Annotated in this window: 54 protein-coding genes (2 of these 54 running past the window's edge); 38 read left to right on the top strand and 16 right to left on the bottom strand. The window is 52.4% G+C overall.

Annotation, left to right across the window (positions count from 1 at the left end):
• The 7 genes from eno to smpB all read left to right on the top strand — a co-directional run.
• Nucleotides 1–796 carry the 3' portion of a phosphopyruvate hydratase gene (gene eno / locus RIN67_RS09695; protein ID WP_264999399.1) on the top strand. Its footprint begins 524 nt before the window's first position, so 796 of the gene's 1,320 nt are visible here — the last part of the coding sequence; its start codon lies off the left edge, out of view; the stop codon is at nt 794–796.
• A 114-nt stretch (nt 797–910) separates the two neighbouring features.
• Nucleotides 911–2,140, top strand: a complete 1,230-nt coding sequence (locus RIN67_RS09690) for an LPXTG cell wall anchor domain-containing protein (RefSeq protein WP_313825896.1) — start codon at nt 911–913, stop codon at nt 2,138–2,140.
• A gap of 56 nt (nt 2,141–2,196) precedes the next feature.
• Nucleotides 2,197–3,753, top strand: coding sequence for a ClC family H(+)/Cl(-) exchange transporter (locus RIN67_RS09685; protein ID WP_024747687.1), 1,557 nt, complete (start codon nt 2,197–2,199; stop codon nt 3,751–3,753).
• An 87-nt stretch (nt 3,754–3,840) separates the two neighbouring features.
• Nucleotides 3,841–4,077, top strand: a complete 237-nt coding sequence (gene secG / locus RIN67_RS09680) for a preprotein translocase subunit SecG (RefSeq protein WP_024747688.1) — start codon at nt 3,841–3,843, stop codon at nt 4,075–4,077.
• A 119-nt stretch (nt 4,078–4,196) separates the two neighbouring features.
• Complete coding sequence (locus tag RIN67_RS09675) at nt 4,197–4,946, top strand: alpha/beta hydrolase (protein WP_264999397.1); 750 nt, start codon at nt 4,197–4,199, stop codon at nt 4,944–4,946.
• Between the two features lie 13 nt (nt 4,947–4,959).
• Nucleotides 4,960–7,362 carry a ribonuclease R gene (rnr, locus tag RIN67_RS09670; RefSeq protein WP_264999396.1) on the top strand — a complete coding sequence of 801 codons (2,403 nt, stop codon included), beginning with the start codon at nt 4,960–4,962 and terminating at the stop codon, nt 7,360–7,362.
• 15 nt (nt 7,363–7,377) lie between these two features.
• The gene (gene smpB / locus RIN67_RS09665; protein ID WP_056944123.1) at nt 7,378–7,851 is read left to right on the top strand and encodes an SsrA-binding protein SmpB; all 474 of its coding nucleotides are present in this window, start codon (nt 7,378–7,380) and stop codon (nt 7,849–7,851) included.
• 41 nt (nt 7,852–7,892) lie between these two features.
• On the opposite strand, the gene RIN67_RS09660 is transcribed toward smpB, so the two are convergent.
• A complete protein-coding gene (locus RIN67_RS09660; protein WP_264999395.1) occupies nt 7,893–8,462 on the bottom strand; it encodes an LURP-one-related/scramblase family protein in 570 nt (189 codons plus the stop codon).
• A gap of 178 nt (nt 8,463–8,640) precedes the next feature.
• Between RIN67_RS09660 and RIN67_RS09655 the strand changes: the two genes are divergently transcribed.
• The 4 genes from RIN67_RS09655 (at nt 8,641) to RIN67_RS09640 (ending at nt 11,488) form a co-directional block, all read left to right on the top strand.
• Entirely contained in the window at nt 8,641–9,372 is a 732-nt protein-coding gene (locus tag RIN67_RS09655) for a uracil-DNA glycosylase (protein WP_024747693.1), read from the top strand.
• 31 nt (nt 9,373–9,403) lie between these two features.
• Nucleotides 9,404–10,381, top strand: a complete 978-nt coding sequence (pta, locus tag RIN67_RS09650) for a phosphate acetyltransferase (RefSeq protein ID WP_264999394.1) — start codon at nt 9,404–9,406, stop codon at nt 10,379–10,381.
• Nucleotides 10,382–10,482: 101 nt separating this feature from the next.
• Nucleotides 10,483–10,959, top strand: coding sequence for a tRNA (adenosine(37)-N6)-threonylcarbamoyltransferase complex ATPase subunit type 1 TsaE (tsaE, locus tag RIN67_RS09645; protein WP_264999393.1), 477 nt, complete (start codon nt 10,483–10,485; stop codon nt 10,957–10,959).
• The gene (locus RIN67_RS09640; RefSeq protein WP_264999392.1) at nt 10,952–11,488 is read left to right on the top strand and encodes a GNAT family N-acetyltransferase; all 537 of its coding nucleotides are present in this window, start codon (nt 10,952–10,954) and stop codon (nt 11,486–11,488) included. Before tsaE ends, RIN67_RS09640 begins: the two co-directional genes overlap by 8 nt.
• Before the next feature lie 64 nt (nt 11,489–11,552).
• On the opposite strand, the gene RIN67_RS09635 is transcribed toward RIN67_RS09640, so the two are convergent.
• The gene (locus tag RIN67_RS09635; protein WP_024747697.1) at nt 11,553–12,089 is read right to left on the bottom strand and encodes a 3'-5' exonuclease; all 537 of its coding nucleotides are present in this window, start codon (nt 12,087–12,089) and stop codon (nt 11,553–11,555) included.
• A 26-nt stretch (nt 12,090–12,115) separates the two neighbouring features.
• Nucleotides 12,116–12,880, bottom strand: coding sequence for an exodeoxyribonuclease III (locus RIN67_RS09630; RefSeq protein WP_024747698.1), 765 nt, complete (start codon nt 12,878–12,880; stop codon nt 12,116–12,118).
• A gap of 615 nt (nt 12,881–13,495) precedes the next feature.
• Between RIN67_RS09630 and murB the strand changes: the two genes are divergently transcribed.
• Together murB and RIN67_RS09620 are read left to right on the top strand one after the other, a co-directional pair.
• On the top strand, nt 13,496–14,410 hold the full coding sequence (murB, locus tag RIN67_RS09625; RefSeq protein WP_107740252.1) for a UDP-N-acetylmuramate dehydrogenase: 915 nt from the start codon (nt 13,496–13,498) through the stop codon (nt 14,408–14,410).
• 21 nt (nt 14,411–14,431) lie between these two features.
• On the top strand, nt 14,432–16,570 hold the full coding sequence (locus RIN67_RS09620) for a cation:proton antiporter (RefSeq protein WP_264999391.1): 2,139 nt from the start codon (nt 14,432–14,434) through the stop codon (nt 16,568–16,570).
• Nucleotides 16,571–17,285: 715 nt separating this feature from the next.
• Here RIN67_RS09620 and RIN67_RS09615 read toward each other — a convergent pair.
• Nucleotides 17,286–17,975 carry a DUF1361 domain-containing protein gene (locus tag RIN67_RS09615; RefSeq protein ID WP_264999390.1) on the bottom strand — a complete coding sequence of 230 codons (690 nt, stop codon included), beginning with the start codon at nt 17,973–17,975 and terminating at the stop codon, nt 17,286–17,288.
• A gap of 224 nt (nt 17,976–18,199) precedes the next feature.
• Here RIN67_RS09615 and cdaA point away from each other — a divergent pair, with 224 nt between their 5' ends.
• The 10 genes from cdaA to RIN67_RS09565 all read left to right on the top strand — a co-directional run bounded on the left by cdaA (nt 18,200) and on the right by RIN67_RS09565 (nt 29,492).
• Nucleotides 18,200–19,048, top strand: coding sequence for a diadenylate cyclase CdaA (cdaA, locus tag RIN67_RS09610; protein WP_024747702.1), 849 nt, complete (start codon nt 18,200–18,202; stop codon nt 19,046–19,048).
• A complete protein-coding gene (locus tag RIN67_RS09605) occupies nt 19,048–20,013 on the top strand; it encodes a CdaR family protein (protein ID WP_024747703.1) in 966 nt (321 codons plus the stop codon). Before cdaA ends, RIN67_RS09605 begins: the two co-directional genes overlap by 1 nt.
• Before the next feature lie 34 nt (nt 20,014–20,047).
• Nucleotides 20,048–21,403: a phosphoglucosamine mutase gene (glmM, locus tag RIN67_RS09600; RefSeq protein ID WP_264999389.1), complete on the top strand. Its 1,356-nt coding sequence runs from the start codon at nt 20,048–20,050 to the stop codon at nt 21,401–21,403.
• Between the two features lie 336 nt (nt 21,404–21,739).
• Nucleotides 21,740–23,554: a glutamine--fructose-6-phosphate transaminase (isomerizing) gene (gene glmS / locus RIN67_RS09595; protein ID WP_264999388.1), complete on the top strand. Its 1,815-nt coding sequence runs from the start codon at nt 21,740–21,742 to the stop codon at nt 23,552–23,554.
• A 169-nt stretch (nt 23,555–23,723) separates the two neighbouring features.
• On the top strand, nt 23,724–23,846 hold the full coding sequence (locus RIN67_RS09590; protein WP_263862306.1) for a hypothetical protein: 123 nt from the start codon (nt 23,724–23,726) through the stop codon (nt 23,844–23,846).
• A gap of 157 nt (nt 23,847–24,003) precedes the next feature.
• Nucleotides 24,004–24,543, top strand: a complete 540-nt coding sequence (locus RIN67_RS09585; protein WP_264999387.1) for a hypothetical protein — start codon at nt 24,004–24,006, stop codon at nt 24,541–24,543.
• Between the two features lie 149 nt (nt 24,544–24,692).
• Nucleotides 24,693–25,397 (top strand): glucosamine-6-phosphate deaminase, encoded by a 705-nt coding sequence (locus tag RIN67_RS09580; protein WP_024747708.1) that lies wholly within the window; start codon nt 24,693–24,695, stop codon nt 25,395–25,397.
• 101 nt (nt 25,398–25,498) lie between these two features.
• On the top strand, nt 25,499–26,944 hold the full coding sequence (locus RIN67_RS09575) for a glycoside hydrolase family 73 protein (protein ID WP_264999386.1): 1,446 nt from the start codon (nt 25,499–25,501) through the stop codon (nt 26,942–26,944).
• Between the two features lie 175 nt (nt 26,945–27,119).
• The gene (locus tag RIN67_RS09570) at nt 27,120–28,205 is read left to right on the top strand and encodes an ABC transporter ATP-binding protein (protein WP_264999385.1); all 1,086 of its coding nucleotides are present in this window, start codon (nt 27,120–27,122) and stop codon (nt 28,203–28,205) included.
• Between the two features lie 978 nt (nt 28,206–29,183).
• Nucleotides 29,184–29,492, top strand: a complete 309-nt coding sequence (locus RIN67_RS09565; RefSeq protein ID WP_024747711.1) for a hypothetical protein — start codon at nt 29,184–29,186, stop codon at nt 29,490–29,492.
• Between the two features lie 64 nt (nt 29,493–29,556).
• Here the strand turns inward: RIN67_RS09565 and RIN67_RS09560 are convergent, their stop codons facing one another.
• The 4 genes from RIN67_RS09560 to RIN67_RS09545 all read right to left on the bottom strand — a co-directional run bounded on the left by RIN67_RS09560 (nt 29,557) and on the right by RIN67_RS09545 (nt 35,085).
• On the bottom strand, nt 29,557–30,501 hold the full coding sequence (locus RIN67_RS09560; RefSeq protein WP_264999384.1) for a Ppx/GppA family phosphatase: 945 nt from the start codon (nt 30,499–30,501) through the stop codon (nt 29,557–29,559).
• Nucleotides 30,498–32,660, bottom strand: coding sequence for an RNA degradosome polyphosphate kinase (locus RIN67_RS09555; RefSeq protein ID WP_390894546.1), 2,163 nt, complete (start codon nt 32,658–32,660; stop codon nt 30,498–30,500). The genes RIN67_RS09560 and RIN67_RS09555 overlap by 4 nt, the downstream gene beginning before the upstream one ends.
• Before the next feature lie 2 nt (nt 32,661–32,662).
• Nucleotides 32,663–34,192 carry an HD domain-containing protein gene (locus tag RIN67_RS09550; protein ID WP_264999382.1) on the bottom strand — a complete coding sequence of 510 codons (1,530 nt, stop codon included), beginning with the start codon at nt 34,190–34,192 and terminating at the stop codon, nt 32,663–32,665.
• Nucleotides 34,193–34,263: 71 nt separating this feature from the next.
• Nucleotides 34,264–35,085: a LicD family protein gene (locus RIN67_RS09545; protein ID WP_264999381.1), complete on the bottom strand. Its 822-nt coding sequence runs from the start codon at nt 35,083–35,085 to the stop codon at nt 34,264–34,266.
• Between the two features lie 216 nt (nt 35,086–35,301).
• Between RIN67_RS09545 and RIN67_RS09540 the strand changes: the two genes are divergently transcribed.
• Both RIN67_RS09540 and RIN67_RS09535 read left to right on the top strand, forming a co-directional pair.
• Nucleotides 35,302–35,745, top strand: a complete 444-nt coding sequence (locus RIN67_RS09540) for a MarR family winged helix-turn-helix transcriptional regulator (RefSeq protein WP_024747716.1) — start codon at nt 35,302–35,304, stop codon at nt 35,743–35,745.
• A 54-nt stretch (nt 35,746–35,799) separates the two neighbouring features.
• Nucleotides 35,800–35,976, top strand: a complete 177-nt coding sequence (locus tag RIN67_RS09535) for a hypothetical protein (protein WP_162832741.1) — start codon at nt 35,800–35,802, stop codon at nt 35,974–35,976.
• Between the two features lie 57 nt (nt 35,977–36,033).
• Here RIN67_RS09535 and RIN67_RS09530 read toward each other — a convergent pair whose 3' ends face one another.
• Complete coding sequence (locus RIN67_RS09530) at nt 36,034–36,486, bottom strand: OsmC family protein (RefSeq protein WP_264999380.1); 453 nt, start codon at nt 36,484–36,486, stop codon at nt 36,034–36,036.
• A gap of 386 nt (nt 36,487–36,872) precedes the next feature.
• Between RIN67_RS09530 and RIN67_RS09525 the strand changes: the two genes are divergently transcribed.
• Nucleotides 36,873–37,052: a hypothetical protein gene (locus RIN67_RS09525; RefSeq protein WP_024747718.1), complete on the top strand. Its 180-nt coding sequence runs from the start codon at nt 36,873–36,875 to the stop codon at nt 37,050–37,052.
• Nucleotides 37,053–37,503: 451 nt separating this feature from the next.
• Here the strand turns inward: RIN67_RS09525 and RIN67_RS09520 are convergent, their stop codons facing one another.
• A complete protein-coding gene (locus RIN67_RS09520) occupies nt 37,504–37,875 on the bottom strand; it encodes a DUF1304 family protein (protein WP_264999379.1) in 372 nt (123 codons plus the stop codon).
• Between the two features lie 216 nt (nt 37,876–38,091).
• Between RIN67_RS09520 and RIN67_RS09515 the strand changes: the two genes are divergently transcribed.
• Nucleotides 38,092–38,589, top strand: a complete 498-nt coding sequence (locus tag RIN67_RS09515) for an alcohol dehydrogenase (protein ID WP_264999378.1) — start codon at nt 38,092–38,094, stop codon at nt 38,587–38,589.
• Nucleotides 38,590–38,765: 176 nt separating this feature from the next.
• Nucleotides 38,766–40,148, top strand: coding sequence for a class II fumarate hydratase (locus RIN67_RS09510; RefSeq protein WP_264999377.1), 1,383 nt, complete (start codon nt 38,766–38,768; stop codon nt 40,146–40,148).
• A gap of 273 nt (nt 40,149–40,421) precedes the next feature.
• Here the strand turns inward: RIN67_RS09510 and RIN67_RS09505 are convergent, their stop codons facing one another.
• Nucleotides 40,422–41,276, bottom strand: coding sequence for an alpha/beta hydrolase (locus RIN67_RS09505; RefSeq protein WP_264999376.1), 855 nt, complete (start codon nt 41,274–41,276; stop codon nt 40,422–40,424).
• A gap of 141 nt (nt 41,277–41,417) precedes the next feature.
• Between RIN67_RS09505 and RIN67_RS09500 the strand changes: the two genes are divergently transcribed.
• From RIN67_RS09500 to RIN67_RS09490, 3 genes are read left to right on the top strand one after another with little or no spacing between them, the layout of a single operon-like run.
• Nucleotides 41,418–41,789: a GntR family transcriptional regulator gene (locus RIN67_RS09500; protein WP_024747722.1), complete on the top strand. Its 372-nt coding sequence runs from the start codon at nt 41,418–41,420 to the stop codon at nt 41,787–41,789.
• Nucleotides 41,786–42,508: an ATP-binding cassette domain-containing protein gene (locus RIN67_RS09495; protein WP_264999375.1), complete on the top strand. Its 723-nt coding sequence runs from the start codon at nt 41,786–41,788 to the stop codon at nt 42,506–42,508. The genes RIN67_RS09500 and RIN67_RS09495 overlap by 4 nt, the downstream gene beginning before the upstream one ends.
• Nucleotides 42,495–43,271, top strand: coding sequence for a hypothetical protein (locus tag RIN67_RS09490; RefSeq protein WP_107739682.1), 777 nt, complete (start codon nt 42,495–42,497; stop codon nt 43,269–43,271). Before RIN67_RS09495 ends, RIN67_RS09490 begins: the two co-directional genes overlap by 14 nt.
• Nucleotides 43,272–43,388: 117 nt before the next feature.
• Here the strand turns inward: RIN67_RS09490 and RIN67_RS09485 are convergent, their stop codons facing one another.
• The 4 genes from RIN67_RS09485 to RIN67_RS09470 all read right to left on the bottom strand — a co-directional run bounded on the left by RIN67_RS09485 (nt 43,389) and on the right by RIN67_RS09470 (nt 46,778).
• Complete coding sequence (locus RIN67_RS09485) at nt 43,389–44,279, bottom strand: C40 family peptidase (RefSeq protein ID WP_264999374.1); 891 nt, start codon at nt 44,277–44,279, stop codon at nt 43,389–43,391.
• A 242-nt stretch (nt 44,280–44,521) separates the two neighbouring features.
• Complete coding sequence (locus RIN67_RS09480; RefSeq protein WP_264999373.1) at nt 44,522–45,349, bottom strand: glycosyltransferase family 8 protein; 828 nt, start codon at nt 45,347–45,349, stop codon at nt 44,522–44,524.
• A gap of 143 nt (nt 45,350–45,492) precedes the next feature.
• Nucleotides 45,493–45,690 (bottom strand): hypothetical protein, encoded by a 198-nt coding sequence (locus RIN67_RS09475; protein ID WP_264999372.1) that lies wholly within the window; start codon nt 45,688–45,690, stop codon nt 45,493–45,495.
• Between the two features lie 197 nt (nt 45,691–45,887).
• A complete protein-coding gene (locus RIN67_RS09470; RefSeq protein ID WP_313825900.1) occupies nt 45,888–46,778 on the bottom strand; it encodes a LysR family transcriptional regulator in 891 nt (296 codons plus the stop codon).
• Between the two features lie 245 nt (nt 46,779–47,023).
• Between RIN67_RS09470 and RIN67_RS09465 the strand changes: the two genes are divergently transcribed.
• The 4 genes from RIN67_RS09465 (at nt 47,024) to RIN67_RS09450 (ending at nt 51,758) form a co-directional block, all read left to right on the top strand.
• The gene (locus tag RIN67_RS09465; RefSeq protein WP_264999370.1) at nt 47,024–48,118 is read left to right on the top strand and encodes an alcohol dehydrogenase family protein; all 1,095 of its coding nucleotides are present in this window, start codon (nt 47,024–47,026) and stop codon (nt 48,116–48,118) included.
• Complete coding sequence (locus RIN67_RS09460; protein ID WP_264999369.1) at nt 48,118–49,407, top strand: MFS transporter; 1,290 nt, start codon at nt 48,118–48,120, stop codon at nt 49,405–49,407. Before RIN67_RS09465 ends, RIN67_RS09460 begins: the two co-directional genes overlap by 1 nt.
• Before the next feature lie 5 nt (nt 49,408–49,412).
• Entirely contained in the window at nt 49,413–50,459 is a 1,047-nt protein-coding gene (locus tag RIN67_RS09455) for a proline racemase family protein (protein ID WP_024747731.1), read from the top strand.
• Between the two features lie 75 nt (nt 50,460–50,534).
• Nucleotides 50,535–51,758, top strand: a complete 1,224-nt coding sequence (locus RIN67_RS09450) for an MFS transporter (protein WP_264999368.1) — start codon at nt 50,535–50,537, stop codon at nt 51,756–51,758.
• Between the two features lie 170 nt (nt 51,759–51,928).
• Here the strand turns inward: RIN67_RS09450 and RIN67_RS09445 are convergent, their stop codons facing one another.
• Nucleotides 51,929–52,828, bottom strand: a complete 900-nt coding sequence (locus RIN67_RS09445) for an ArsR/SmtB family transcription factor (RefSeq protein ID WP_264999367.1) — start codon at nt 52,826–52,828, stop codon at nt 51,929–51,931.
• 211 nt (nt 52,829–53,039) lie between these two features.
• On the opposite strand from RIN67_RS09445, the gene RIN67_RS09440 reads away from it, so the two are divergent.
• The 3 genes in view from RIN67_RS09440 to RIN67_RS09430 are tightly spaced (at most 40 nt apart) and all read left to right on the top strand, a layout consistent with a single transcriptional unit that may run on beyond the window.
• A complete protein-coding gene (locus RIN67_RS09440; RefSeq protein ID WP_264999366.1) occupies nt 53,040–54,473 on the top strand; it encodes an alpha-N-arabinofuranosidase in 1,434 nt (477 codons plus the stop codon).
• A gap of 17 nt (nt 54,474–54,490) precedes the next feature.
• Nucleotides 54,491–55,900, top strand: coding sequence for an MFS transporter (locus RIN67_RS09435; protein ID WP_313825903.1), 1,410 nt, complete (start codon nt 54,491–54,493; stop codon nt 55,898–55,900).
• Between the two features lie 40 nt (nt 55,901–55,940).
• On the top strand, nt 55,941–57,671 hold the 5' portion of the coding sequence (locus RIN67_RS09430) for a family 43 glycosylhydrolase (RefSeq protein ID WP_264999364.1). 75 nt of this gene lie beyond the right edge of the window; only the first 1,731 of its 1,806 coding nucleotides appear in the window; it begins with the start codon at nt 55,941–55,943; the stop codon falls past the right edge of the window.

Raw genomic sequence — 57,671 nt, 5'->3', positions numbered from 1 at the left:
TAAGGAAGCCATCCGGATGGGTTCTGAAACGTTCCACAACCTGAAGTCCATCTTAAACGACGAAGGTTACTCCACTGCCGTTGGTGACGAAGGTGGTTTCGCTCCTGACTTGAAGAACAACGAAGAACCATTCGAAATCTTGGTCAAGGCGATCAAGCAAGCCGGCTACGTTCCTGGTAAGGATGTTGCCATTGCCTTTGACTGTGCTTCTTCCGAATTCTACAACGCTGACACCAAGAAGTACGAACTGAAGGGTGACGGCAAGAGCTACACCGCTGAAGAATTCGTTACTTTACTTGAAGGTATCGTTGACAAGTACCCAGTTGTTTCCATCGAAGACCCACTGGATGAAAACGAATGGGAAGACTGGCAAATGGCTACCAAGCGTCTTGGCAAGAAGGTTCAAATCGTTGGTGACGACTTGTTCGTTACGAACACGGACTACTTAGCCAAGGGGATCAAGATGGGCGTTTCTAACTCCATCTTAATCAAGCTGAACCAAATCGGGACTTTGACGGAAACTGTTGAAGCCGTTGAAATGGCTAAGCAAGCTGGTTACACGGCCGTTATCTCTCACCGTTCTGGTGAAACTGAAGATACTACGATTGCTGACTTAGTTGTTGCTTTGAACGCTGGTCAAATCAAGACTGGTTCTATGAGCCGTGGCGAACGGATCGCGAAGTACAACCAATTAATGCGGATCGAAGACCAATTAGGAAAGACTTCCGAATACAAGGGAATCCACTCCTTCTACAACTTGAGCGAAGATGCGCGTGAAGCCATCATCAACAAGTAATTTGTGACTTTTAAAATAACGTCCATTCTGAGAATGGGCGTTATTTTTTTGTCCCCATTTTCGATATTCGAAGCGTCTTCTGCGGAACTAGCAGTATCGAAGGAGGCGTCAAGGATGATGTGGAAAAAGTGGATATGGGGACTGAGCGTGGCGATTGCCGGCGTTTGGGGGAGTTTCGGGGCAGTTGCGGCCCATGCAGACGAGGCCCACGCGGACGAGTGTCAGGTGAATTACCGGATTTTAGCTTGGAATTCAGACGGTAGTAAGGCTGACTATATTTATAAGACGGTGAAGGTCAAGCAAATTGGAGAGGCGAATGGGCTCGAAAAGCTTAAGTTCATGGGCGTGGCGCCGCGTTTAAGTGAGGTCTACAAGCAGGATGGACGAAAAATGGTTGAATGGATTTATAATAGTCGGCAAAATCAACTCAAGGTAAACGTGATGACGTTCTATCCCCGAGACTTGAAATGGCATACAGACGCCGTCTATCCCAGCTTAGGAGGCTACGTACTGCCCCATCCTGAAAAGGGTTATCAGGTCAAAAAAGTTGAGGGCAATCAGCGGGTGGTCCAGGAGAATCAGACTGTGAGGTTTATCTTTGAAGTCATCGGGAGTGCCCCGGTTACGCCGAACCAGCAACCTGAACCGGATTCGTTGCCGGAGCCACTGGAGCCGAAACCGGGAGTGGACGCCGGACCAGACTCGGAAGTGGGGCCGGAACTCGTTGTCAAGCCGGGATCAGAGTCCAAACCAGGCGTGGTTACGCCAGACCCACAACCGAGCCCAGGATTAGTAGCGCCGGCAGAGCCACAAGTCCCGACCGTGCCGTTGCACCCACAGCCAGCGCCAGTGGTCCCCGAGCAACCAATTGGACCAATTGAGTCCGGGAATCAGCGACCATTGAATCCAGACGCACAGCCTGGCCCACCGGTGATGACGGTGCAGCCGGAGAACTCGGTACCAGTGGGTTCTCACCCAGTTCCGCAACTTGACGTACGCCCCAGCCGTCCCCGGCTCCCGCACACGGTCTTTTCGCCAACTGCGGTTACGGCGGCAGCTACGGGGCATGCATCTCAGTCGAAGCGCACTCGTCGCCCAGCGCGGCCATCAATGGATGGTACAAGCGCAGATAGTGTGGCCCACGCCCTAGACTGGCCAGAGGTCCCCGCAACTGATGGGAGCTGGTCTCAGCATGGCTCCCGGGCTAAGCACTCACAGTCACGAGCACAGTCGGCGAATCGCTTGCCACAGACCAGCGAACAGGCCCCAACGACCTGGGCGTGGGGTGGCCTACTGGCGTTAGGTTCGCTGGTTGGCTACCGTTACCGACGATTACGTCACTAATGACGCCCCAATCTGTGATAAACTAGGAACAGACTATTTTCTGGGGGCATGTTTGAATGGAAAAGCAGGAAAGGACGCAGCGTGACTTTACCCGTCTGCGTGCCATCGGGTTCGGAAGCCTGGTGGGATTAGGGGCTGGCTGTGTCGTAAGCTTGTTTCGTCTTTTAATTGAACACCTATTGACGATCATGCAGGTCGCGTACGGCTGGTTGGGGCAACATCCGCTCTGGCTGGTTCCGTGGGCGATTCTTTTGGTGTTAGTGGCCCTATTCATTGGGCACCTAGTTCGTCAAGAACCCATGATCAAAGGGTCCGGGATTCCCCAGATTGAAGGCCAATTGGCTGGCGACCTTGATTACCACTGGTGGCCGGTACTCTGGCGCAAGTTTGTGGGTGGCGTACTTGGAATTGGGTCAGGCCTTTTCCTAGGGCGGGAAGGGCCTTCGATTCAATTGGGCGGCACCGTTGCCCAAGGGATGGCGGCACAATTAAAGCTAACCGGCCGTCGCCGGCGACTCTTTATCGCGGGTGGGGCCGCTGCGGGATTATCCGCGGCGTTTAACGCCCCCATCGCTTCGACACTCTTCATTCTCGAAGAGGTCTACCACAGTTTCTCGACGTTGGTCTGGGTCACCTCACTGACCAGTGCCGTGGTTGCGGATTTCGTCTCCAGTGAGGTCTTCGGACTGACGCCCGTGTTGCACATCGCTTACCAGCGGGCCTTACCCCTTAAGTATTACTGGCTCTTATTGATTCTAGGGGTCGGCCTGGGGCTGTTAGGCTACGTCTACCAGCAGGGGACGCTACATGGCGGCTTCTTATACGCCAAGTTGACTTGGTTGCCCCGGCGGTTCGATGGCGTGATTCCGTTCCTACTCGTGATCCCGGTTGGGCTCTTATGGCCCATTACGCTGGGTGGGGGGAACCAGATGATCGTGACCTTTGCGCAACATACGCCGCTATTATTTCCGCTGATTGGCTTCTTTGTCCTGCGGCTAGCCTTCTCCATGATCAGTTATAATTCTGGGCTACCCGGTGGCATCTTCTTGCCAATCTTGGCTTTAGGGGCGCTACTAGGGGCCATTGGTGCGCGGAGCTTTAACGCCGTGGGCTGGTTACCGACGGCCTATATTGCGAACTTCATGATCTACGCGATGGCCGGTTACTTTGCCGGCATCTCCAAGGCCCCCTTCACCGCGATCCTGTTGATTACGGAAATGGTCGGGAGCCTGGGGCACCTCTTGCCCTTGGCGGTAGTGTCCATTATTGCTTACATTACGGTGGATTCACTAGGTGGCGCGCCCATCTACGAAGCGTTGCTCGAGAAGTTGGTTACCCCAGCAGATCCCAATGCCAGCGGGCTAAGCGACCGGGTCGAGTTCGCGGTCGGAGAAGATTCCGCCTTGGCGGGCGTCCAGGTTCGTGATATTATGTGGCCGAAGGATGCGTTATTAGCCAGTGTCCGTCGGGGCGAACGGCAGGTGATTCCCCACGGGGATACTCTGATTCGTGCCGGGGACAGTTTGGTGATTCTGACGTATCAGCAGAACCGCGCTTATGTCCGGCAGGAAATGCAACGAATCGCGACTTTACCCCCGCATTTTCAGGATTGAGCGAGGGTAAGACTGGTAAAACGGCGCTGATTATGATAGATTAGGGAGAGTATAGTTAGACCTATTCGATAGGTAGGAGGCAAATTTGTGTATAATTTTTTGATGACCTGTATTTTAATTGTCAGTGTTTTGATCATTATTGCAGTTATGATGCAGCCCGCTAAGACAAACGATGCTTTGTCGGCACTGTCCGGTGGTGCGGATGATCTTTTTGCAAAGCAAAAGCCCCGTGGGTTTGAAGCCTTTATGCAAAAAGTCACAGTTGTCTTAGGTGCAATCTTCTTTGCACTGGCACTGGCTTTAGTATATCTTTCTTCACACTAGAGATTTAAGCCTCCTGTCACGATTCAGCGCAGGAGGCTTTTTAGTAAAATTCGCAGTTTTAACGAGCTGACGAACCAATTTAAACAGACTATTTCGATAGCGGAAAGTGGTGGTTTTACATGATTCGAAAACCAACCCCGCTCTTTTTCGAGCAGGGTCCTCACGCGGTAATCTTACTGCACGCCTATTCGGGTAGTTCTAACGACATGCGGCTATTAGCGCGCCGGTTAGAAAGCGAAAACTATACGGTTTTGGCGCCCATCTTTACGGGTCACGCCACGGGTGATCCGGCCGACATCTTAACGGCTGGTTCACCGCAACAGTGGTGGCACGATACTCAGGCCGCGATTCAACAGTTACGAGATCGCGGTTACCAGCAGATTGCCATTTTTGGGCTGTCGCTGGGGGGATTGTTTGCGACCCGGGCGTTAATGGAAGACCCTCAATTAGTGGGTGGTGGGACGATTGCGTCGCCCGTCATCTTCCGGGGGCAGACGAACGTTCCTGCGGCCTTCATTCAGATGGCCCGGGAGACTTATCGTCAGGCAAAGATTGTCGGGGAAAAACAGGACCAGAAGGTGGCCTGGTTACAGGACCGCTTGACAGCTCAACTCACGGCGATTCAGGCCTTTGCGGATACCACAGCGACCCATCTGGACCGGGTGACCCAACCCGTGTTCATTGCCCAGGGGGATGCCGATCAGATGATCGATCCCCGTTCAGGTAAGTGGCTCGCCGAGGCGTACCCGCAGGACCAAGTGACGTTCCACGAGTATGCTGGGGCTGGTCACGTGTTGACCGTTAATTCGGCCCATCACGCCCTAGAACAAGATTTACTGACGTTTTTACACCTAATCTTTGAAAAATAATGAGGAATTCATAGTGCAAGATAATTTAAAAAATGATTTAACAGCGTTCTTCCGCGCACATGCGGACGAAACTTATACAGTTGAAGACATCTCAGATGCCTTACATTACCATGGTTCAGCGGCGTTCAAGCTGATTGTCCAGGAACTGGCCCAACTCGAACGAGACGGGTTAGTTCAGGTGACCGAACACGGCCATTTCCAGTTAGACCCTAGTCAGAAGATTCTGAGTGGGACCTTCCACGGCAACGACAAGGGCTTTGGCTTCGTCCAGTACGATCCCGATAAGATCGAACCAGACGCTTACATCGCTCCCGACAACACCATGCGGGCGTTGAACGGCGACACGGTCAACATTGAGATTGTGCGTGCCGGCGACCCCCGGACGGGCAAGGGCCCCGAAGGTAAAGTCGTGGCAATTACGGAACGGCATTACGAACAAGTTGTGGGTGAGTTCATCCAGACGGACGACGATGCGGGTTACGTGGGTCAAGTTCGGCTAACGGACAAGAAGTTATTGAAGTACAAGTTTTACGTGACAGCTGTAGGACTCAAGCCGACTCCGGGTGAAGTGGTCACGGCTGAGATTACGGAGTACCCCAACGATGCTCACCCAGAAGCCATGGTGGGGATTGCGAAGCAGGTCATCGGGAGTGTAGATGACCCCGGAATCGATATCTTGGAAATCGTCTACCAACACAACATTCCAGCTGAATTTCCAGAAGAAGTGTTGCAAGCGGCCGATGAGATTCCAGACCACGTCTTACCCGAAGAAGCCAAAGGCCGAGAAGACATCACGGACCAGAACCTGGTCACGATTGATGGTGAGTCCTCGAAAGACTTGGATGACGCGGTCACTGCGTGGAAGTTGCCTAACGGTAATTACCATTTAGGGGTTCACATTGCGGACGTGTCCCACTACGTCAAAGAAGGTTCCTTGATCGATCAAGAAGCTTACAAGCGTGGGACCAGTGTCTACCTGACTGACCGGGTCATTCCAATGTTGCCACGGCGGTTATCGAACGGAATCTGCTCGTTGAACGAAGGCGAACTGCGGTTATGCATGAGCTGTGAGATGGAAATCGACCATGAAGGGAATGTGGTCAAGCACCGCATTCACCCATCCGTGATGCGCTCTAAGGCGCGGATGACCTATACTGGTGTGAACCAGATTCTGGAAGCTCATGATCCCGTTACCATGGACCGGTACAAGGAATTAGTTCCGATGTTCGAAACCATGGGTGACCTGCACCGGATTCTCTTGAAGCACCGGAAGAACCGGGGCGCCATTGACTTCGATGACCGGGAAGCTGAAATCATCGTGGACGACAAGGGCCACGCAATTGACGTGAAGTTACGGACGCGGGGCTTGGCAGAACGGATGATTGAATCCTTCATGCTAGCTGCTAACGAAACGGTCGCGGACCACTACTTCCGGGCAAAGGTACCGTTCTTATACCGGGTCCACGAAACGCCAGATGGCGACCGGGTTCGGAGCTTCTTCGAATTCTTGACGGCCTTCGGGATCAACGTTAAGGGTGACCCGAACCACTTGCGGCCTAAGATGCTGCAAGGCGTTCTGAAGCAAGTTGCGGGTAAGCCGGAAGAAGCCATGGTTTCCGTGATGATGTTACGGAGCTTGAAGCAGGCTCGGTACAGTGACCAATCCTTGGGACACTTCGGGTTAGGGGCGGAATTCTACACCCACTTCACCTCACCAATTCGGCGGTACCCAGATACCATGGTTCACCGGATGATTCACTACTACGCGGATCACGGAATTAACCAGGCTTCTAAAGAGAAGTTTGGTCCCATCTTGGAAGAGATTGGGACGCACACGTCTGAAATGGAACGGCGGGCAATCGACGCTGAACGGAGCACCAACGACATGAAGATGGCCGAATACATGGCTGACCATGTGGGTGAAGAGTTCGACGCGGTGGTCAGTTCTGTGATGAAGTTCGGGATGTTTGTGGAATTGCCGAACACGATCGAAGGCCTGATCCATATCAGCCGGATGCAGGATGATTACTACGAATACGTTGAAAAGTACCTGGCCTTAGTCGGTCGGAACACGCGGCGGACTTACCGGATTGGCCAACCAATTCGGGTCAAGGTGATCCACGTGGATAAGGAACAAAGTGAAATCGACTTTGATCTGTTGGATCCGGAAAAGGCGCCGGTCAGTGACTTGTTGCCTCACCGGGAACACCGGTCTCGTGGACGCTTCGGCAATAACCGGAACAACCAGCATGGTAATGGCCATAATGGTAACGGTAATAACCGGAACCACCGCAATGGCAATCACGGCCAACGGACCAGCAACAATAACCGGTCAACGGATCATCGTGGGCACGCCGGGAATAACCACCGCAATGGTGGTCAGAACCGGGGCGGCCAAAACGGTGGCCGGCACTAAGCGAGGTGAGCACACTTGGCTAAAAAGAAACCGAAAAAGACGCCGGACAACCTGCTTGCGCAGAACCGGAAGGCCCGGCACGACTATGCCGTGACCGAAACGGTCGAGGCGGGATTGGTGTTGACCGGAACCGAGATCAAGTCCGTACGGGAACGGCGAATCAATCTTCAGGATGGGTTCGCGCAGATTCGCAACGATGAGGCTTGGTTGATGAACGTCCACATTAGTGAGTATGTTCAAGGAAACCGGTTCAACCACGACCCGTTGCGTAACCGGAAACTGCTGTTGCATAAGAAGCAGATTCACCGGTTGGGGTTGGCCACACAGGATAAAGGGGTCACTTTGATCCCACTGAAGGTCTACCTCAAGCACGGGTTTGCGAAGGTCCTGTTAGGGGTCGCCCATGGGAAACGCGAGTACGATAAGCGTGAGTCTCTGAAGCGGCGCGAACAAGACCGGCAAATCGCCCGGGTCATGAAACATTATTAAGCGTTAACGATTAAAGGAGCCCCAATCACCAGTGCTGGTGATTAGGACTCCTTTTTGACGTGGGTTTGGTGCGGGGTGAATGGGAGTGGTTCGGACGCCATCCCTGGGTTCCAACCCCGCCGTTTGATCAGCTGGAGGCTATGTTGTTGACGCTTGGCCCAGCGGTCGAGGATGGCTGCTAGGCAGATGACCAGTCCTTCATGACTGGTCTGGTCGACGGTCAGGACCACCGTGGCCCCGCTATCGGTGACCCGGCTAATGGTCGCAATCAGGTCGCGGCCGTGGTAGATACGAAACTTCCCGCTGTTAAGGTTCCCCATAATGACCCAGTTGAGCCCCCGGACGAAGAGCACTTCCCGGATGACCCCCAGAGTCTTGCTGACCCGGCCCACAGTCTGTCGGTGATAGACCAGCCGGAAGCGGGGGAGTAACCCCAGTGATTCTTGGCGGACCTCCGCCTCCAGTGACCCATCAATCAGGTAGACGGTCAGGACGTCGGAACGCAGGCCCCACTTACCGACTAAGAGATAGCGTGATTGGTTGTCCGCGTCCCGAATCACTGTTGTGGCTCGGGCGGACAGTGCGGCCTGGTTCAGATAGAGTTGACGCATGACGCGGGACACCTCCTTCAATGGTGTACTGGCTTCTGCTCGTAGGGGGTGACGCGGTGGTCGCCGGCCTGCGGGACAACTGGCACTAGTTTTCTTCATTTTACCATGTTTCGACCGGAACATTCGATAATATCATTTCGGAAAACATTATGATAGAATAAACCTTGAGGTGTTGGGAATGAAACCGTTTATTCATAATGATTGGTGGCCGGTACTAGAACCGGAATTTGAACAGGATTATTATCAAGAACTGCGCAAGTTTTTGGTCAGCGAGTATCAGCATTACCGGATCGACCCGGACATGTACCATATCTTTACGGCTTTTGAATGGACGCCGTTTAGCCAGGTCAAAGTGGTCATCTTGGGACAGGACCCCTACCACAATCCGGGCCAGGCTCACGGTTGCAGCTTTTCTGTGTTGCCGGGGACCGCGGTGCCACCATCGTTACAGAATATCTACAAGGAACTGCAGGATGATGTGGGCTGTACGCCCGTTAACCACGGTTACCTGAAGAAGTGGGCCGACCAGGGCGTCTTGCTCCTGAACTCGATCCTGACGGTGCGGGATGGTGCCGCCTTTTCCCATAAGGGACATGGCTGGGAGCGTTTGACCGACGCGGCCATCTCGAAGCTATCCGAACGACCCGAACCAGTGGTCTTTATCCTCTGGGGGGCAGCGGCTCGCTCGAAGATCAGTCTGATTGATACCAAGACCAACATTGTCTTGCAATCACCACATCCGAGTCCGTTATCCGCTTACCGGGGGTTCTTCGGATCAAAGCCGTTTTCCAAAACCAACATCGCATTAACATCATTAGGCGAGACCCCCATCGATTGGCAGTTACCGGCACAGGTGACGGTCGATACGACGGGGCCGGATACCCATTCGACACAAGCAGAAGAGAATTGATTCGTAGGATATTTTATGGAGGTCATCATCTATGGAGCTTTTTGATAGTCTTAAGCAGAAAATTACGGGACAACATAAAACCATCGTCTTTCCAGAAGGCGAAGACGCACGGGTACTGGGGGCGGCTAGCCGTCTGGCCAGTGACGGGCTGATCAAAGCCATCGTCTTAGGGAAGCAAAGCGAAATCGACGCGACAGCCCAGGCCAATAACATCGACCTTAAGCCGCTGACGCTCTTGGACCCTGAGAACTTACCAGCTGACCAACACCAGGCCATGCTGGACGCCTTAGTAGAACGGCGGAAGGGCAAGAACACGCCGGAACAAGCCAAAGAGATGCTGAAGGACCCGAATTACGTCGGGACCATGATGGTCTACATGGACCAGGCTGACGGGATGGTTTCCGGAGCGGTCCACCCAACTGGGGACACGGTTCGGCCAGCCCTGCAGATTATCAAGACTAAGCCTGGTGTTCGGCGGATTTCTGGAGCCTTCATCATGCAAAAGGGTGACCAACGGTTCGTCTTCGCGGACTGCGCCATCAACATTGAACTGGATGCCCCTGGCATGGCAGAAGTAGCCGTAGAGAGTGCACATACGGCCAAAGTCTTCGACATTGACCCTAAGGTCGCTCTGTTGAGCTTCTCCACTAAGGGTTCCGCTAAAGGGGACATGGTCACCAAGGTCCAGGAAGCCACGAAGTTAGCCCAAGAAGCAGCACCAGAACTGCCAATTGATGGCGAACTGCAATTTGATGCAGCCTTCGTGCCAACCGTTGCGGCCCAAAAGGCTCCTGGTTCAAAGGTTGCCGGTCACGCCAACGTCTTTGTCTTCCCTGAATTACAATCGGGGAACATTGGCTACAAGATTGCCCAACGCTTCGGTGGCTTTGAAGCCATTGGCCCGATCCTGCAAGGTCTGAACAAGCCTGTCTCTGACTTATCGCGGGGATGCAACGAAGAGGACGTATACAAGGTCGCCATCATTACGGCGGCTCAATCATTAGCTTAATGACATAAACCCTAACCGGTAAGATACCCGGATTGCGCTTCGGCGTTAATCCGGGTATTATTTGTAAGGAGACAAATCTGTGAGATAAAAGGGGTCATCATATGTTAGAAATCACGGTTACTAGTCCTGAGAAGACCATGGCGCTGGGGCGGCAACTCGCACCGGGACTGCAACCCCGCGACGTTATTCTCCTCGATGGCGATTTAGGTGCCGGCAAGACCACGTTTACCAAAGGGCTTGCGGCGGGACTCGGCATTCAACGGAACGTCAAGAGCCCGACCTTTACCATTATTCGCGAATATCAAGGCGGTCGGTTACCGCTCTACCATATGGATGTTTACCGCTTGGAAGACGGCAGTGGGGATGAGCTGGGCTTAGAAGAGTACTTCAACGGTGACGGGGTCAACGTCATCGAGTGGTCGCAGTTTATTGCGGATGAACTGCCCAGCGAGTATTTAAGAATCGTCTTCAAGCGTGACGACGCGGCGGGCGAAAATCAGCGAACGTTGACGTTTGAACCGCACGGCGCGCACTTTGAAGCGTTGGTTCGGCAGGTGGAGGCGGATCCAGATGAGTGAAAACGATGAAGTAGCGATTCGGTTGCCCGAAGCGGCCGATGCCGGGCCACTCTTAAAGTTACTAGAACGCCTGCAACAAGAGAGCGATACCTTCACGTTAGCGGATGCGGATGATCCCATGAGCGCCGTTCAAGAAGCGGACCAGTTGGCCCAGATCGAACGGTCAACGTCCCACCTGCTACTGGTGGCGAGCTTGGGCTCCCAACTGATTGGGGTCCTGTCGATTGCCTCGACCCCTCAGGGCAACGTGGGGGAGTTAGGCCTGGCCGTGAAGAAAGCCTACTGGCACCAAGGTATTGGGACGGCGCTGGTGGATGAAGCTCTGTACTGGGCACAGACGGCGAGTTCGCTAGAGGCCATTGGATTGATCGTACAGACGCGCAACGTCGCGGCCATGCGACTGTATCAAAAGATGGGCTTTGTCCGGACCAGTACGCCGCCCGAAACCGTGCGGGATGACGCGGGAAAGCCGGTAACGGCTGTAGAAATGGTCTTCCCGTTAACGGATACCGATAATACGTCAAAATGACCATAAAAATACCCTCGTCAGGTGTACTGGCGAGGGTATTTGACTGTTCAATTGAATGGGGTGCCTAGGCGGTCACCTTAACGAACGACTTAAGCGGTTGGGTGCCGAAGTGGTTCGCCTGGTAGAGGAGAATGTTGGCACAGGCCAGACTATCGTCGAGCGCGTTGTGGTGATGGTGTAGGTCGATGTCCAGTTCGTTGCAGACCGTATCTAGCTTGTGATTGGGAAATTCAGGGAAGAACTTCCGACTGGTCTTGACCGTGTCGAGGGTCAGGTACCGTGCGGAGGGCAGGTGGTAGTGTTCGAGACTGCTCCGCAGCACCCCGTTATCGAAGGGGGCGTTGTGGGCAATCACCAACCGGTCCCGTTGGAAGAACGGTGCCACGTGCTCCCAGACTTCTGGAAAGGTGGGGGCGTTGGCAACGTCGGCTTGGTGGATCCCGTGAATCTGCACGTTACGCCAGAAGAAGTCCGTATCGGGCTTGATCAGTGAGTAGAATTCATCGACGACTTGGCTGTCGCGGACGATGGTCAAGGCAAGTGAACAAGCACTGTAGCGTTTACCGTTAGCTGTTTCAAAATCCATGGCAACAAAATTCACGTGGCGTGCTTCCTTTCAGTGAAAAATTAGACGGTGAGCCCGTCGATCACCAGTTCTACGGGACAATGATCAGATCCCATGACTTGGTCTAGAATTTTAGCGTCTTTTAACTGAGATTGCAAGCGATCGCTGGTGATGAAGTAATCGATGCGCCATCCAGCGTTATTGTCCCGGGCGTGGAACCGGTAGCTCCACCAGGAATAGTGACCAGTCACGTCGGGGTAGAAGTACCGGAACGTGTCGGTATACCCGTTGCTTAGCAGGTGGGTGAACTTGTGACGTTCGTCATCGGAGAACCCGGCGTTATGGTGATTGGATTTAGGATTCTTCAGGTCGATCTCTTGGTGGGCCACGTTGAGGTCACCGCAGAAAATCACGGGCTTTTGCGCGTTCAGTTGGTTGATGTAAGCGAGAAAGGCCGTTTCCCAGCCCATGCGGAAATCTAGGCGTTTGAGCTTAGTTCCCGAATTAGGGGTGTAGCAGGTCAACAGGTAGAAGTCCGGATACTCGAGGGTGATTGCCCGGCCTTCGTGGTCGAAATCGGGGGCGTCGATGCCGTAGTGGACACTCAGGGGCTTGTGCTTGGTGAACAGCGCCGTCCCGGAGTACCCCTTACGTTCGGCGTAGTTCCAATATTGATAGTAGCCCGGCAGGTCCAGGTCAATCTGGCCCGCTTGCAGTTTGGTTTCTTGCACCCCGAAGAAGTCGGCATCCAAGTCCTGAAAAGTATCTACAAATCCCTTTTTCACAATGGCCCGCAGACCATTCACATTCCAAGAAATAAATTTCAACAAAAGCACCTCCAAAGAATCCTTAGGAATCTGCCCAGAAACAACATTGTCGGGTGAATCCGGCCCCGGTAGCCGATTGGCAGGGCCGTGACGCCAGTGGGCACGACTTTAAGCCGCGCAAAACCCGCCCGTCTTAAAGCTCGGCCTTAGCCTAAGCCGAGAAGACCACTCGGCTAACGCTAATTTCACCGGCTGGGCCCTATCGGCTACCGGGGCCTCACGTTGGTGCACCGAACCGCCGGTGCAAAGTGCAATTACCCGTAAGTATTAGCCGTGAGGACGGTCAGCCAGGGATCAGCAGTGAAATTTGACTTGGGGAGCGTTTCTCAGCTGCCCTAGTCAAAGGTCCAGCTTCGAGACCGCTCTTTGGCTCGAAGTGGTGCCCACTGCGTTCCAGCCCTGGCTGGCCGTCCGGTAAGGCGATGGTTACCACTATTGGTTGGTTCTGGACAGTTCCTAGTATACCAGAAAATGGGAGGTGACCGCTTTCGGGGCCTTCAACGTGTTGTTTGACGGGAATTCATGATAAAATGGTTCTATGAGTGTCAACCACGTTCGGCCTGAGAGTTGGTCTAACGGGCGGAATTTTGGTGAAACGAAGGGATACGAACAATTATGATGGCAGAAGATCTTGCAACAGTTTTTCCAGCAATTGAAATTTTGCGCCATGAGCCCTTGGCGCACTACACCCACACGAAAACCGGCGGGCCGGCCGATTACCTGGCCTTCCCGACTAACATTCAAGAAACTAAGTCCCTGTTAGCGTACGCAAACCAGGAACAGTTACCCGTAACGGTCATTGGGAACGCCAGTAACCTGATCGTGAAGGATGGCGGGATTCGTGGCTTGGTCATGATTCTGACCAAGATGGATCAGATCACCGCCGATGCCACCCACCACACGGTGACGGCAGCGGCGGGGGCGGCCTTGATCAAGGCGACTCAGGTTGCTCAGGCCAACGCCTTGAGCGGTTTCGAATGGGCTGCCGGGATTCCCGGCAGCGTTGGCGGAGCCGTCTTCATGAACGCGGGAGCCTACGGTGGCGAGATCAGCAACGTAGCCACTTCCGTCGAAGTCTTGACGCCGCAGGGTGAGATTCGCACGCTGTCGTTAGCGGAGATGGACTTCGGGTACCGGCACAGTTCCGTGCAGGATTACCACGACATCGTCCTGGCGGCGACCTTTACCCTAACGCCGGGTGAGAAACCGGCGATTCAAGCCCAAATGGACGAGTTGAATGCACGGCGAGCGGCCAAGCAGCCCTTGGAGTTACCGTCTTGTGGCAGTGTCTTCAAACGACCAACGGGCCACTATACCGGTCAGCTGATTCAAGAGGCCGGTTTACAGGGCTTGAAGTGGGGCGGCGCGCAGGTGTCGACCAAGCATGCTGGGTTCATCGTGAACATCGACCACGCGACCGCAACGGATTATTTAGACTTGATTCACCATATTCAAGCTGTCATCTGGGAGAAGAACCAGGTGCACTTGGAGACCGAAGTTCGGATCATTGGTGAAGACCCACAGGCATAGTCTCAGAAGGGGGGACCTCATTTGCCCATAGTTGAAGCAGTGATTTTACTGATTGTGTTAGTCCTCCTATCCAATATCATCAGTCACTACCTCACGTTTATTCCAGTCAGTCTGATTCAGATTGCCCTGGGCCTGATTGTGGCTCTGACTTGGCATTTTCAGATTCAGTTGGAAACTGACTGGTTTTTACTCTTATTTATTGCGCCCTTGTTGTATAACGATGGGCGCCGCTTCCCACGACGCGAATTATGGCGTCTGCGGGGGCCGATTTTTGCCAACGCAATTTGGCTAGTCTTCTTGACCACCATCTTAGGGGGCTACTTGATCTACTGGTTGATTCCTAAGATGCCGTTGACCGTGGCCTTTGCGCTGGCAGCCATTCTTTCACCCACCGACCCGGTGGCGGTGCAGTCGATCTCCAAGCAAGCTAAGTTACCGGAGAGCCTGATGCACCTGGTCAGCGGGGAAAGCCTGATCAACGATGCCAGTGGCCTGATTGCCTTTAAATACGCAATTGCGGCGACCGTGACCGGGGCCTTCTCCATGGGGACCGCGGTCGGTGACTTCTTCTATATCAGTATTGTCGGATTCTTAGCCGGCCTGATTATGATGACCGCCATCCAGTTATTGATGGACGTGTTACGCCGGCAAGGCATCGACGACGTGGTCTTTAACACGGTGCTGCAGTTGGCCACGCCATTCGTGGTTTATCTGGTGACCGAAGAAATCACCCATGCATCTGGGGTGATTGCGGTGGTCACGGCGGGAGTCTTATACCATGCTCGGGAGAGCCAAGTGGTCGAAGATTCACCAGAATTAAAGCTGGTGACGGAAAAAGTTTGGGATATTATTATCTATTCGTTGAACGGAATCGTGTTCGTGATTCTGGGAATCGAATTGCCCGTAGCGACCTCGCAAGTCATCAAGGGCGGCCAGTTCAACACTGGCGAAGCCTTCCTGTTTGCGGTCGGCACCTGGGTGGTCATCCTGGGGATTCGGACGGTCTGGACCTATGGTTACGTGCTGGTTAAACGTCTGCGGGATCGTAACGCCGACCGGCCTAGTTTCCGTACCGCCATCCTATCGGGACTCTCCGGGGTTCGGGGAGCCGTGACCATGGCCGGGGTTCTCTCGGTACCGTTGACCATCGCGAGCGGGGCGGGGTTCCCGACCCGGTCGTTGATGTTGTTCGTGGCCTCCGGAGTGATCATCATTAGTCTGGTCGCGGCAACGGTCACGTTACCGTTGATTTCGAGTTCCAGTCAGCCCCTTCAGACGCGGGCGAGTGTCAGTGATGACCTTAACGACGATCTGGACTTGGCGGACGAAGATGATGATTTTGACGACCTGGATGATGGCGTGCGGCAGATCAGTGAAGACGAAGCCCGGGCCTACATCATGCGGCTAGCGATTTCTAAGATTGAGGAGTTACGGCGGCCCATTAATCAGCGGGCGGCCTACGACTTGATCTTGGATTACCAGTTTGTGATTCGGCGGCTCGAGATGAACTACCGGGCGGATGCCACCATGCAAAAGGTCTTGAGTGACGAATTACAGCTCCGGCAAGTTGCTATTGATGGTGAGCGCGTGGCGTTAAAGGCGATGCGCAAGAATGAACAGATTACCCAGACCAGCTACGTTGGGGCGGTGCGGAGGATTGAACGGTTAGAGAGCCGGCTAACGCAGGCGACTGGCCGAACGTTGCCCAGTGTGATGCGGTACTGGATTCAATTCTTTAAGCACCTGTTCCGGAATACGGCGTACTGGTTGCATTCGGAAGATACGGACCGGCTCCACGCGGAAGGCAACCTAGTAGAACGGGAGACGTCGAAGGCGGCCATTAAGGCACTGTCGCAGTATCTAGCCAGAGAAGACGTAGATGAGACCCAGTTCGATAACCAGGCCATCTACCACCTGATCGTGCATTACCGGAATCGAATCGAGCGGGCTAAAGCGGCCGCGGGACCGTCCCACGAGGACGAGTACCAGCGGCAGTTCAACAAGCTGCGGATTCGGGCGTTAAGTGCCGAACGGGCGGGGATTCAATCGCTCTTGGAAGCGGGCAACATCTCGTGGACTATGGCGACGCATCTTCGGCAATACGTCAATTACGCGGAAAACGTGCTGGTGATGTCCATGAATAACGACGAGGGCGAGTAGTCCTTAAAATGACAAAGCAAAGCTCGGTAAAACCCCAACGGTTTTACCGAGCTTTTTTGAGTTGCCGTGGCCTATGTGGCACTGAAGATTGAACAGTCGCATCGCTTTATTAGAACCAGTCTTAAAACAATACCGTGGTGATGATTGTCCGTCCCCTCGGCTTACAGTCGTGTTAACTATAATCGGCACACGAGATATGCTAACAGGCCGTGGCCCCCACTCATATTGGTGACGACTATGATCAGTTAAAAGACACGTTCTAAACAGGATAAGCTCACAGTGATCGTTTACATAAATTAGACCGTCAATCGCTTGCATTCATAGCATAAACCAAGCAAGTGTATGATGACGCATACTGCGAACTCGAGGTCCAATCAGGTTTACACGTTATCATCTGATTTTAACAGTCCCACCTGGTGATATTTCCAATTTCAAGCGTCAAGAAACACTATATTTGGTACATTCAATTTAGCCGTGAGGTTGGGCCTGAAGAGGCTCAGTGGTGTCGTTTGGGTTAGTTAGCGTTTTGTGCTGGCTTACCCAAAGGCCAAACTTGAAGATCTGGGATTTTTAGGGCTTACGTCGTGCCCACCACACTCCAGCCTCTTCAGGACCAACCGGTAAGGCGGATGATAAGTCACAGTATCGTATTGTTTGAGACGTAGAAAAACGGAGCCTGAGATTGGTATCCCGGGCTCCGTTTGTTTTGGAAAGATTAGTCGTTGGTGGTATTGCGCGCAGTCATGATTAGGTGCAAGATCCAGTAACAGAAGAGCTGGAGGACCGTCATCAGGAGAACAAAGATCCAGAGGTGGTAGGTCCACATGGTCAATAATGGCTGAATGAATTGCTCCGGATTCAGGAATAAGTAGATGGTGTGAATCCGTAAGAAGCGACCGATGTAGACACCGATAGACGATAGTACGGTCAACGTCAGAACCACCAGTAAGCGAACCAGACCGTTACCTCGGGCGATGCGCTGAGCGATGCTTTCGCTGACGTAATTCAGGCTCCAGAAGCCTAAAAAGGCGCATCCTAGGGCACTGAGCATCATGTAGGTGAAGTAGATCCAGATATGCGGTGTGACCCGGAGCAGGCCGCTAGCGGCGTAAGGGTTCAGCAGCGATAAGTGGAACAAGTCGGTCAGCAGGTAGGGGGCGTTCGGATAGAACAGCAGCCAGATGATGACCAGGGGCCAGAAGAACCAGACCGCTTTGGGGCGGTGGGCCCCCAGGTGGAAGCTCAGCTCAATGGGGAGGTACCCCAGAAAGGTATTCAGCAGCAGGAAGGAGAACGGGTCGTGGACGCGGAAGAACAGGAAGCCCAACCACAGGGCAAAGACCCCCCGAATTTCCCATCGTGCGCGCTGATTCATGACCATCACCGTCCTTTCCCGTGAGTTCATTGCTCACCTCTTCTCTATTTTACAGCGAATAAGGTGGCAATTCTTAGAATACGCTCTCTATCTTACCAGAAAACTTTAAGGGGCTAGGAAACTTTGCGCGGTCTTAAGAAATTATGCAAATTTAGGACGAGATTCGCAAGAATTTGGTGGCATTGGGGAGAATTAAGGCGGAAAGATAGGGGCCGTGATATAATGAAATTTGAATTCGATTTGGAGGGGAAAAAATGAACCTAAATTGGGAAAATCTCCTAACGTTAGGAAATTTGGTCAACATTCTGGACATCCTCGTGGTCTGGTTCGTGATTTACGAACTGATTGTGATGTTGCGGGGGACCAAAGCCATCCAACTCTTCCGGGGTGTCATTTTGATCCTGGTGGTCAAGGTTCTGAGTAGTTACTTTGGCTTGAATACGGTGGCTTGGTTGATGGACCAAGTGATTAATTGGGGTGTCATTGCGGTCATCATCATTTTCCAGCCCGAAATTCGTCGGGGCCTGGAACATTTAGGCCGGGGCTCGTTATTCGTGCGTATGCGGCATGAAAATGAGGCCGCTAACAAGATGATTGCTGGTCTGGATAAAGCCATCCAGTACATGTCCAAACGCCGGATTGGGGCGTTAATGACCATTCAGCAGGACACGGGACTGGAAGACTACATCGAGACGGGCATCACGTTGGACGCCGAGTTGACGGGTGAATTACTGATCAATATTTTCATCCCCAACACACCCTTGCACGACGGTGCGGTCATCATTCGCAACAACCGTATTGCCGTGGCTGCGGCGTACCTGCCGTTGTCCGAAAGCAACTTGATTCCCAAGGAATTGGGAACCCGTCACCGGGCAGCCGTGGGGATCTCGGAAGTGACCGATGCGTTGACCATCGTGATCTCCGAAGAGACCGGTGAAGTATCCATCACCAAGAACAATGAACTGTTACGGGGATTGACGCAGGAAGATTACCTGAAGTTCTTGCGGCACGAATTAGTGAACGAAGAGGCTGCGACGAACCATAACATTTTAGAGACCGCGTTGGATTGGATCGATCAACGCATTCATAGGGGGCGCAGGTAATGAGGAATGAGCACTATACCACCTGGGTCTACCGGATTCTCGCGCTGATTTTGGCTGTCCTGCTGTTCTTATACGTGAACAGTACCCAGTCGTCCAGTGGCCAACAGGCGACGAACTCGGGGAAGACCTCGTTGACGGCGACCAAGACGGTCACGGTCTCGGTGCCGTTACAGTTAAACGTGAATAGTAATAAGTACTTTGTGACCGGCTACCCGGAACGGGTCAAGGTGACGTTGAAGGGCCCGTTGGCGTTAGTTACGACGACGGCCAATACCCAGAATTTTAAAGTCTATGCCAGCCTGAGCGACTTAGGAACGGGGAAGCATCGGGTGACCCTGCATCAGGAGGGGCTCAATCGCGAGATTCAATCCACGATTAGTCCGGAAAAGATCACGGTGGATATTGAACCCCGCCGGACGGTCTCGTTCCCCGTCAAAGTGCGCTTTAACCAGCAAAACATTGCGGCGGGCTACACGGCTGGAAAACCTACCACGGATGTGACCAGCGTGAAGGCGACCGGGGCGGCCAACGAAATCGCACGGGTCAGCCAAGTCATTGCCCAGTTGTCGGTCCCACAGAATACCAAGAAGACGCTGAATAGTCAGGCGGTAATCGAGGCGCTGGACAAGAGTGGGAAGACGGTCAACGTGATTTTGACGCCGTCGACCACGACGGTGAACTTGCCGATTACGTCCAAGGGTGCCAGCAAGAAAGTTGATGTGAAGCTAAACGCCAAGAACGGCGCGTCCGGAAAGACGTATAAACTAAGTAGCAGCACGACTTCCGTGAAGGCCTTTGGCAGTTCGGCGCAATTAAAGGCGTTGGATAATTGCCAAGTCGATGTGGATGTGAGTGATGTGAAGCGCCAGGCGACTAAGACCGTGACCTTAGATACCAACGATAATGATGTGACGGCGTTTGATCCCGCCACCATTAAAGTCACGGTCAAGGCCAGTCAGAAATAGAGAAGTTAATCTTGAGAAATGAGGAGTTTTTGTCATGAAATATTTTGGAACTGATGGTGTCCGGGGAGTCGCAAACCAAGATTTGACGCCCGAGTTAGCGTTTAAAGTCGGCCGGTTTGGCGGTTACGTCTTGACCCAGCACGCCGATAGCGAAAATAAGCATCCCCAGGTCTTAGTAGCCCGGGACACGCGAATCTCCGGTCAATTGCTGGAGAACGCCTTGGTAGCGGGTTTACTGTCCGTAGGGATCGAAGTTCTGCGGTTAGGCGTGATTACCACGCCAGCCGTTGCGTACTTGGTTCGGACGCAGGGGGCAGCAGCTGGGGTCATGATCACGGCCTCCCACAACCCCTCCGAATACAACGGAATCAAGTACTTCGGTAACGATGGCTTCAAGCTGTCCGACCAGATGGAAGAAGAGATCGAAGCCTTATTGGATGCGCCACAAGACGACCTCCCACGGCCTTCTACGGATGGTTTAGGCGTTGTGGAGGACTACTCCGAAGGCAGCCAAAAGTACATCCAGTTCTTGGAACAAACCATTTCCGATGAGCTGAGTGGCCTGCACATCGCTGTCGATTCCGCAAATGGAGCCACCAGCGGATTGGTCTCCCGGTTATACGCGGACTTCGACCTGGACTTCGATACCATGGCGACGTCCCCTAATGGCGTCAACATCAACGACCAAGTCGGCTCAACGCACCCCGAGAACTTACAGAAGTTCGTGGTCGAAAAGGGTGCCCAAATCGGGCTGGCCTTCGACGGTGACGGTGACCGGTGTATTGCGGTCGACGAACAAGGAAACTTGGTCGACGGGGATAAGATCATGTACATCTGTGGGAAGTACATGGCGGAGCACGGCCGGTTGAAGAAGGACACCATCGTCACCACGGTGATGAGTAATCTGGGGATGTATAAGGCCATGGAAGCCCATGGCTTGAAGTCCGTGAAGACCAAGGTCGGAGACCGGTACGTGGTCGAAGAAATGCTGAAGTCCGGGTATAACTTGGGGGGCGAGCAGTCCGGCCATGTGGTCTTCTTAGACTTCAACACCACGGGTGATGGTCTATTGACCAGCCTGCAGCTGTTGCATGTCCTGAAGGCAACGGGCAAGAAGCTGTCCGAGCTGGCAGCGGATGTGACGACTTATCCTCAGAAGTTAGTCAACGTGAAGGTGGCCGATAAGCAAGCGGCATTGAACAACCCGCAAGTTCAGGCCATGATCGCCACGGTTGAAAAAGAAATGAACGGTGATGGTCGCATCTTAGTTCGGCCTTCCGGGACGGAACCCCTATTACGGGTGATGGCGGAAGCCCCAACCGAAGAGGCCGTTGCGACCTACGTAGAACGTATCGCGGATGTAGTTCGGGCCGAAGTCGGTATCGACTAACATCGATAAAACAGTATCATGCATCGTGAGTCAGCCCGCAGGAGGTCGTCTTCTGCGGGCTGATTTGTCGTCTGAACGGTTAAGCGAGGGGCAAGGCACAAAACGCGGGATGCCCAGAATTTTCAGTGGTCTTAAGTAAATATTAAAAGCCTGATATACCATTTTAGCTTTTATTAATTGACAACCCTGCTGGAAGGCTGTAAAGTATAGTCATTCAGGAATAGCTTTCAGATTGTTTCAGTCTATACCAATTTTCATGAAAGCTCGTTCATTGACCTACTAAATTAATCCGACCGCCTGTTTTTCAGAAACCGGTCGAGCAAAGGAAGACGAATTATGTGTGGAATTGTTGGGGTTACGGGAAACGATAATGCCGTTAAAATCTTAGTGGAAGGTCTCCAAAAGTTGGAGTACCGGGGCTATGACTCTGCTGGAATCTACGTGAACGATCAGAAGGGCAACGACTACTTGGTCAAGACCAAGGGCCGGATCTCGCAATTACGCGAAAAGATCACGCCGGACGTTCACGGATCCACGGGGATCGGCCATACGCGGTGGGCGACGCACGGTGTGGTGAGTGTGGACAATGCACACCCGCACTTTTCGAACGACGACCGCTTCTACTTGGTGCACAACGGTGTAATCGATAACTTCCAAGAAATCAAAGCGCAATACTTAAGCGACGTACCTTTTAAGAGCCAAACGGATACCGAAGTCGTGGTTCAATTGATTGACAAGTTCGCCGTAGAAGACCACTTGGACGCCAAGGCGGCCTTCTTAAAGGCGTTGGGCCTGTTGGAAGGCTCATACGCTTTCTTACTGATGGACCGGGAACAACCCGACACGCTGTTCGTAGCCAAGAACAAGAGTCCTTTACTGATCGGGGTCGCTGACGGTTTTAACGTGGTCTGCTCCGATGCCATGGCGATGTTACGGGAAACCCATGACTTCTTAGAAATCATGGACGGTGAAGTGGTGACGGTCACGCCAGACACGGTGCACATCCAGGATGCGGCCGGCAAGACCGTTGAACGGAAGCCATACCACGTCGACATGAATGCTGACGAGACGGACAAGGGAACCTATCCTTTCTACATGCTGAAGGAAGTTGACGAACAACCTAACGTGATGCGGAAGTTGGCCCAGACTTACCTGTCCGAACACGGTGAACCACAAATCGACGACAAGCTGATCAAGGCCATGCAGGCGGCTGACCGGTTGTACATTGTGGGTGCCGGGACCAGTTACCACGCCGGCTTGATTGGGAAGCGGCTCTTTGAACGCTTAGCCCACATCCCAACGGAAGTACACGTTTCTTCCGAACTCGCTTACGAACAACCTATGCTGTCCGATAAGCCATTCTTCATCTTCTTGACGCAGTCCGGGGAAACTGCGGATAGTCGAGAAGTGCTGGTCAACGTTAACGACGCGGGTTACCCAAGTCTGACGATTACCAACGTCCAGAACTCAACGTTGTCCCGGGAAGCGAGCTACACGCTGCTGTTGCACGCCGGCCCAGAAATCGCCGTGGCTTCGACCAAGGCTTACACGGCGCAGATTGCGCTGGAAGCCATCCTGGCTAAGGCGTTAGGTGAAGTTAACGGCCAAATCATTGCCCAGAACTTCAACGTTCGGCAACAGTTGGGCTTAGTCGCAACGGGAATGCAGGCGATCGTGGACGAAAAGGCCACGATTGAAGCGTTGGCGAACGACTACCTGATGAAGTCACCGAAGGCCTTCTACATTGGCCGGGGAATCGACCACGCGGTTTCGTTGGAAGCGGCGTTGAAGCTCAAGGAAATCTCCTACGTCCAAGCTGAAGGGTTCGCTTCTGGTGAACTGAAGCACGGAACGATTGCCTTGATTGAGGACGGTACACCAGTGATCGGGTTCATCACGCAAGCCAAGACGGCTGGCCTGACGCGGAGCAACTTGCAAGAGACCATGGCGCGGGGTGCGAACACCATGACCATCGCCCGGCAGGGGTTAGCCATCGAAGGTGACAACCTAGTACTGCCTGACGTTGACGAGATGTTGATGCCACTCTTGAGTGTGGTGCCTGCTCAGTTACTGGCTTACTACACCAGCTTGAACAAGGGCTTGGACGTGGATAAGCCCCGGAACTTGGCCAAGAGTGTTACGGTTGAATAATGTGAAATGAAGAAACGGTTGGGCCACGGGGCTCAGCCGTTTTTTTAGGCCTAGGGATGTGGTTGATTGGGGTGTCTAACGGAGGAACGGGCGAACGTAAATCTTGCGTCCAGCCGCGTTTCGTTATATAGTATTTGCATAACACAACGGAAAGGGAGGCGACGAAAGCATGAAATATACTAAACGAGAAAATTCCCGGAAGAACCAGAAACAGCGGGATGCGACTTTCGAAAAGTTCCGGAAACAACAGAACGCATTAAGCGCCGACCGACGTGGCGATCGACGGAAATAAGGGAGACGGTGTCTAAGGCACCGTCTTTTTATTTTGTTGAAATACTCTGCCATCAGTTTAGATAGTGGACTTTACGGGAGACTGAGGTTGTGTGAGCCCTAAATTACAAAGTGGGTCAATTAACGCGTATAATGGGGCGTAAAGGGGGATGCGCAAAATGAGACATTTTGAACGGATCATGTTAGGACTCGTTGCGTTAGTGGCGGGGATGCTTTTGTGGACGGGACAAGCCACCCCAGCGGCCGCAGCGCGTCATTACACCACGACGCCTACGAACTTACGGGGAGATTGGATTACGCCGTTGAACGGGGGCCAGCAGGTACAGCGGATCATCGTGACCAAGTATACGGTCATGGGGGTCGTGCAGAACCAGCAAGGCAAAGTGGTGAAGGCTTGGCGCGTAAACGGCAAGTTATTTTTGAGCAAGAAGAGTAAGAAGACCCAACTCTACGTTTCCAAGAAGACTGCGGCAGGGTACCGGACGATTGGGGCCCGGAAGGTCAAGAGTCAGCGCTTCAAACTGAAGGTTGGCAAGACGTTCCTGAAGTTCCCAACGTTAAGACGGCCCGCGACGGCGAAGACCGACGTTCAGACCTACTTTAAGACCGCGGATTTACCGGCCATCCAGAAAGTGGTCGCCGATGCCAAGACCCAGTTGGCGGCTCAGGAAGCGGCCCAGCAGGCAACTCAGGCCTGAGACTATAGTAAAAATGATGACTAACCAGAGCCCTAGTGGCTCTTTTTGGTATGGGCGAAATTCTTGCAAAATTGGTCTAGAGCGTTTATAATTGGGCTATACCATTGAGAAGAGAAGGAGTTTTGATGATGCAACAAGTTAAGCAGAATATCCACGTTCAAGTTGTTCGTGATCAAACGGCCGGGGGATTAGCCGGATTCAAAGTCTTTCAGGATGCGCTAGAGCATGGCGCGCAAGTACTCGGCCTGGCCACGGGGAGTACGCCCGTCACGATTTACGACGAGTTGACTGCGAGCGAGCTGGACTTTAGCCACCTCACGTCGATTAACTTGGATGAATACGTGGGGTTACCGGCGACCCATCCGCAAAGTTACCATTACTTCATGCAAGAACACCTCTTCAACGCGAAGCCGTTCGCCCACTCCTTTGTACCGGATGGGATGAACCCCAATGCCGAAGACGAGACCCAACTCTACGAAGCCTTGATCAAGGCCAACCCAATCGACTTACAGCTTTTGGGCTTAGGGCAAAACGGGCACATCGGGTTTAACGAACCCGGCACAGCGCCAGATTCTATCACCCACAAGGTCGCATTGACGGCTTCCACGATTGCGGCCAACGCCCGGTTCTTTGAGAACCAGGACGAAGTACCCCGTTACGCCTACTCGATGGGGATTGGGACCATCTTAAAGGCCAAGCAGATTTTGATCGTTGCTTATGGTGCCGCCAAGGCGGATGCTGTGGCGGCGATGCTCCAAGGCCCCGTAACGCCTGACGTGCCGGCCAGCTACCTGCAAACGCACCCCAACGTCCACGTGATTTTGGATCAAGCCGCAGCTAGCAAGTTGAACTAACCAGCCCTAAAAACTGGCATCTGAACTAAAGTTTTCTCCCGCCAATTAACCGAATTATGGTATTCTTGACCTGAAACGATTTTAAGGGGGAAACCGGTATCATGATGCGAACAAAACGATGGCTGATTACCGCGCTGGTAGTAAGTGCGGGTGTCGGCAGTGCGGTAGGGTTGACGAGTCATGCGGCGACAACCACGAACCCACAGAACTTTATTTCCTCATTGAAGAGCCCCGTGCAAACGGTGGCCAATCAATACAAACTTTATCCATCGGTCATGATGGCTCAGGCGGCGTTGGAAAGTGGCTGGGGAACCAGTCAGCTGACGCTGCAAGCCAATAACTACTTTGGTATCAAAGGGAGTTATAACGGCCAATCGGTCACCATGCAGACGTCCGAATACGACGCGAACGGGCAGCTGTACTATACGGATGCTAACTTCCGGAAGTATCCCAACGCTAAGGCGTCCATGACCGATAACGCGAAGTTGTTGCGGAACGGAACCAGTTACAATCCGACCATTTATAGTGGCACTTGGCGCGAGAATGCGGCAACCTATGCCGATGCGGCCAATGCGTTGACCAATACTTACGCCACGGCGCCGACCTATGGCGCGAGTCTGATTGCGTTGATTACGCAGTATAATCTGAGCAGTCTAGACGGCGATGCGGCAGCCAGCAGTTCGAGTTCCAGCGCCAGTTCCAGTTCAAATTCGAGCGATGGTAACAGTGTTACGCCTCAGCCCGTTTATGCCCAAGCGAAGTACCATGGTGCCACGGGTAACCAGATGGGCCGGTTAGGGACCAAGTATCGCAGCTACCGACTGTACAACCACATCAAGGGCACCTGGGCTAAGGTCACCAAGACGGCTTGGACCAAGGTTCACGCCTACGTGGGCCAACCCGTCTACTTTGACATGCGGGGTGTTAAGCAGAACCCGGAGACGGGCAAGAAGACCACTTGGTACCGCGTCCGCTTCAGTACCAGTAAATCCGCAAAAAAGTATTGGGTCTACACCAAGGCCTTAACCTTGCCTAAGGTGACTTATACCAGCGGTCAAGCCAAGGTCAAGCTGAGTGCGACAGCCAAGGGTAGCTACTACGATCACGTCTATAATTCGACGTACTTGGCCAAGTCGCAGGGGAGCCTTAAGGACCTCGCCAATCAGACCTATACGGCGGATAATCAGGCGGTCAAGACCCAAGATGGCGTCGCCAGTACCTGGTACCGAATCAAGGTCGGCGACAAGAAGTACTGGGTCGCGTCGGCCACCCAAAAAGTTAGTCCCGATTACGACTACGCAGCCTATACGGCGGCGAGTGGGACTAAGAAGCTGGGAAAGAAGTTTGCCAAGTACCACCTGTACAACCATGTTAAGAAGACCCACTTTAACCAGGTACAGCTGAAATGGCCGGCTAAGGCTAAGGTGGGCACCAAGGTGACGGTCAATCAGAAGGCCACCAAGCCCAAGTATCAGACGACTTGGTACCGAATTCAATTTAAAGGTGATTCGACCAACTACTGGGTTGACGCTAAGGCGTTAAGCTAAGTAGGGGTAAAATGGCGACGCGAGGGCGGCGCCATTTTTAGTTGGCTTAAAGAAAACCCTAAGTCGTGGGTCAGCCTTTCCGTTTACCCGGTTTTTCTGGTATAATACTACAGATTAAGTCCCGTACCTTTGGGACCGGGAAATATTAAAAAAATGCGTTAGGAAGTTTAATTCAATGGATAATGCCTACAAAATTAAAGTCCAAAATGTGACGAAGGAATACGACCTGTACAAGAGTCAGTCCGAAAAACTCCGTTCATTTTTCTCGTTGAGCAACACGAAGGTGCCGCATTTCTGGTCCCTAATGGGAATCTCACTGGAGGTCAAGTCCGGTGAGACCTTGGGCCTGATTGGGGTTAACGGTTCCGGGAAGTCGACGCTGTCGAACATCATTTCCGGAATCATCCCGCAGACCACCGGGGTCGTGGATGTCCGGGGCGATACCTCGATCATCGCGATTGGGGCCGGCTTACGGGGCAACCTGACGGGGCTGGAGAACATTCGGTTAAAAGCACTGATGCAGGGGCTGACCAATCCCGAGATCGATGCGTTGATGGACGACATCGTCTCCTTTGCGGATATTGGTGATTTCTTGTATCAACCGGTCAAGAGTTACTCCTCCGGGATGAAGTCCCGGTTGGGCTTCTCGATTGCGGTCCACGTGAACCCGGACATCTTGATCATTGATGAAGCCCTGTCCGTGGGGGATGACACCTTCTACCAGAAGTGTGTTGATAAGATTGCGGAATTCAAGGAAGAGGGCAAGACCATCGTCTTCGTCAGTCATTCCTTGAAGCAGATTGAAATCTTATGTGACCGGGTTGCCTGGATCCATTATGGGACCCTGAAGGAAATTGGCGAGACCAAGACCGTGGTCAAGCACTACCGGGCCTTCACCAAGTGGTTCAAGGCGCAGACCAAGAAGGAAAAGAAGCTGTTCCAGCGGCAGATGAAGGAGAACCAAAAGGCCTTTGACATTGACGCCTACCAGAAACAAGTCACGGAAGAACGGCAACAGGCCGAACCGGACCAGCCCAACGTGGCGGCGACCGTTAAGAAGGAATTCTATGGGTCGGTGATTAGCGAAAAGATGAGTCTGGGGAACCGGATCCTGACCACGGTGGTGGGTATCGTGTTTGTCCTGGCTTGCTTGGTGAACGTTTCGGGCCATACGTTGGGCGACGTGGTTCAGCATCCCGGGAATTTAATTCATCCCGAAACGGTGCTGCATGACCCCAACGCCACGAATTCAGTTAAATAATGAGAACTTTATTAGAAAATAGATAGATTTCTATCATTTTTAATGGTATGGTTAACTTACCATTTAATGATCCGCTGTAGTGAATTGAACCCCATGAGGTTGACTACAGAGACTATCTCTCATTTGGTTACAAGGTTACAACACTAAATGGTGACGACCGTCGGGTGGCTCCCGACGGTCTTTTTTTGATGTGTAGTCCATCCGCCTTACCGGGTGCCCAGACAGGGCTGGAACACCGTGGGCACCACTTCGAGCCAAAGAGCGGTCTCGAAGCTGGGCCTTATTCTAAGCTGGCTGAGGAACGCCAACTAAGAATAATCTCACGGCTGAGCCCTGTCTGGGCACCCTCACGGCTTACAATTGAGCATAACTGGTAGTTAGGTGCTGACCACGAGGTCCTGTTGGTCGTGGAGGCTAGTCGGTGAGGGTGGTGTTAACCGAGCCATTTTCTTGGCATAGGTTAAGACTGAGTTTTAAACCTCGTGGTCGTGCGAGGCTTGAAGTCGTGCCTAGTGTTGTGAACTTATCGGTGCCCGGTAAGCGACCATTTTAGGACTAATTCGCGTTTTCCAAAAAAATTTTCAATAAGATGGTCGGCTAAATCAGGGGAGAACTAGAAATGGGTGAAAACGGGAGACCCCTTGGGCGACTAGCGTTGGTGGCTAATCAGTTAGCTAAAAAATGATTTAGTGGACCGGTTATTTGCAGAAATAATTGCGAAAAAACCAAACTTTTTCGCGAAAGGTGTTGACAGCGCTTACAATTATAGGTATATTAGTACTCGTAAGGTATTAATAATTACCTTCTAATCAATTCTCTTTCTCTCTTATGCCGACCACTGCCATTCCCTGGTAGTGGTTTTGTTTTGCCCAAAATGTGGCACCGGCGTTGACCGGTAAGGCGAACGCAACATTCCGGTTAACGGGGTGTGGGGGATGTGCTATGATTTAGATAACGCGAACTAGGAGGGAACCGGCATTGAAGAGTCACGAAACGTTTACCTTAATTGAAGAGATTACCCGACTAGACGGGACTAAGTACATGGAAATCAGTAACATGGTACAGAACGGTCGGGCGGAGTTGGCCGCCGAACGGGGGCTAATCAAGGAAGTGCGCATCTTGCAGCTAAACATCGCGCACACGCCGCACGTTCAAGCGTACGAGGACTACGTGAATGAGCATTACACCATGCCCGACGAAGATTTCACTGAGTTCCAAGAATGGGAAAAGCCTAAGGAACAACAAGAAGAAGTAGCGGCCATCTTACACGAAAACCATATTGGGTAAGTAGCCAACGCAAAAGAAGCACAACGACCGAGGGGCCGCTGTGCTTCTTTTATTTTGGAAAAAACTATCCCTGTTTAGTTTCAACCATTTCAAGCTGGTTAAGGTAGTCGTGGAGAATGCCGTCGCGGAGCCCGGCGTTGGAGAAGGTGATCTGCTGAGAATCGAGCAGACGTATCAGGAGAATCACGGGAATCAATCCCCCGATGATGATGTCGGCCCGTTCCTTAGAGAGCCCCGGGACCTTCTTACGGCCTGCTAGGTCTAAGCCCAACAGGTTGGTCAGGGTGGCGTAGCAGTCTGCCGCTGTGAGCTTATAGCCGTGGACGTCTTCCACGTTGAGGAAGTTCTTCTTCCGGCGGTTGATCTTCGCGAGCGTCCGGTTTGCGCCCCCTAGCCCGATGATGGGCAGGTTAGTGGCTTCGCGTAACCACCAGATGTCGTTGAAGACGTTGTTGACGAAGGTCATGGCACTGAAGAGCGAGTCGGCCGCGACCTTATCGCTTTCCAGGTAGTTCTGCGAGAGGGTGACTGAGCCCAGTGGAATGGAGACCACGTGCTTGAGTTGTTGGTTTTGAACCAAGACCAGTTCGGACGACCCACCGCCCGTGTCGACAATCAAGCCGTTGACCATGGGCAGGGTGTTGACCACGCCTAAGTAATCGTAGCGGGCTTCGGCGGCCCCGGAGATCACGGTCAGGGTCAAGTCGAGTTCCTCCTTGACGCGCTTTAAGAACGCCTTTTGGTTCTTGGCTAGACGGACCGCTGCCGTGGCGACCGCGATGATCTTACGGTTCTTTAACGGGTCGTAGATGGCTTTGAATTCGGTCAGGGCGTCCATGGTCCGGTCAATGGACGCCGCCTGAAGGACCTTTTCGGTACCCATGTTTTCGGATAAGCGCACGTAGCGTTTGAGTTCGTGGACCGTCTTAAAGTGTCCGTGAGCATCGATTTCAGTTACCGTCATCCGGACGGAATTAGACCCTAAATCAATGACGACCAGATTCTTCATGCGTGCGGCCCCCGATCTTGAGTGGATTTCGCTTGGTTCTTAGGACTCAGCATGGGGTGAAATTGGTGCGGTGTTCCCGGTAAATGACCGGTCGACACGTGTTGGGCGTGACTCTTCTGTTCAGCCTGGCGCATGAACGTCTCCTGGGCGTTCAGCGGCTCTAAGCCCCGTCGGTCGATACGGGTAAAGGTCCGGTCGGCTTGTAAGACCCGCGTCTTGACGTTGTCGTGCCACATGGTGGTGAAGATATCGAAGGCGTGTTGCCGGAGAGCTTCGTTAAGAATCGGGAAGAGCAGTTCGACCCGGCGATTCAGGTTCCGGGTCATCAGGTCGGCACTGGCCAGGTACAGTTGCTCGTCGCCGCCGTTGGCGAAGGCGTAGATTCGGCTGTGTTCCAGGTACTGGCCCACGATGGAGTGGACCGTGATGTTCTCACTGATGCCCGGAATCCCCACGTTAAGGCAGCAGATTCCCCGGACAATGAGCCGGAGCTTCACCCCGGCGTGCGAGGCCTCGTACATCTTGGCGATCATGGCAGAGTCGGAGAGGGAATTCATCTTCATCTCCGCCCAGGCTTCCTTGCCAGCCTTAGCGTTGGCGATTTCTTGGTCCAGCTTAGCGTTGATGAACTCCCGAATCCCGTCCGGTGAGATGTGCAACTGGTGGAAGTACGGTGGTTCCGAGTAACCCGACAGCATGTTGAAGATGTTCGAAGCGTCGACCCCCATGTCGGTGTTGGTGGTCAACAAGCCCATGTCGGTGTAGAAATGAGCGGTCACGTCGTTGTAGTTCCCGGTTCCCATGTGCATGTAGCGCCGAATCCCGTCCGGTTCGCGCCGAACGATCAGGGTCAACTTACAGTGGGTCTTCAGGCCAATCAGCCCGTAGATCACGTGACAGCCCATCTTTTCGAGCTGTTGGGCCCAGTGGACGTTGTTTTCTTCATCGAACCGGGCTTTAACTTCGACCAGTACGGTGACCTGTTTGCCGTTCTGAGCGGCTTGCCCCAGGGACTTGATGATGGGCGAGTTTGCGGAGACCCGGTAGAGGGTCATCTTGATGGCTAAGACTTCATCGTCTAGGGAAGCCTGCCGAATCAGCTCGGTCACGGCATCGAAGGAATCGTAAGGGTGTTGCATGATGATGTCGTGGTCACGAATCGTGGCGAAGACGTCATCTTCCCGTCCCATTCCAGGCACCGGGGCGCCCTTAAAGGCTGGGAACTTCTGGTCGTCATGACCGCTGATCTGCTTGGTCCACTTACTAAGGAAGGTCAGGTCAATTGGCCCACCAATGCTGTAAACGGCGTAGGCCGGGACCTTGATGGCCGTGGTCAGGCGTTTGAGTAGCGGTGCGGAGATGCCGCTCTCGACTTCTAGCCGAACGGCGCCCCCGTGTTCCCGTTTTTTGAGTTGGTGTTCCACTTCTTTCAACAGGTCGGAAGTGTCTTCTTCGGCCACGTCTAAGTCCATGTCCCGGATGACCCGGTAGTTAGCGGTCTCTTGGACCTTGTAGCCCATGAAGAGGTTGCCGATGAACGTCTTGATGATATCTTCTAGCATCACGAATTCATTGTCGGCACCCGGTAGGCGTACGGTCCGTGGGAAGATCTCGGGAACCTGGACCGTGGCGAAACGCTTGTCGTGCTTATCACCGTTCTTGTGCAGCCGCAGGGCGATGTTGAGGGTGTTGTTGCCGATGAACGGGAACGGCCGGGAACTGTCGACGGCCATGGGCGTGATGGTCGGGGAGATCTCGTTATTAAAGTAGTTTTCGATAAAGGCGTGCTGCTTGTCCGTGAGCTGGTCAATCGGTTTGAGGTGCACGTTTAAGTTGGCCAGTAAGGGCAGTAACATCCGCGTTAAGGTCGAGTATTGCTTGATGACCTGGTCGTGGGCCTTGGCGTTGACGGCGAGCAGTTGTTCCTCCGCCGTCATCCCCGAAGCGTCGGGTTTAGGGTAGTTGACGGCGGCAAGTTTCGCCAGTGACGCGACCCGAACCATGAAGAATTCGTCAACGTTACTCTGCGTGATACCCAGGAACCGGACCCGTTCTAGGAGTGGGTTGGCCTTATCCCGGGCTTCTTCTAAGACCCGGGCGTTGAAGTCGAGCCAGCTGAGTTCCCGGTTAGTAAAGTTTTGGGGATCGTTAAAGTTGATGGTCATTTATGTAACCTCCTTTGTTTAAATACGGGTTGTAAGCCAAAGACGTCGGTGAAGAAATCGGCCTTGTAGTTGAAGGCCCACCGGACTAATGAGAGGTCGTCGTCACTAAAGGCGGTGATGACCACCTGTGTGGGTTGAACGGACACGGAGATCCGGGCAATGGTCTGCTGGTGAGCGTCGTCGAGAGCGTCAGCGACCCGCAGGATGGCGGCCAGCTTCGCGATTCGCAGACGTTCGTCCGCGCTGAGTTGCCGGAAACGGGCCAGTTCACCACCCGGGGTCCGCGAACTATGGTAGCGTGAGACCGCGGCGATGATCTGCATTTCTTGGTTGGTCAGACCTAACAGCTCCGATTGCTTGAGGATGTAGTCGGAGTGCAGGTAGTGCTCGTGGGTGTCGATGAAGCCGCCGATGTCGTGAACGATGGCGGCGACGTGCAGGAGTAACCGGTCCCGAGCACTTAAGTGGTGTAGGGCCTTGAGCTGATCGAAGAGGTGTAACGTGAACTTCTCGACTAGGGCCATGTGCTGGGGTTCGACCCGGTAGCGGGCCGCCAGAGCGTGGGCGGCGTCGATGATCTGGTCGTTGAAGTCCTTCTTGAGGTAGCCGGCGTCAATCGCCGTTTCCGTGGTCAAGCCATCTAAGACGTTGAGACTGACCAAGTGAATCTGGTCGGCGTGGACCGTCGCGAATAACTTCTGAAGCAACAGGACTTCCGGTAAGACCAAGCCCACGGTATCTTCGTTCAACTGGAGCCGTTCCATCAGGTACTGGTCCGAGGCGTTTAAGGCCTCATCAGTAAAGTCGTGGAACTGCTGCAGCGTCAGGGAACAACTGGTCTTGCCCCGCGGGATGAAGTAGTTGTTCAGCGGCGTGGCCCCGATTAAGATGACCTGGTTATTGACCTGTTGCAACTCGTCGGGGACGAACCGGTAGAAATCGTCGACTTTACTGTTGATATAGTCGTCCAGTACGGCGATGGGGTTCGGGGCGGTCGCCCGCAGGTTCTGTAAGACTTCCTTGATCCGCGTCGGTCCCAGCTTCATGTTGTGGGAAGCCAACAGGCGGGCGTGGTGGAAGAAGGAGAACGTGGTGCTCCCGGAGTTCAGGCCAATGATGGCGGTGTGGTGCTTGACCAGCTTCTTATAAGCGGGGAACTTCAGCGCGATGGCCTCATTGAGGACGAAGGATTCCCGTCCCAATGAGATCCACCGTAAGCGTAAGCCTGTACGGATGTAGAGTTGGTCGGCGATGAAGTCGGCGTTGGGCGCCGAGGAGAGGGCCTGGGAACCCCAGACCTGGTAGCGGGTCACGCCGTAGTCCTTGATGACTTGAAGGAAACCTCGTAAGGCCTCCGCGGCGTCCGCCACGGTCTGTAGTTCGATGTCTTCGTGGTTATAGATGTTCTCCCCGATGGCCACGGTCGAGGTGACGTGCTCGACTTGCTGGCCGGTTTTGAGATTGACAATGGATAGTTCCATGCTGGTCACGTTGACCAGGATAGCGCCAAAATAGGTGTCAGCCATAGTTTCATCTACTTTCTATATAAAGTGCTGGATATGGGGTGCAAAAATCTGTGGAAAAGGTGGCCTCAAGGCTATTGGGTAAAGACCTGATTATCCATGATCAGCTTTTCCAAGTGTTTCTCGGTGCGTTGGCCCTTAGGTGGGAGGGCCTGGTAGTCGCCGTACATGTTGGTTAAAATCGTAGCATAATCGGTGGGAACCTGAACGGATAAGCGCTCAAAGGGAACCGTGGTTAGCTCACTGACCTGCTTAAGTGAAAAGACTTCTTTATTGTAGCTGTACTGCGAAGCGAGGTTCTTAACTTGGGTCAGCTCAGAACAATCCTGATACTTGGTCATCAATGCGTCCCGTTCCAGCTTCAGGGCGTGCACGTCGGCGAGCTGGTCCGCGTCTAAGGACGGTTGGAGCTTTTGTAACGGCGTGCTGACCAGGTGGTACCGTAACTGGAGTAGGATCCGGGTGTTCAGCCATTGAAACTTAGCCAGTTGTTCGCGTTGCAAGGTTGTCTCCGTGGGAATCCGGTCGAGGGGGAAGATGTCGATGAACACGCCTTTGCGGGCGCTATTCACGTTGTTCTTCTCCTCAATGTAGGTCCGCCGGTCGAGTAACTTGGCGTAGCTGAGGCCGTAATAGGGATCGGTGGTCGGCGTCTGCAGGAAGTATGCGCTGTGGGCCAACCGGACGGGTGCGGCCGCGAGTAATTGGTCGTAGTCGGGGCGCAACAGCCCCACGTCGACATCGTCGTCCCAGGGGATGAAGCCCTGGTGGCGAATGGCGCCTAATAGGGAACCGCCCATTAGAAAGTAGGGCAGGTTCAGCTCCCGACAGAGGGTGGTGAATTGTTCCAAGTTGCCTAACTCGACTTGGTGTATCCAATCGATTAAACTGGGCATGATAAGATCCTTTCTGAGTCCCTAACCTCAATAAAGTGGTAAAGTTACCCGATTAGCAAAATAGATTAACCACTAATTGATTTTAATGTTAGGGATGCCTTTCTTTTATTTTACCAAATTCGTGCCGGGATGGGGCGTTCGCGCGAAAAAACTGGTATTTAATGAGCGTAAATGCTAAGATAAAAATCGTATTTTGAGAATTGTAGGTGGGGTAGTATGGCCGAATCAGCGCAACCATTGTTGGACGCTTTTATCGACGTCTACATGAACTCGTTGAAGTACTTGGATGAGTTCGTTTCGGAGCCAGCTAAAGAGTTTCATCTGTCATTTGAACAGTATCTGATTCTGCGGGAAATCACCAAACACCGCAACGTGACGCTAATGGACATTGCTAGTCAGCGTCAGGTCACGCGGAGTGCGATTTCGCGGCAGATTAAAGTGTTGTTACGTCAGGGGTATTTACGTCAGCAGCCCGATGAGAACGATCGTCGCCGGCTGTATCTTTTGGCGACCCCAGCGGGCATCGAAGCCGAGCGGGTGATCCGGCAACGCATCAGCCGACGCTTCCAAGGGTGGGTCGACGTCTACGGTGAAGACCGTGCCCGGGAGATCCTCAAGTTCATCCAGGATTTCAGCCAAGTGACCCGCCTGAAGAAATAGCGTTATCGAAAACCTAGGGGGGCACCCACTAGGTAGAGAAGGAGATTGAAGTCAATGAGCAAAAAGCGCATGAGTGACGAAGAGGCCAAGCGCTGGCGCAAGATTGTCTTCATGGACGACGACCAGGGAGAAAAGCGGCCAGAGCGTCGGGCCCATTCGTACGTCTACGGTGAAGGGACACAATCGTCATCGTGGTGGCAGCGGCTCAAGCGGCGGTTGTCACGACGATAAGCAAAATGGACACGACCCAGCGAATCATGAATTCGTCAGGGTGGTGTCCATTTTTAGTTACGCTTTTGCCACCGGTTCGACGGGGGTAAAGTCATCGACTAATTTCACCACCACGTTCTCACTGCCGCTTAAGAGCTTAGCGACGGGACAGCGACTCTCTGCTAGGGTGACCATGGCTTCAGCCGTCTGGCGGTCAACGCCAGGTAAGCGAATCTCAGCCGTTACGTAGAACTGGAAGCCCCGCCGGTCACGGGCCATCTCGACGATGGTGTGGACCTGTGAGGTGTGCGGCAGGTCACGGCGCTTCTCGATGGCTTCTAAAGTGGCGTTCAGACAAGTGCTGAGCGCCAAGCCCACGAACTGTTCGGGGTTGGCCCCCGGTGCCGCGGATAACGGCGTACTGGTCTTGACGTCCAGACCCCCGGGGACGTAAGATCGACTTTCAAGGCCGTCGTCGTTGTTGGCAACGGTCCGGTACAGGGGTGGAAACTTTTCTCGGTCAATTGGCATCGCTTGCATCTCCTTTGTGGTCTACTTTTAGGGTACGCCGGTTAGGGAGAAAACTCAATCAATTCGCCGTTAAATGATAAGGCTTTCAACTGAAGTGGACCATTACTAAATAATCGGGTAATAAAATGGCTTATCGGGTGATATAACTAGCATGCAACTGCTTGCATCCTGACCTATACCAATTTTAGGTAAACCGGTATAAACTGACGGAACTGTGGGGATGCTGAAACCTAATCGCTGTTAGATTGGGGATTAACGGGGGATCGCAAACTATGTAAATGTTTTGTAATAAATATCAAAAAAGGGTAGACCGCTTAAAGAAATGCGCTTATAATGAATCCAGACAAGCAGTAGAACACTGGCGCAAGTAATTTAGGGGGAGCCATATGTTAGAAAACAAGCTGTCAGACGAAAAACGTCAATTTGAAATGCTCACTTGGCGCGCCCAAAAACACGGCGCCCAAGTCGTTGCCGAAGAACAAATGCGGAAGTTCACGGCAACCATTGAAGAGCAAGAAGCCATCTTGGTGGCAGCGCGATCACGGCGCGCCACGGTGGTTAGTTAAGTCGGTGTGGATGCAGTCGGTTTGAAGACAGAATGTTTAGGTAACCGGTTGGGGTCATGTTAGAGTGCTGGTATAAGGGGACGATGACATGAAACATCCTGGGATGTACTATCTGTGTTACGCAGCGGGTGGACTCTTTGTCGCTGTGATGCTGGTGGCCGTTTACCATTTAGCGATGGTATGGGCTACGGCCAGCAATATGTAACTGCTCAATGACGAAGTGGGGGGCTTGCTAGTAAGCCACCCCACTTTTGGGTATAAAAAAAGCTAGTTACGTTTGAACGCAACCAGCAGAATAGAAGTATGTGTACGGTCTAAGATGGTGTTAATAATGGCAAAATCGCTAATTAACTCCTCCAATAATCATAAACCGCTGCAGGCTCTCACCTGAATATGTAAGTTCATTATAACGTGCGAACCGCAGCCTGTAAACCCAATTTTAAAGAAATGTTTAAAGCTCAAAAATAAGTAAAACGAGTAACGTCACGAGCGCTGGGCATCCTTGCAGCCAAAAAATTTCGTGTTTCGCGGTCAAACTGCCAAAGAGGGCCACGACCACGACGAACAGGAGTAACAACGCAATGGCTAAGTGTTGCGGCTGGCCGGCCAAGAGCCACAGGTTGCCTAAAAGGGCTAGGCCCAACATGCCATTGTAGATTCCCTGGTTAGCCAGGGCAATCCGGGCGTGTGGTTGTTGGACGAAGCGCAGGGGCATGCCGAAAACTTTGGCTTGGCGTTCGGGCTGGCCCCAGATTTCGAGGACCATGATGCCCAGATGTTCCAAGGCAACTAAGATGGTTAGGACGGTGAAGAGGAGATCCATGAGGAATGCCTTCTTTCTAGATGATTGTCATGATAGGATAAACCGTAACTGCTAATTATAAATAATCTTAAAAATAGTTGCTAGATTTAAGATAACTTTTAGCTAAGCGTGTAAAATTATATTATAAAGATATTTATTGCAGGTGCGCTCGAAGATTTAGTCGCATCAATCGCAGAAAATCAAGCTTTCTGAAAGATATGAATGGAGGAATGACTGATGAGACTCCTAGACTTGAGTGGCCAACAATTCGGCAGACTAACGGTTATTAAACGGGACGGCACGGCCAAGAACGGTAACGCGACTTGGTTATGTAAGTGCAGTTGCGGCCAGTTGGTCACGGTCGACAGTTATCGGCTACGCCACGGCATTACGGTGAGCTGCGGGTGTTACCGCCGCGACATCAGTAAAGCCCGGTTGACCAAGGACCCTCGGACCCGTAAGCAGATTGGAAACGCCACGAACCTGCCGTTAGTGGATGGCTCGAACGTGGCTGCCCGGACTAAGCTGAGTTCCCGGAACATTTCCGGGGTCATCGGCGTTAGTTTCGACAAGCGTTCAGGAAAGTGGGCCGCACGTTTATTTTACCACGGGCACTACCTCTTGAATCAAACGTTTAGTGACTTTTACGACGCAGTGGATGCCCGTAAGGCGGCTGAACAGCAGGTGGCTAAGACCCAGGGGGCCACGGTCAACGCTTCCGCTGAGGGCGAATAAAACTCCCGGAACGTCACCAGAACCACCAGTAAAATAGAAGCCAAGTGAAGCCGGTCAGCGATGACCGGCTTTTTTGGGCACTGGGGGAGGGGAGACCTACTGATGTTGGCGTGAGAGTTGACGCTGGCCCGTTAAGATGGGTAAGCTGACCTTAGAGAATTCTGAAGGGATTGATGATGGTGCAGTACCGAGAAGAAGCAGATACTTTAGGAACGGTCAAAGTTCCCGCAACGGCGTTATGGGGGCCGCAGACGGAGCGGAGCCGCCATAACTTTACCACGGGACCGTTGATGCCGTTGCCCGTGATCCGGGCGTTGTTGCAGATCAAGCGCGCCGCTGCGTTGGCCAACCGGGACTTGGGCGAATTAGCGGAGGCCAAAGCCCAACTAATCGTACAGGCGGTGGATACCCTATTGGCGTTGCCGGATGCCCAACTTCGTGGGGACTTTCCGTTGCACGTCTACCAGACGGGGTCGGGGACCCAGACCAACATGAACGTTAACGAGGTCATCGCTCACCAGGCCCTGAAGCTGGATCCGACCGGTGAGTTACAGCCCAATGACGAGGTCAACCACGGGCAGAGTTCCAACGACACCTTCCCCACGGCCATGGCCATTACGGCGCGCGAAGCCGTGCATACAGTAGTCGGTGCGGTCCGGCACTTGGTCGCGGAACTGACCCAGAAGCAACACGCGTACTGGCGGGTGGTCAAGATTGGCCGAACGCACCTGCAGGACGCGACGCCGTTGACGGTGGGCCAAGAAATCAGCGGTTGGGTCAGCACGTTGCAGCATGACCTGACTTACCTGGAAGCCCTCGACCAGACGCTGCTGGAACTCCCGATTGGGGGGACGGCCGTGGGTACGGGGCTGAATGCGGTCCCTGGATTTGCGGAGGAGGTCAGCGACCATTTAAGCGCGGCTTACCAGGAACCCTTTACCGCCAAGACCAATAAGTTCTTTGGCCTCGCGGCGCATTCGGGGTTAAACGTGGTCCACGGGGCACTGAAGACCTTGGCTAGTGACTTGCTGAAGATTGCAAACGATATTCGTTTCTTAGCTAGCGGTCCACGGGCGGGCTACCATGAGTTTCGGATTCCGGCGAATGAACCGGGGTCGTCAATCATGCCGGGGAAGGTCAACCCCACGCAGGCGGAGGCCTTGACCATGGCGGCGACCCGGGTCATGGGTAATGACGTGACCCTCACGATTGCGGCGTCGCAGGGGAACTTCGAGATGAACGTCTATAAGCCCGTGATTATTGCGACGTTCTTGGAATCGACCGACCTCTTGACCGGTACCGTTATGGGGTTCGCGGACAAGTTGGTCCACGGACTGACTGTCGATCAAGCGCGGATGACCCAGTTGGTCGACCAGTCATTGATGACGGTCACGGCCCTCTCGCCGCACATCGGGTACCATGCGAGTGCGGCCATCGCCCAGTTGGCCGACCGCGAGGGGCTGACGTTGCGTGCCGCCGCCCTTAAGTCGGGGAAGGTGACCGCCGAGCAGTTCGCAGCGTGGGTCGACCCGTTGAAGATGACGGGCATTGACCGGTAAGTTAGGCATTAGGCCGTAAAAATCTGAAAACAGCTAAAAAATCTCTGTAAAACCAAAGTAGTTTTACAGAGATTTTTTTAGCTAACAGTGGCCCATTTGGCGCTGAAGATTGAACATAGGCCCTGGGACCCGGTATTTATTAGAACCCAAGCCGCCCCGCCTTACCGGACGATCAGATAAGGCTGGAACGCCGTGGGTCCAGTTCATAGTCTCCAAGCTGGCCTTTTGACGCACGCTTGTTTTTAAGTGCTGTAAATCTCAAAAATGAACGGGTTAGGCTTGGATGTAGGCCAAGATATCGCGAAGGGCTTGGTCAGCTTGCCCCTCGCCATTTAGCGTAAAGCCGTGGTGAACGTTTTGATAGCGGTGGAGGGTGACCGTGCATCCGGCGGCAATTAGGGATTGGCCGAATGACTCGGCTTCCGGCATTAGGGAATCGTGGTCAGCCGTTAGGATAAAGGTCGGTGGGAAGCCGTGGAGGTCCGTGCTGGTGGCTGTGACGGGGGAAATCAGGGGATTACCGGTCTCACCGCTGGGCCGGTAGTAGGCGTTGAAGGTTTCTGCGAGCTCAGGGGAGATGATGGCCCGGGCGCCAGCGGGAAAGGGTTTGTCGGCCGGCTTGGTATCTAGGTCTAAGGCGGGATAGTCGAGAATCACCCGGTCCGCCTTAGGCTGATTGTGCCGCTGAGCCAGGAGTTGCGTCCCAATAGCCAGGTTCCCGCCAGCACTGTGTCCGATGATCGTGGGTGCGCCCAGGGAATGGTACTGAGCCTGTAGAGCTTGGATGACCTGGTACGTGGCCTGTAAGGGCTGGGGAAAAGGATGTTCTGGGGCTAACGGATAGTCGACGTCCAGAACTAGCGCCTGGGTACTGAGACAGAGTTGCTTGGCAAAGAGGTCATCGTAGGCGTTGTGTGGGAAGATAAAGCCACTACCGTGAAGATTGATGATGACCCGTTGTGCGGGGACAAAGTGGGGTTGGTGCCGGTAGACCGGCACGGCGCCGACACTAGTGGGGATCGTAAGGGTCGTGACCTGCTCACTGGCGCCGTCCTGCGGCGTGGGACCGGGCCGCTTAGCTGCCTGTTGTTGTCGAAGCTGTTGTGCGAAATCATGGGGAGTTGTCATGGGTAAAAGACCGCCTTTCAAGTTTTTGCAGATTATCATAGTCCCTGGCTGCGGCGAATGTAAAGGGACTTGTGGGTTTCCCGGAATATGCTATAATGTAACAGTGTTATAGATAGATAATACACTTACGAGGTGAACGAGATGCAGTTTGACGATAAGGTCCCAATCTATTACCAGATTGAGAACTATCTGTACCACCAAATCGTAGCAGGAACGCTGCAACCGGGCGCGAAGTTGCCCGCCGTTCGCCAGTTGGCGGTCGATTTGACCGTGAACGTGAATACGGTTCAGCGGGCGTTGACGGAGATGATTCGACAAGAGATCCTGGAATCTCGCCGGGGACGTGGCAACTTTGTCACGCAGGATACGGCCCGCATCACGGCGCTTAAGCACCGACTCATTACCGACTATATTCAGGAACTTTACACCCAGCTACACGCGTTACAGATGGATGACGCGGAAATCGTGGCGGCAGTTGAGCATTACTTACAGACTAGGGGGAATCAGGGGTGAGCCAATACGTATTAGAGCTAACGGGTGTCCGCTACCGGAAGAATCAGCGGACGATTCTGGACCAGGTGAATCTACGAATCGCGCCGGGCAAAACGGTGGGCCTGTTAGGGGAGAACGGGGCCGGTAAGACCACGCTGATGCGCTTGATCGCCAGCGTAGCCAAGGGGGCGCGGGGAACCATTGCGGTCAACCAGCAGACCCGAGACGTCCAGCGGCGGGCGTTGGTCAGCTTCAGTGAGGGTCTCCAGGGATTTCGCCCGACCCAGAAGTTACGGGAGATTCGGGACTTTTACGTCCGTACCTATCCGGACTTCTCGGCCAAGAAGTATTTAGACTTGGTCACATTCTTACAGATCGACGATGACCAGCGTCTGGCGACCTTATCTAAGGGGACCCGTGAGAAATTCATCATTGCGTTGACGTTGGCGCGGCAGGCCGCCGTGTACTTACTCGATGAACCGTTCAGCGGTATCGACAGTATGAGCCGCAGACGCATTATCAGCAGTATTATCCAGTGGAAACAGCCGGAAGCGGTGCTGATCATCAGTGACCATTACGTGACGGAGATCGCGGCGTTACTGGATGAGGTGGTCATTCTCAAGGACCGGACGATTTGTACCCATAAACGCAGTGACCAGATTCGGCAGGAGTTTAATCTGGGCATTGAAGCCTTTTACGAAAGTGTCTACGAAGGGAGTATTCCGGATGACGAGCTTTAGACGGTTATTCTATGTGACTTGGCAACCTAAATTCCGCAACGCGAACCACTTGTTGTTCTTCAACTTACTGGCGTTGGTCTTGACCATGCTCTACCAGCTGTGGGAAGTCGGATTCGCCGAATTAGAAATGGTGGGGCCCGTTATCCTGTGGGGCGTGGCGTTTGGCCTGTTGACGTTCGGGTGCCTGACTTGGCGCAGCGAGCGTCTGTTAGTGGCGGACAGCTACCGGTTGTTGCCGGCGGGGGATGCTAAATTATACTTCAGCAACTTGGCGTCGTCGTTTGCCATCATGGTGTATTGGGGGCTGATTCAAGCCATCCTGTTGGTCTTGGGGTCGGCCATGAACGGGCGTATCGTCCGTCAGTGGTTCCGCCAAGTTATGCATGTTACCCTGACGGCGCAAGATTGGGACCAGTTGCAGGTCTACGGGGCCAGTATCGTGGCCTACGGGGCGTTGATCCTGCTATGGATCTGGGCCTTTCTCACGTTGATTCACTTTGCGACCAACGCCATTAGTGCTTTTATCCCGGGTCGGTCGCAGAAGGTGATCAAGGCAATCTTAGCGGTGGCCCTGACCTGGATCGTGGTGGTCTTCTTGAGCTGGGTCAGCACGATTGAACTGAAATTCTTCCAGATGATCAACAGTACGGAAACATTTAACTTTGTGTTTGACTTCATCTATCTCGGCTTGGCCGTAGTGGTTGCCAGCTGGCTCAACGTCTACTTGATGCACCGGTGGGTCGAGACGCGACCGGCATCGTAAGATGAGAAGCTGTGCTATCCACTGATGTTGGGTGCAGGTTAACGCTAAAGGGACCGGGTCTTACCTAAATTCTAGGTAAGATCCGGTCCCTTTGTGGTTTAGCCGTGAAGTAGGCGCTTAAGGAATGATGTAGTAGCTAGGTTGCCAAGCGGATTGGCTGAAGACGCCAATGCCGTCGGTCGGGTTTTGAGCGGCCACGTATTGGCCGTTGCCTAGCGAGATCCCGTCGTGGTACGGTGCGCTTTCGGACCCCCAGAAGAGGATGGCACCGGCTGGGGCGTTGGCGACATCGTAGTGGTGTGTGCCCAACTTAGTCTGTTGGTAAGTCGTCCGGGCGCTCAAGCCTAGGGCGTATTGGACCAACCCGGAGCAGTCGAAGCCGGCCATGGAGCTCCCACCGTAAACGTAGGGAACGTTGCTGTTGGCAATCTTCAATGCCGTCGCGACCCCGCCGCCAGTACTTGCGCTGGGTGTGCTGGTAGTGGATGACGTGCTGGACTGCGTGGCGCCGCTAGTTGTGGAATTGGTGGTTCCTGTAGTGGCGTTGGCCTGGGATTGGGTTCCCGCGTTAGTCGTTGCAGTGTGGTGTTTGGTTGCCACACTGGCCGTGGTTGAAGCAGTTGTAGAAGATTGCGTCGCAGCGGCGGAAGATTGGCGCTTGGCCGTGGTCGTCGCCGAGGACTGTTGCTTAGCCGATGCGCTGGATGATTGCTGGGTCTGCGCACTGGAAGCGGCTGAGGCAGTCGACTGTTTAGGCGTCGTCGCTTGTGCCGTTGATTTGGCCGGTGCGGCTGCCGTGGTCGTCGCGCTCTTTTGCGATTGTTTAGCGGTCGTTTGCCCGTCTGGGATCACCAGTTTTTGGTTGATGTAGATTAAGTTGGCGTCGCTGAGCCGGTTGGCCTTAACGATGTCTTGGATGGACACGTGGTGGGTCTGGGAGAAGCCCCAGACTGTGTCGCCAGCTTGAACGTTGACCGTGCTGGCTTGGGCGGTCTGACTGCCGGCCAATAGGAGGGCGGCGGCCCCAAAGGTACTGAGTAGAACTTTCTTCGTCGATGCTTTGATAAAGCGTCACTCCAAATCTAAATAGTTATGGTTTAAGGAACACGTTTTAGTCTAAGCGAAGAATGTCTCACCAAAGTATCAAGGGGATAACAAAGTTAAACGATTTAATGACGGCAGATGTCACGCGATATCAACCCTTTAACCGTCCAATGGTCAGCCTATCGGATGGTTCGATTAGTGAGTAGTCAGTCGGCTAATTGCCGGGTTAATTGGTGTTGGTAGTGTTTGTACAGTAGGGCGTACTTATCCGTGGTGGTGGCTTGCCAAGGCTTCTTGGTCCCGCAGAAATGCAGGCACACGGTGTGGGCGATCACCCAGTCTAAGGACCACTTGCCCTGACTGGTGGTCTGGTAGACCAGGTCCTTGCGTACGTCGTAGTTGTAGAGCACGTCAGCGACTGGCTGGGTGTCCTTGGCGTAGAGCTTGTTGAGGACGTCTTGATCGGGTAAGATCAGCACGTTCTTGTGGGCTCGAATCACGTCGAAGATTTCTTGAGGGTGGACCTGCTGGCGGGCCCGGGCCAGGTTGATCAGCAGCACGCCGGAGTTGAAGTAGTGGGGCGTGGTGGTGTCCAGCCGGAACTGGTTGAGGGTCCCCGTCAGGTTCAAGAAGTCCGTGTGCATAGCCGCGGCGTAAAGTTGCCCCGTCAGGTCGACTTGGTAGAGGGGCGTCAGGTCGTTGATGACCAGGATATCGGCATCCAGGTAGAGAATCTTGTCCAGGTTCTGGGGAAGCAGCTCACTGGCTAGCAACCGGTAGTAGATTGACTTGGGATAACGGTCGGAGACGGGCGCGTCGTTGAAGACGGCGTCGTCGACCAGTACCGGGTGGTAGGTCATGTGCCAACGGGCTAGGGTGGACTTGAGATGGGCCGCCTGTTGCAACGGCTGGTCTTGAAGGACGTAGACGTCGTAGGTGTTGGTGGTTGGGCTATTCCGGAAAATAGAGAAGAGTGTGACCAGCATGTGTTCAGCGAATTTATCATCAACGGCAAACAGTAGATTTAGGTGCATGGGAAACCTCCTTGTGGAAAAGTAACTACCTCAAGTTTAGCTTACTACTGTGACCCGCGCGAGAATTTTGACCGCCCGTGCTTTCCCCGTAAAAAGCCCCCGACCACGTGGCAGTAGTCGGGGGCAAAAGGCGCCAGGCACCCTTAGACTTTTAGAAAGGTGTGCCCAATGGCTAATTTGACGATGGTTTGCAGCGTGTCGAAGTCGCGCTTGTTGAGTAACACGGCGTCGTGATTACCGTCAGTTGAAGTCAGGTGAATGGCTTGATGCGTCTGCGCAATTTGTTGCATTAAGGGTTCCAAGTCGCTTTGCGATGATTTGAGAATTGTGGATTTTTTCATGTTGCCGTTACCTCCCGGGTTCTATTCAGTGACCCTATTCTAACGTGAAGCACCCTCAATATCATGGGCAGAAGCTTCCACTGGACGGGGATGTGTGGGTGAGGCAACCAACTGGGCATTTCGGGAGGATGGCGTCTCAAAAACGCCCTCAGGCCGTGCGTGATGCGGGGCCTGGGGGCATTTGGAGTGGCAATGGGTTAATGGCTGGGCTGGACTTCGCGGTTCAAGTTAGCCTGGTGGACCGCTTGTTGGGTACTGGTAATCAGCTTGGCCAGGAGATCTTGGTCGATCTGCTTGTCATGGTTCCAGGTACACCCGACTTTGAGGGTGAACGGGCAGGTCAGGTAGTCTTCGGGGACTAATTTGAAGGCGGGAGTGATCAGTGACTCGGGGAGCAGGGCCACGGCGATGCCGGCTTGAACGCAGGTCGCGAGGTTGTCCATCATGGTGCTGGTGAAGGTGACCTGGAAGTTCTTCTTGCTCTTGCGTAGCGAGTAAAGGGCGAAGTCGTTCATGACGCAGTTATCGGCGAACAGGGCCACGGGTAACGGCGATTGAGGGTCGGGCGTGAAGTTTTGTGCGCAGACCCAGTGAAGGGGCTCCTCCCAGAGAAAGACGTCGTCATGATATTGCGCCTCCATGGCCGCGATAGAGAAGTTGACTTCGCCAGTATCGAGTTGTTGGCGCAGTTGGCGACTCCGGGAACAGACGGTGGAGAACTCAAAGTCGGGGAGGTGCTTTTGCAAGAGGGGGTGCAGGTACTGTGCGTAGAAGGGCGCGTAGTCCGTGGGAACGCCAATCGCTAATTTACCGGCCCAGTCGTCGGCCCGGAGCTTTTTAACGGCGTTGTTGTTGAGGTCTAGGATCTGGTTGGCGTAGGTCATCAGGGTCTGACCTTGCTTGGTGAGGGTCAACGCATCCTTGTTTCGAATGAAGAGTTGCGCCCCCACCCGCTGCTCCAATTTCTTGATCTGGGTGCTGACGGCCGAGTGGGAGAGGTAGACGATTTCGGAAGTGGTGGTCAGCTTACCGGTCTTGGCCGCAATCACGAAGGTGTGGAGATAATCGATATTTAAGTATTGAGACATGAAAATCGCTCCTTAATGTAAGCGCTTAGCTAAACTATTAGTATAACACTTCACATAAGGAAAGCGACTTTGCGTTTTTTATACAAGGGTTGGATGAGAATGAAACGTTGTTAGACGGGGATGTTCAAAAATAGTGAATCCTGGATTTATTTTGATTTGATTGATAGTTCACAAGTTCTGCTAAATAATAATAAGTGCATTAGGGCAACACGTATTTTACAAAAATAATTTAGGAGGAACCTCACATGACTACTATCCCAGATAAGATGAAAGGCGTTTACTTGACCGGCTTCGGTGGCTTCGAAAAATTGGCTTACCACACGGACATCCCTGTACCGACCCCTAAGAAGGGTGAAGTCCTAATCAAGATTGGCGCTGCGGCGGTCAACAATACGGATATCAACACGCGAATCGGTTGGTACTCGAAGAACGTCGAATCTGGTACCAATAAAGGCGGGAGCACGGGCTTCAAGGACGTCAACCAGGACGGTTCTTGGCTGGGTCAAGCCTTGGAATTCCCACGGATTCAAGGGGCCGATGGTGCTGGGACGATCGTTGCGGTCGGTGACGGTGTCGATCAAAAGCGGGTCGGTCAACGGGTCATGGTCCGCAGTGTGCAGGCGCGGCCATCGACGAAGAAGGGGATTGAATGCATCACGTTCGGTTCCGAATGCGATGGGAGTTTTGCAGAATACGCCACGGCGCTGGATAGTGAGACCTTTGCCATCAACTCTGACCTGTCTGACCAAGAATTAGCCACGTTCCCGTGCTCATACGGAACGGCTAATAATCTGGTTTGGCGTGTCGGCGTTAAGGCTAACGATACGGTCTTCATCACGGGGGCTTCCGGTGGGGTCGGTTCCGCACTGGTTCAACTGGCGAAAGTCCGGGGTGCTAAGGTCATCGGTGTGGTTGATCCGGGTCAGGAAGACCGGGTCTTAGGCTACGGTGCTGATGAAGTCCTGCACCGGGGCGACGACTTCGTTGAGAAGCTAGGCGAGATGTCAGTTGACGTGGTCTTAGACATGGTTGCCGGTGAGAGCTGGCCACAACTCTTGAAGCTCTTGAAGAAGGGCGGCAAGTACGGTGTCTGTGGTGCCATTGGTGGCCCAGTTGTGAAGTTTGACGTCCGGGATGCTTACCTGAAGGACTTGAGCTTGTTCGGGACCACGTATCAATCAACGGAATCCTTCGAAGAACTGATTAAGTACATCGAAGACGGCAAGATCAAGCCGGTCGTTGCTAAGGAATTTGAGTTATCCGATATCGTAGCGGCCCAAAAGGCCTTCCTCTCCAAGAAGTACATCGGTAAGATCGTCTTGAACGTCGCCCATGAGTAATGATGGAGCGGACCAAGCATCGTCTGCGGGCCCATTTTCTCCAGTTGTTACCATCGACCATTACGGCCCAACAGTGGCCGTTGGTCTTGACCGTGACCTTCTTCGGCAGTGCCGTCTATAAGGTCACGAACTTACGGGAGGTTTTTTACCACCAGATGCAAGTGGCGTTGCACCTCTCGAACTTGCAGATTGGGATGCTGGCCAGCGTTGTGGGAATCACCAGCGTGGTCAGTAACCTCTTTGGCGGCTACTTGGCAGACCGGGTACAGCCCCGGTACTTGATTAGTAGCGCGGCGTTTGTGAGTAGCCTGTTAACACTGATCTACTTGAGCTACCCGCCGTTTTGGGGGCTCATCGGGGTCCATATCGGCATCACGATTTGCGGGATGCTATTGTTCTGGGCGAGTTACATTCGCTTGATTGGTCGACTAGGACAGGTCAACCAGACTTCGGTCTACGGGCTGGTCGAAGGGGTGCGTTCCCTGTTGGGCATCATCTTGCCACTCGGCGCGATCGGGTTAGTGAACGTGATGGCGACGGCTCGCTTAGGCTTGCGAGCGGCGCTGTTCTACTACGCGGGATGCTTCGCTTTATCGGGAGTGGCAGCTTTGAAATGGCTACCGGATGAACCGCGGATCGCACAATCCCGGCACGGTGCGACGCAACGAGGCGCTTACCGTCAGCTCTTCGGACACCCCCAGCTTTACCTGATTATCTTAGTGGTGTTCGGAACCTATGCGGTCTTTGGGTTGATGTCCTATACAACGCCGTATATGACGTTGTCCCACCAATTCTCACCCCAAGTAGTCAGCATTGTGGCAATTATCCGCCAATACGGTGTGGGGTGTCTCTCCATGCCGTTATTTGGCTATCTAAGCCGACACGTGCAGTCGCCGACGAAGGTCATCTGGTGGGGGCTTTGGGGCTTGTTGCTGGCGGTCAGTGGCTTGTTAGTGAGCCAGTCGGCTGTAAGTTTAGTGTTGAGTATTGGTCTGATTGGCTTCCTAGATAACGGAATTCGCGGGATCTACTTTGCCACGCAGGCTGAAATGCATCTGCCGGCCGCCGTGATGGGCGTGTCCGCCGGACTGATCTCCGGTTTAGGGTTCAGCCCCGACGTGGTGTCCTTTCTAGTCGTCGGCCGGTGGTTGGACCGCTTGGCCCCCGCAACGGCGTACCGATTGGTCTGGTGGACCATGTTGGGCGCGGTGGTGCTGGCTTTGTTAGCTGCGAGCGGATTATGGATTTTGAAAACGTATCATGAGTGTCACAGAAACGGGAAGGAATGACAACTATGGCTTTCAAAAGAATGTTTGATTCAGTAGAGTGTCACGAAGGCGAACCCATGCGGGTCATCACCAGTGGGGTGCCCACGATTCCAGGAGATTCCGTCTACGAGATGCGGAATTGGTTACAAGAGAATGATAACCAGGTCAAGAACCTGATGTTGCGGGAACCGCGGGGAATCCCTGCGACCTGTGCGAACCTGATCGTTCCGGCCAAGGACCCTAAAGCGTCCGCCGGCTACATCATCATGGAACAGACCGAATACCCTATGATGAGTGGGGGCAATACCATCGCGGTGGCGACGGCGCTTCTGGAAACGGGGATGATCCCGATGACGGAACCGGTCAGTGAGTTCGACCTTGAGGCACCGGCAGGACTGATTCATATCAAAGCTGATTGCCATAACGGAAAAGTTACCCAGGTAACCTTCAAGAACGTGCCGGCCTTTCCAGTTTATCTGGATAAGGAGATCGACGTACCGCACATTGGGAAAGTTAAGGTCGATATCGCGTGGGGCGGGATGTTCTACACCTGCATCGACGCGACGCAGTTCGGCTTGAAGCTGGTTCCCGAAAACGGGCGCGAAATTGCGAAGATCTCGTCGTTAGTCACGACGGCCGCAAAGGAACAGTTACCCGTCTCGCACCCAGATTACCCCGGAATCGGGATTACCTTATCGATGATGCACGAACCGTCAGATGATCCGGACGTCTACATGCGGACGTCGAACTGGTACCCATCCAAGGAAGTGGATTTCGATAAGCCAGAGACCTGGACCGGTGCTCTAGACCGGGGTGTCTGTGGAACTGGGACTTGTGCGTTGATGTCGATTGAACGGGCGAAGGGTCGGTTGAAGTTGAACCAGCCGTTCATCAACGAAGGCTTATTGGGCATTCGCTTTGACGGCCGAGCCATCGCCGATACGGAGATTCACGGCCACAAGGGGATTATTCCCACGGTCGGGGGCCATTGCTGGATCTACGGGTACAGCAAGTGGGTCTTGGACGAGACGGATCCGTTCCCAGACGGGTTCAAGATTGGTGATATCTGGTAACAAGGTCTGAAGTTGTGAAGGGAAAGGTGAGAAACCGTGGAATTGTCAAAGATTTCGGCAACTAGAAAATGGATCATGATAGGGCTTTTGGCCTTCTTTGGCCGGGCGATTGCCAACGTCCCCTATTTGCGGGAAGTGTACTATGATCAAGTGATGCAGGCGCTCCATATTACCAACACCCAGCTGGGGTTACTGTCCAGTGCGGTGGGAATTGCGAGCTTGGTTGGCTACTTCTTCGGGGGCTTCTTGGCGGACCGCGTCAGCTCGAAAAAGATGATCATCATTTCTAGCCTTTGCGGGGGCGCCTTTACCCTGTGGTACATGACCTTCCCGTCGTTCGGAATCTTGCTGTTCATCCACGCGGTGTTGGCCTTAGATGGGACCCTGATTTTCTGGGCAGCCTACGTCCGGGTCATTCGTATCCTGGGGGGCAGTGAAGGCCAGGGAAAGTACTTTGGCTTTGCTGAAGGGATTCGGGCCGGCTTTGGAATCCTGTTGCCCATTACAACGACCTACATCCTGGGACGCTTTGTCAGTGTCCGGATGGGGATGAAGTCCATCCTGTTGTTCTACGCTTTCTGTTACTTTGCGACCAGTATTTTAGCCGCATTCGTCTTGGTTGATATTAAGGATGACCAGGCGGATCAGGATCAGAGCGCGACTAAGGCCACCAAGGCGGATTATCTGGCGTTGTTCCGGGCGCCGGGCCTGTGGTTAGTGTCGTTCCTGATTTTTGGGACGTACTTAGTCTTTTCGTTGCAGTCCTATACCACGCCGTACTTAACGGGGATGGGAGTTTCGAGCAATACGGTCAGCCTAGTGGCAACGTTCCGGTCTTACGGGGTCGGTGTGGTGGCGATGCCGTTATTCGGGGTCATCGCGGATAAGTGGATCAAGTCGCCGACTAAGGCGTGCATGATCGGCATGGCGTTGCTCCTGCCGTGCGTGCTGTCGTTATTGGTCTTGCCGTCTTCGGCGCCGGTCGCCATCATTGTGATGACTTTAGCCATTGGTTTTCTGGCCAGTGGGACCCGGGGCGTCTATTATGCGACGCAAGACGAAGCCCACATTCCAGTTAAATTAGCGGGAACTGCGGCCGGCATTATTTCGACGATTGGCTTCTTGCCTGATGCCTACGTCTTTACACAAGTAGGGGCTTGGCTGGACAAGTACCCGGCAGCTCAGGCGTACCACATGATCTGGATCTACATGGCGATTGGTTGCTTGATTGCCATCGGTGCCGCAGGGGGAATCCTGTGGTTATCGTTGAAGAAACGGGTCTCCGTTGCGACTAGTTAATGTATTGGAAACTATAAAAACCGTCTAAGATTGGATTTTGATCTTAGGCGGCTTTTTGGTGTTGGGAGACATATTTGGCGATTCCTTAACGCCTGTAGCAGTTATTTTTACTGTGTCGCCCGGGGGCTACCAGGAATAAATTGATTAGAAATCAAGCTAAATTGTGTGAGCTATTCTTTCTCCTGGTAGTAGGTACGGAACCGGATATCCTGATTGTAATTTCCAAAGTGTTTTCCAAAAATAGTGCATCCTCCACAATGTTTGGCGGTTTGAGGAACGGAGAATCGGAGCGTCCAGTTATCACGATGTGTATTGATATCGGAAATCTTAACGTCGGAGAAGTGGTGGCCGTCGATAAACGACCCATATTCTGAAATACGAATGGTTTTGAGTAAGCCATACTGATTCATATCATTGTAGACCCATTCGGGAGTGTACTTTCCCCGAACATCTGAAAAATCGCCAGGACTGGTCCAAGTACCTAACGTTTTCCCTGCGAGCGCAATGGTAATGTCTGAAAGCCAATTGTTATTGGAGAAGGGAAATTCTGAACTGAGTTCGACGGTAAATTCAATCATTTTGATTTGTTGTTCAGAGGTTAAATAGTTGGGAACGGTGTATTCAACGAAGCCTTCTGAAAACCATAGCATCCCAGCGTCCGTTCGTTCCGGATTCATAAAGTATTTTGGATTATCTACTTGGCCAATAAAGCCAGTCTGACCTGCCAACCCGCAAGTTGGTTTGACTTGGTAATTAGTGTACTGACCGATAGGAAGATTGAATTCGTATTTTTTGTAAGGAACGTAGAGTTGCTTAGGAAAGTGAATAGTGATGTTATCGACCGTGAGAATAGAAATCCGTTGATTACCATGTTTCTCGGTTCGAATGATATGGGCGGCTTCTAATTTATTTAAATGCATGATGGTAATCGTGCTGCTAAGGCCAACAGCGGTAGCAATTTCCTTAACGTTCATTTTGGACTTGGATAACAAATTAATGATTTCCAATCGTATTGGATTGTCCAGCGCGGAGAAGGCGGGCAAGGAATTGTTTGTCAGTGATAGATCCATGCTTTTAGCTCCTTAGTTAATGTAAATGTTTATTTTAGATGTTTTCGATACTCTAAGCATACACCTTTAATAACTAAAATGAGTTTAACTTTAGAAAAAAGTTGACTAATCAACAAAAACAATATTGACTTAGCTTGTGCAAGCGCTAACATAAGGGTGTGCACAGGATTACTAAGATATCTTAAAGATTATTTACTTGGAGTGTGAACTGATGAAAGTCAAGATTGAGGACCATGCCGAACAGGAAATACGGATTAGTAAGTATTTACAAGGGCAATTTGCGGAACATTTGGGTCATGGAATTTACGACGGCATTTGGGTCGGTAAAGATAGTCCCATTGAAAATGTAAACGGTCTGCGCAGTGATGTGGTAAATGCACTGAAACAGCTACATATTCCAGTCCTGCGGTGGCCGGGAGGAAGTTATGCAGATGAATACCACTGGCAGAATGGTATCGGACCCGTTGAAAAGCGGCCAAAGACTATCAACCATAGCTGGGGAGCGGTAGTTGAGGATAACTCATTCGGAACGGATGAATTCTTCGAACTGTGCCGTCAGCTGGGGTGTGAAGCCTATATCAACATCAATATGGGAAGCGGTACAGTTGAGGAAATGGTGAACTGGATTGAGTATATGACCGCGGATGGTGATTCCTATTTTGCTAACCTACGGCGGCAGAATGGTCACCCGGAACCTTATAAAGTAAAGTTCTTAGGTTTAGGTAATGAGGCTTGGATGGGCGGCGGCTATATGCGCTCTGGGTATTATGCGGACGTTTATCGGCGTTTTCAAACCTACGTTTCAGAATATAATGGACCACTTTATAAGATTGCTAGTGGTCCCAGTGATGACAACTTTGCGTGGACTAAGAGTCTCAGTGAGTTGGCAGAACCATTTATGGATGGGATGGCGTTGCACCATTATGCGTTGACGAACAATTGGGAGCATAAAGGCGATGCCGTAAACTTTACGACGGAAGACTGGGTCAGCTTATTGAATAGTGCTCGTCAAATGGATAGCTTGATTTCACGGCACCTTGAACTGATTCCTAAAACGACGGACCTGATTGTGGATGAGTGGGGGACTTGGTTTGAACCTTTGGCAGGGACGAATCCAGCATTCTTGATTCAGCAAAATACGATGCGGGATGCAGTTGTTGCCGCGACAACGTTAAATATCTTCAATAAATACGCTGATCGGATTAAGATGGCAAATATTGCTCAGATGATTAACGTCTTGCAAAGTATGATTATGACGGATGGTTCGCAGATAGTGTTAACGCCAACCTACTATGTCTTTAAGATGTTCAAGTTGCATCAAGATTCACGGTTGCTGGCTGCTTTCCATGAAGTCAACAATGATTTGAACTACACGGTTTCGGAAAAGAATCATGAATATATTATTTCGGTCTGCAATGTTAACCCAGAAAAAAACCATGATTTAACTCTAACGTTGCCTCAAAGTTTAGGCCAGACAACGTATGCTAAATGCTTGAGCAGTTCCCAAATGAATGCGCATAACGATGTTGCACATCCAGATGTTGTTACGGATCAAGACTTTACTGGGTTCAAAGTTATGGATCATGACCTTAAGTTGAATCTAGAACCAATGGAGATTGTGACGTTGAAGTTCCCGATTAAATAGAGCTGGAGGGGAAAATTTTGGAAAATAATCAGGCACAAGCGCAAAATTCACAAGCCAAAGTTATGCCAAAGCTAAAGTTCTCAGAAAAACTGGGACAAGGCATTGGGTCAATGTCGGTCAATTTGATTTTCAACGTGGTTAGTACCTATCTGCTTTTCTTCTACACGAATGTGTATGGACTAAAACCAGCAGATACTGCAACTATATTCTTGCTCGTACGGATTATTGATGCGGTCGCGAGTCCAATTTATGGAACTTGGGTGGATAAACGGACGACGAAGTTTGGGAAATATCGGGGATACCTGCTGTACTTGTCATTACCATATGCAATCTTATCCGTCTTGTGTTTCTATTCCGTTGATACGACCTATGTTATGAAGTTGATTTATGCTTATACAACTTATGTGGGCCTGTCATTATTAAACACGTTCTTATCGCCGCTGGGTGCGATGCCGGCAGCGATGACCCGAGACAATGATGAAATTGCCCAGTTGAATGCGTACAGTATGTTCTGCTCCAACGTTGGTGGGATGTGTATCTCGTTTGGGGTGCCATTCCTGGTTACTGGATTCTCTGGTGCCTACACGGGCCAAGCTTCACAAAAAGGCTGGTTTATGACCATGGGGATCTTCGCGATTGTTGGTTTAGTCGGTCTGCTCTTTGCCTTCTCAAGAATTCATGAACATTACCATATGACTGCAGAGGCAACGGAAACGGTTTCGTTTAAAGACATTTTTGTTCAGATGAAAGTTAACAAGCCATTCTCCATCTTCTTGGTTTACTTAATTTTAGCCTTTATCTTTATGACGATTGTCAATTCTGCAGGTTCCTATTACGTGACGTATAACATGCAACGTCCAGACTTACTGAAGTACTTTAACTTATTAGCATCAATTCCGTCATTTATTTTGGTACCCCTGTTCCCTTGGTTTAAGCGTCGTTTAGGTCGTAAGGGGCTTATGTTGGGCTTTAGTGGTGTCTTAATGGTCGGATTGTTGATCCTATACTTTGGTAATGTGCATAATGTTGCCTTAGTGATGACTGGTAAGTTATTAGCTTCCGTTGGGATGATTGTGACAACTGGTTACATGTGGGCGTTTGAAACGGAAATTGTTAACTATGGTGAATGGAAGACGGGGAAGCGTGAAAACGCGATTATTAGTTCAGTTTGTTCATTTGCCGTTGCTTTAGGGTTAGCCCTTGGTGGTGTTGTGCCAGGTTACTTCTTGAAGTTTATCGGCTTCGATGCCGCTTTGAAGACGCAAGCAGCTGGAACGTTACACGGAATTTTGACGATGCAGTCATTGTTGCCAATCATTTTCATCGTTATCAGCATGATCTTGTTTAGCTTCTACTCCATTACTGATAGTAGCATGGACAAGATGAGCCGGGAAATTGACGAACGGAATGCCAAGGCAGCTAAGTAGTCTTAAAAAACACGTGAGAAAGTTTTCGAGGTCGTTAATTATGAAAAATTATCAACTGCTTTGTTATGAACGTGATCCGTGGAACAAGGAAGGTTACGATGCAAAATTATCTCATTCTATGCATTTAGCGATTGCGCAAAATGGGTTGGCGTTTCAGCCGTTAAATCATAATTATGGGGTGCTATTTCCTAAAGGAGTCGAAGCAGGGGACGGTAGTATTATTGCTAAGACGTTGATTCAACCGTGTGCTTTTCAAATTAAGGCAGACTTATTCGGTATCTTCGCCATTCAGACGGGACCACAGGGTGAAAACGATTTAGGCGCTAAGGGCAAGTTGCTGTGTTTTACGACTAAAGATTTTGTACACTATTCGCAGTTAAAGCCACTTAAGATTGGGAATGATCTCATCTTAGAAGTGCGGGTAGACGACCAGCTGACGCACCAAGTCTTTTGGCGGGAAGTATCAGGGAAAGTTTATGTCGCAGATTTCTGGTTTGATGAAGATACCCAAAGATTTGAAACTAGTGGTCAGCACCAGCAAGAACTTAAAAAAATGCCGCCTAAAGTAGCAGGATACATGACGGATGGGATTAAGGATTGCTTACCGCGGAGTGTGGTTACAATCAGCGATGATTTGGGAGACTATCTGATCAAGAAGCTAACTGAGCCACGTAACGTGGAAAATCTTGTCCCACAAGACGTGACTGTACATGATTCAGCAGAATTAGAAGAGATCAAAGCCGTTGCCAAGTATAGTGATGGGACAAAGACTAAAAAGCAAATTGATTGGTATGATCAGGACGTAGATTTTACAAAATCACAAGATGTTACGTTAAAAGGAAGGATTCATCAGGACCATTTCATTTTTCCAATGGCATTGGATCGGGCGGACCCTTGCATTGGACGCTGGCACGGAAAGTATTACTTTATTGCCACCAATGATGCGGACCGTAATCACAGCTTGTATATTCGAGAAGCCAATTCTGTGCCGGAACTCGTTACGGCTCAAGAGGTTAAGATATTGGATAGCGATATGTATGACTCCGTAGGAAACTTACTATGGGCACCGGAGTTTCACATCATTGGTGATCAACTGTTTATTTTCCATTCCGCAACGGCTGACCGCTTTGAAGACGTTCAGTCTTTCGTCATGGCCTTAAAGCCGAATGGCAATCCGATGGTGAAGGAAGATTGGATGGCTCCCAAACGAGTTGTACGAACCGATGGCGAACCACTCTTTAAACAGGGAATTACGTTGGATATGACGGAGTTTCAAATTCATGAAAGGTGCTATGTTGTTTGGTCCCAACGGCAGTTCATTCCTAAGGATCTAGGGGCGTGGTTATATATCGCTGAAGTTGATAAGGCGCAACCATGGCAATTGGTTTCAGAACCTCAAGTTATTGCTAAACCGACTTATAGCTGGGAAAATAATCGAGCACCCGTGAACGAAGGTCCGTTTGCTATTCAGCGGCAAGGAAAGTTGTACCTGACTTACTCCGGTGCGTTGATTGATGATAGCTATGTGGTGGGATTGTTGAGTATGGACGCTCACTTAGATCCCTTGAATGCCGAAAATTGGCGGAAAAATAATTATCCAATTTTAACTTCTAACACCGTTCCAGGTGAATTCGGACCAGGGCATAACGCTTATGTCATTGACGATGAAGGACACTATTGGAACAGTTATCATGCCCATCCGGGGAAGGAAGGGCCTCGTAGTTCTGGCATTCGGCGTGTTCATTTTGATGTTGATGGTGAACCAGATCTA

Source organism: Levilactobacillus namurensis (genome assembly GCF_032197885.1).
GTDB lineage: Bacteria > Bacillota > Bacilli > Lactobacillales > Lactobacillaceae > Levilactobacillus > Levilactobacillus namurensis_A.
The sequence above is the reverse complement of the archived record's forward strand: the minus strand, read 5'-3'. Positions and strand labels throughout refer to the sequence as shown.

Excerpts from the sequence above, each read along its gene's own strand:
- RIN67_RS09690 (WP_313825896.1), top strand. The coding sequence starts at position 911 with ATGATGTGGAAAAAGTGGATATGGGGACTGAGCGTGGCGATTGCCGGC.
- RIN67_RS09685 (WP_024747687.1), top strand. The coding sequence starts at position 2,197 with ATGGAAAAGCAGGAAAGGACGCAGCGTGACTTTACCCGTCTGCGTGCC.
- RIN67_RS09675 (WP_264999397.1), top strand. The coding sequence starts at position 4,197 with ATGATTCGAAAACCAACCCCGCTCTTTTTCGAGCAGGGTCCTCACGCG.
- RIN67_RS09660 (WP_264999395.1), bottom strand. The coding sequence starts at position 8,462 with ATGCGTCAACTCTATCTGAACCAGGCCGCACTGTCCGCCCGAGCCACA.
- RIN67_RS09655 (WP_024747693.1), top strand. The coding sequence starts at position 8,641 with ATGAAACCGTTTATTCATAATGATTGGTGGCCGGTACTAGAACCGGAA.
- pta (WP_264999394.1), top strand. The coding sequence starts at position 9,404 with ATGGAGCTTTTTGATAGTCTTAAGCAGAAAATTACGGGACAACATAAA.
- tsaE (WP_264999393.1), top strand. The coding sequence starts at position 10,483 with ATGTTAGAAATCACGGTTACTAGTCCTGAGAAGACCATGGCGCTGGGG.
- RIN67_RS09640 (WP_264999392.1), top strand. The coding sequence starts at position 10,952 with ATGAGTGAAAACGATGAAGTAGCGATTCGGTTGCCCGAAGCGGCCGAT.
- murB (WP_107740252.1), top strand. The coding sequence starts at position 13,496 with ATGATGGCAGAAGATCTTGCAACAGTTTTTCCAGCAATTGAAATTTTG.
- RIN67_RS09615 (WP_264999390.1), bottom strand. The coding sequence starts at position 17,975 with ATGAACTCACGGGAAAGGACGGTGATGGTCATGAATCAGCGCGCACGA.
- cdaA (WP_024747702.1), top strand. The coding sequence starts at position 18,200 with ATGAACCTAAATTGGGAAAATCTCCTAACGTTAGGAAATTTGGTCAAC.
- RIN67_RS09605 (WP_024747703.1), top strand. The coding sequence starts at position 19,048 with ATGAGGAATGAGCACTATACCACCTGGGTCTACCGGATTCTCGCGCTG.
- glmM (WP_264999389.1), top strand. The coding sequence starts at position 20,048 with ATGAAATATTTTGGAACTGATGGTGTCCGGGGAGTCGCAAACCAAGAT.
- glmS (WP_264999388.1), top strand. The coding sequence starts at position 21,740 with ATGTGTGGAATTGTTGGGGTTACGGGAAACGATAATGCCGTTAAAATC.
- RIN67_RS09590 (WP_263862306.1), top strand. The coding sequence starts at position 23,724 with ATGAAATATACTAAACGAGAAAATTCCCGGAAGAACCAGAAACAGCGG.
- RIN67_RS09585 (WP_264999387.1), top strand. The coding sequence starts at position 24,004 with ATGAGACATTTTGAACGGATCATGTTAGGACTCGTTGCGTTAGTGGCG.
- RIN67_RS09575 (WP_264999386.1), top strand. The coding sequence starts at position 25,499 with ATGATGCGAACAAAACGATGGCTGATTACCGCGCTGGTAGTAAGTGCG.
- RIN67_RS09570 (WP_264999385.1), top strand. The coding sequence starts at position 27,120 with ATGGATAATGCCTACAAAATTAAAGTCCAAAATGTGACGAAGGAATAC.
- RIN67_RS09560 (WP_264999384.1), bottom strand. The coding sequence starts at position 30,501 with ATGAAGAATCTGGTCGTCATTGATTTAGGGTCTAATTCCGTCCGGATG.
- RIN67_RS09550 (WP_264999382.1), bottom strand. The coding sequence starts at position 34,192 with ATGGCTGACACCTATTTTGGCGCTATCCTGGTCAACGTGACCAGCATG.
- RIN67_RS09545 (WP_264999381.1), bottom strand. The coding sequence starts at position 35,085 with ATGCCCAGTTTAATCGATTGGATACACCAAGTCGAGTTAGGCAACTTG.
- RIN67_RS09540 (WP_024747716.1), top strand. The coding sequence starts at position 35,302 with ATGGCCGAATCAGCGCAACCATTGTTGGACGCTTTTATCGACGTCTAC.
- RIN67_RS09535 (WP_162832741.1), top strand. The coding sequence starts at position 35,800 with ATGAGCAAAAAGCGCATGAGTGACGAAGAGGCCAAGCGCTGGCGCAAG.
- RIN67_RS09530 (WP_264999380.1), bottom strand. The coding sequence starts at position 36,486 with ATGCCAATTGACCGAGAAAAGTTTCCACCCCTGTACCGGACCGTTGCC.
- RIN67_RS09525 (WP_024747718.1), top strand. The coding sequence starts at position 36,873 with ATGTTAGAAAACAAGCTGTCAGACGAAAAACGTCAATTTGAAATGCTC.
- RIN67_RS09520 (WP_264999379.1), bottom strand. The coding sequence starts at position 37,875 with ATGGATCTCCTCTTCACCGTCCTAACCATCTTAGTTGCCTTGGAACAT.
- RIN67_RS09515 (WP_264999378.1), top strand. The coding sequence starts at position 38,092 with ATGAGACTCCTAGACTTGAGTGGCCAACAATTCGGCAGACTAACGGTT.
- RIN67_RS09510 (WP_264999377.1), top strand. The coding sequence starts at position 38,766 with ATGGTGCAGTACCGAGAAGAAGCAGATACTTTAGGAACGGTCAAAGTT.
- RIN67_RS09505 (WP_264999376.1), bottom strand. The coding sequence starts at position 41,276 with ATGACAACTCCCCATGATTTCGCACAACAGCTTCGACAACAACAGGCA.
- RIN67_RS09500 (WP_024747722.1), top strand. The coding sequence starts at position 41,418 with ATGCAGTTTGACGATAAGGTCCCAATCTATTACCAGATTGAGAACTAT.
- RIN67_RS09490 (WP_107739682.1), top strand. The coding sequence starts at position 42,495 with ATGACGAGCTTTAGACGGTTATTCTATGTGACTTGGCAACCTAAATTC.
- RIN67_RS09480 (WP_264999373.1), bottom strand. The coding sequence starts at position 45,349 with ATGCACCTAAATCTACTGTTTGCCGTTGATGATAAATTCGCTGAACAC.
- RIN67_RS09475 (WP_264999372.1), bottom strand. The coding sequence starts at position 45,690 with ATGAAAAAATCCACAATTCTCAAATCATCGCAAAGCGACTTGGAACCC.
- RIN67_RS09470 (WP_313825900.1), bottom strand. The coding sequence starts at position 46,778 with ATGTCTCAATACTTAAATATCGATTATCTCCACACCTTCGTGATTGCG.
- RIN67_RS09465 (WP_264999370.1), top strand. The coding sequence starts at position 47,024 with ATGACTACTATCCCAGATAAGATGAAAGGCGTTTACTTGACCGGCTTC.
- RIN67_RS09460 (WP_264999369.1), top strand. The coding sequence starts at position 48,118 with ATGATGGAGCGGACCAAGCATCGTCTGCGGGCCCATTTTCTCCAGTTG.
- RIN67_RS09455 (WP_024747731.1), top strand. The coding sequence starts at position 49,413 with ATGGCTTTCAAAAGAATGTTTGATTCAGTAGAGTGTCACGAAGGCGAA.
- RIN67_RS09450 (WP_264999368.1), top strand. The coding sequence starts at position 50,535 with ATGATAGGGCTTTTGGCCTTCTTTGGCCGGGCGATTGCCAACGTCCCC.
- RIN67_RS09445 (WP_264999367.1), bottom strand. The coding sequence starts at position 52,828 with ATGGATCTATCACTGACAAACAATTCCTTGCCCGCCTTCTCCGCGCTG.
- RIN67_RS09440 (WP_264999366.1), top strand. The coding sequence starts at position 53,040 with ATGAAAGTCAAGATTGAGGACCATGCCGAACAGGAAATACGGATTAGT.